At 66.4% G+C, this 57671-nt stretch carries 45 protein-coding genes and 1 tRNA gene (1 of these 46 running past the window's edge); 25 read left to right on the top strand and 21 right to left on the bottom strand.

Annotation, left to right across the window (positions count from 1 at the left end; genetic code table 11):
• Window positions 1–650, bottom strand: the 5' portion of a protein-coding gene (locus tag AU198_RS13865) for an IS481 family transposase (protein ID WP_064348728.1). 544 nt of this gene lie to the left of the window's left edge; the window shows 650 of its 1194 coding nt (coding positions 1–650); its start codon is at window positions 648–650; its stop codon lies beyond the left edge, outside the window.
• 481 nt (window positions 651–1131) lie between these two features.
• Between AU198_RS13865 and AU198_RS26205 the strand changes: the two genes are divergently transcribed.
• Window positions 1132–2979 (top strand): hypothetical protein, encoded by a 1848-nt coding sequence (locus AU198_RS26205; protein ID WP_156431601.1) that lies wholly within the window; start codon window positions 1132–1134, stop codon window positions 2977–2979.
• A 799-nt stretch (window positions 2980–3778) separates the two neighbouring features.
• Here AU198_RS26205 and AU198_RS13850 read toward each other — a convergent pair.
• Window positions 3779–4351 carry a TetR/AcrR family transcriptional regulator gene (locus AU198_RS13850; RefSeq protein WP_064348725.1) on the bottom strand — a complete coding sequence of 191 codons (573 nt, stop codon included), beginning with the start codon at window positions 4349–4351 and terminating at the stop codon, window positions 3779–3781.
• Between the two features lie 83 nt (window positions 4352–4434).
• Here AU198_RS13850 and AU198_RS13845 point away from each other — a divergent pair, with 83 nt between their 5' ends.
• Window positions 4435–5943, top strand: coding sequence for a carotenoid oxygenase family protein (locus AU198_RS13845; protein WP_064348724.1), 1509 nt, complete (start codon window positions 4435–4437; stop codon window positions 5941–5943).
• Window positions 5944–5977: 34 nt separating this feature from the next.
• Here the strand turns inward: AU198_RS13845 and AU198_RS13840 are convergent, their stop codons facing one another.
• Both AU198_RS13840 and AU198_RS13835 read right to left on the bottom strand, forming a co-directional pair.
• Window positions 5978–6649 (bottom strand): TetR/AcrR family transcriptional regulator, encoded by a 672-nt coding sequence (locus tag AU198_RS13840; RefSeq protein WP_064348723.1) that lies wholly within the window; start codon window positions 6647–6649, stop codon window positions 5978–5980.
• Between the two features lie 35 nt (window positions 6650–6684).
• Window positions 6685–7623: a metal-dependent hydrolase gene (locus tag AU198_RS13835; protein ID WP_064348722.1), complete on the bottom strand. Its 939-nt coding sequence runs from the start codon at window positions 7621–7623 to the stop codon at window positions 6685–6687.
• A gap of 75 nt (window positions 7624–7698) precedes the next feature.
• On the opposite strand from AU198_RS13835, the gene AU198_RS13830 reads away from it, so the two are divergent.
• Window positions 7699–9672 (top strand): flavin-containing monooxygenase, encoded by a 1974-nt coding sequence (locus AU198_RS13830; protein WP_064348721.1) that lies wholly within the window; start codon window positions 7699–7701, stop codon window positions 9670–9672.
• Here AU198_RS13830 and AU198_RS13825 read toward each other — a convergent pair.
• Window positions 9659–10558: an alpha/beta fold hydrolase gene (locus AU198_RS13825; protein WP_064348751.1), complete on the bottom strand. Its 900-nt coding sequence runs from the start codon at window positions 10556–10558 to the stop codon at window positions 9659–9661. The two genes, AU198_RS13830 and AU198_RS13825, sit on opposite strands and share 14 nt — an antisense overlap.
• 70 nt (window positions 10559–10628) lie before the next feature.
• Between AU198_RS13825 and AU198_RS13820 the strand changes: the two genes are divergently transcribed.
• From AU198_RS13820 to AU198_RS13800, 5 genes are all read left to right on the top strand, one after another.
• Window positions 10629–12398 carry an N-acyl-D-amino-acid deacylase family protein gene (locus AU198_RS13820; RefSeq protein ID WP_064348720.1) on the top strand — a complete coding sequence of 590 codons (1770 nt, stop codon included), beginning with the start codon at window positions 10629–10631 and terminating at the stop codon, window positions 12396–12398.
• Window positions 12391–13299 (top strand): alpha/beta hydrolase, encoded by a 909-nt coding sequence (locus AU198_RS13815; RefSeq protein WP_064348719.1) that lies wholly within the window; start codon window positions 12391–12393, stop codon window positions 13297–13299. Before AU198_RS13820 ends, AU198_RS13815 begins: the two co-directional genes overlap by 8 nt.
• A gap of 9 nt (window positions 13300–13308) precedes the next feature.
• Window positions 13309–13929, top strand: coding sequence for an aromatic ring-hydroxylating oxygenase subunit alpha (locus AU198_RS13810; protein WP_064348718.1), 621 nt, complete (start codon window positions 13309–13311; stop codon window positions 13927–13929).
• Window positions 13926–14432 (top strand): SRPBCC family protein, encoded by a 507-nt coding sequence (locus AU198_RS13805; RefSeq protein ID WP_064348717.1) that lies wholly within the window; start codon window positions 13926–13928, stop codon window positions 14430–14432. Before AU198_RS13810 ends, AU198_RS13805 begins: the two co-directional genes overlap by 4 nt.
• A 145-nt stretch (window positions 14433–14577) precedes the next feature.
• Window positions 14578–15432, top strand: coding sequence for a phytanoyl-CoA dioxygenase family protein (locus AU198_RS13800; protein WP_064348716.1), 855 nt, complete (start codon window positions 14578–14580; stop codon window positions 15430–15432).
• Window positions 15433–15503: 71 nt separating this feature from the next.
• Here the strand turns inward: AU198_RS13800 and AU198_RS13795 are convergent, their stop codons facing one another.
• The gene (locus tag AU198_RS13795) at window positions 15504–16967 is read right to left on the bottom strand and encodes an APC family permease (RefSeq protein ID WP_064348715.1); all 1464 of its coding nucleotides are present in this window, start codon (window positions 16965–16967) and stop codon (window positions 15504–15506) included.
• A 313-nt stretch (window positions 16968–17280) separates the two neighbouring features.
• Between AU198_RS13795 and AU198_RS13790 the strand changes: the two genes are divergently transcribed.
• Complete coding sequence (locus tag AU198_RS13790) at window positions 17281–18663, top strand: FAD-binding oxidoreductase (RefSeq protein WP_064348714.1); 1383 nt, start codon at window positions 17281–17283, stop codon at window positions 18661–18663.
• Between the two features lie 27 nt (window positions 18664–18690).
• Here AU198_RS13790 and AU198_RS13785 read toward each other — a convergent pair whose 3' ends face one another.
• Window positions 18691–19173 carry a hypothetical protein gene (locus tag AU198_RS13785; RefSeq protein WP_064348713.1) on the bottom strand — a complete coding sequence of 161 codons (483 nt, stop codon included), beginning with the start codon at window positions 19171–19173 and terminating at the stop codon, window positions 18691–18693.
• A gap of 260 nt (window positions 19174–19433) precedes the next feature.
• On the opposite strand from AU198_RS13785, the gene AU198_RS13780 reads away from it, so the two are divergent.
• Both AU198_RS13780 and AU198_RS13775 read left to right on the top strand, forming a co-directional pair.
• Window positions 19434–21647, top strand: a complete 2214-nt coding sequence (locus tag AU198_RS13780) for a 6-phosphofructokinase (protein WP_064348712.1) — start codon at window positions 19434–19436, stop codon at window positions 21645–21647.
• A gap of 22 nt (window positions 21648–21669) precedes the next feature.
• Window positions 21670–22962 (top strand): acyltransferase family protein, encoded by a 1293-nt coding sequence (locus AU198_RS13775; protein WP_064348711.1) that lies wholly within the window; start codon window positions 21670–21672, stop codon window positions 22960–22962.
• On the opposite strand, the gene AU198_RS13770 is transcribed toward AU198_RS13775, so the two are convergent.
• The 3 genes from AU198_RS13770 to AU198_RS13760 are packed head-to-tail and all read right to left on the bottom strand — an operon-like array spanning window position 22922 to window position 26491.
• Entirely contained in the window at window positions 22922–24094 is a 1173-nt protein-coding gene (locus AU198_RS13770; RefSeq protein WP_064348710.1) for an acyltransferase family protein, read from the bottom strand. The genes AU198_RS13775 and AU198_RS13770 overlap by 41 nt on opposite strands.
• Window positions 24095–24105: 11 nt before the next feature.
• The gene (locus AU198_RS13765) at window positions 24106–25068 is read right to left on the bottom strand and encodes an L-lactate dehydrogenase (protein WP_064348709.1); all 963 of its coding nucleotides are present in this window, start codon (window positions 25066–25068) and stop codon (window positions 24106–24108) included.
• Window positions 25069–25120: 52 nt separating this feature from the next.
• Window positions 25121–26491, bottom strand: coding sequence for an SLC13 family permease (locus AU198_RS13760; RefSeq protein WP_064348708.1), 1371 nt, complete (start codon window positions 26489–26491; stop codon window positions 25121–25123).
• Between the two features lie 222 nt (window positions 26492–26713).
• On the opposite strand from AU198_RS13760, the gene AU198_RS13755 reads away from it, so the two are divergent.
• Window positions 26714–29056, top strand: a complete 2343-nt coding sequence (locus AU198_RS13755) for a glycoside hydrolase family 65 protein (RefSeq protein WP_064348707.1) — start codon at window positions 26714–26716, stop codon at window positions 29054–29056.
• 36 nt (window positions 29057–29092) lie between these two features.
• On the opposite strand, the gene AU198_RS13750 is transcribed toward AU198_RS13755, so the two are convergent.
• Window positions 29093–29479 (bottom strand): DUF2237 family protein, encoded by a 387-nt coding sequence (locus AU198_RS13750; protein ID WP_064348706.1) that lies wholly within the window; start codon window positions 29477–29479, stop codon window positions 29093–29095.
• A gap of 76 nt (window positions 29480–29555) precedes the next feature.
• Between AU198_RS13750 and AU198_RS13745 the strand changes: the two genes are divergently transcribed.
• On the top strand, window positions 29556–30806 hold the full coding sequence (locus AU198_RS13745; RefSeq protein WP_064348705.1) for a KasA/KasB family beta-ketoacyl-ACP synthase: 1251 nt from the start codon (window positions 29556–29558) through the stop codon (window positions 30804–30806).
• Window positions 30807–30809: 3 nt separating this feature from the next.
• Here the strand turns inward: AU198_RS13745 and AU198_RS13740 are convergent, their stop codons facing one another.
• From AU198_RS13740 to AU198_RS13725, 4 genes are all read right to left on the bottom strand, one after another.
• Window positions 30810–31685: a cyclopropane mycolic acid synthase family methyltransferase gene (locus AU198_RS13740; RefSeq protein ID WP_197416112.1), complete on the bottom strand. Its 876-nt coding sequence runs from the start codon at window positions 31683–31685 to the stop codon at window positions 30810–30812.
• A gap of 82 nt (window positions 31686–31767) precedes the next feature.
• Entirely contained in the window at window positions 31768–32712 is a 945-nt protein-coding gene (locus AU198_RS13735) for a cyclopropane mycolic acid synthase family methyltransferase (RefSeq protein ID WP_064348703.1), read from the bottom strand.
• Between the two features lie 121 nt (window positions 32713–32833).
• Window positions 32834–35209 (bottom strand): lysylphosphatidylglycerol synthase transmembrane domain-containing protein, encoded by a 2376-nt coding sequence (locus AU198_RS13730; RefSeq protein WP_064348702.1) that lies wholly within the window; start codon window positions 35207–35209, stop codon window positions 32834–32836.
• 106 nt (window positions 35210–35315) lie between these two features.
• Complete coding sequence (locus AU198_RS13725; protein WP_064348701.1) at window positions 35316–36773, bottom strand: aldehyde dehydrogenase family protein; 1458 nt, start codon at window positions 36771–36773, stop codon at window positions 35316–35318.
• Window positions 36774–36871: 98 nt separating this feature from the next.
• On the opposite strand from AU198_RS13725, the gene AU198_RS13720 reads away from it, so the two are divergent.
• On the top strand, window positions 36872–38257 hold the full coding sequence (locus AU198_RS13720; RefSeq protein ID WP_064348700.1) for a cytochrome P450: 1386 nt from the start codon (window positions 36872–36874) through the stop codon (window positions 38255–38257).
• Here the strand turns inward: AU198_RS13720 and AU198_RS13715 are convergent, their stop codons facing one another.
• Entirely contained in the window at window positions 38258–38803 is a 546-nt protein-coding gene (locus tag AU198_RS13715) for a hypothetical protein (protein WP_064348699.1), read from the bottom strand. It abuts the gene before it with no gap.
• A 353-nt stretch (window positions 38804–39156) separates the two neighbouring features.
• On the opposite strand from AU198_RS13715, the gene stpK7 reads away from it, so the two are divergent.
• The 3 genes from stpK7 (at window position 39157) to AU198_RS13705 (ending at window position 41704) form a co-directional block, all read left to right on the top strand.
• Window positions 39157–40953: a serine/threonine protein kinase StpK7 gene (stpK7, locus tag AU198_RS13710; protein WP_064348698.1), complete on the top strand. Its 1797-nt coding sequence runs from the start codon at window positions 39157–39159 to the stop codon at window positions 40951–40953.
• A gap of 143 nt (window positions 40954–41096) precedes the next feature.
• Window positions 41097–41231, top strand: coding sequence for a hypothetical protein (locus tag AU198_RS26830; RefSeq protein ID WP_263987696.1), 135 nt, complete (start codon window positions 41097–41099; stop codon window positions 41229–41231).
• Window positions 41228–41704 carry a DUF5994 family protein gene (locus tag AU198_RS13705; protein ID WP_064348697.1) on the top strand — a complete coding sequence of 159 codons (477 nt, stop codon included), beginning with the start codon at window positions 41228–41230 and terminating at the stop codon, window positions 41702–41704. Before AU198_RS26830 ends, AU198_RS13705 begins: the two co-directional genes overlap by 4 nt.
• A gap of 4 nt (window positions 41705–41708) precedes the next feature.
• Here the strand turns inward: AU198_RS13705 and selD are convergent, their stop codons facing one another.
• A complete protein-coding gene (gene selD, locus AU198_RS13700; protein WP_064348750.1) occupies window positions 41709–42716 on the bottom strand; it encodes a selenide, water dikinase SelD in 1008 nt (335 codons plus the stop codon).
• 51 nt (window positions 42717–42767) lie between these two features.
• Between selD and AU198_RS13695 the strand changes: the two genes are divergently transcribed.
• Window positions 42768–42862 (top strand) — tRNA-Sec (locus tag AU198_RS13695).
• 13 nt (window positions 42863–42875) lie between these two features.
• Here AU198_RS13695 and AU198_RS13690 read toward each other — a convergent pair.
• Window positions 42876–43397 carry a DUF488 domain-containing protein gene (locus AU198_RS13690; RefSeq protein ID WP_064348696.1) on the bottom strand — a complete coding sequence of 174 codons (522 nt, stop codon included), beginning with the start codon at window positions 43395–43397 and terminating at the stop codon, window positions 42876–42878.
• An 85-nt stretch (window positions 43398–43482) separates the two neighbouring features.
• On the opposite strand from AU198_RS13690, the gene selA reads away from it, so the two are divergent.
• Both selA and AU198_RS13680 read left to right on the top strand, forming a co-directional pair.
• Entirely contained in the window at window positions 43483–44763 is a 1281-nt protein-coding gene (gene selA, locus AU198_RS13685; RefSeq protein WP_064348695.1) for an L-seryl-tRNA(Sec) selenium transferase, read from the top strand.
• Window positions 44751–46442, top strand: coding sequence for a selenocysteine-specific translation elongation factor (locus tag AU198_RS13680; protein WP_064348694.1), 1692 nt, complete (start codon window positions 44751–44753; stop codon window positions 46440–46442). Before selA ends, AU198_RS13680 begins: the two co-directional genes overlap by 13 nt.
• Before the next feature lie 218 nt (window positions 46443–46660).
• Here AU198_RS13680 and AU198_RS13675 read toward each other — a convergent pair whose 3' ends face one another.
• The 3 genes from AU198_RS13675 to AU198_RS13665 all read right to left on the bottom strand — a co-directional run bounded on the left by AU198_RS13675 (window position 46661) and on the right by AU198_RS13665 (window position 49566).
• A complete protein-coding gene (locus AU198_RS13675) occupies window positions 46661–47131 on the bottom strand; it encodes a nuclear transport factor 2 family protein (RefSeq protein ID WP_064348693.1) in 471 nt (156 codons plus the stop codon).
• 78 nt (window positions 47132–47209) lie between these two features.
• Window positions 47210–48727, bottom strand: coding sequence for a glycosyltransferase family 39 protein (locus AU198_RS13670; RefSeq protein ID WP_064348692.1), 1518 nt, complete (start codon window positions 48725–48727; stop codon window positions 47210–47212).
• Entirely contained in the window at window positions 48721–49566 is an 846-nt protein-coding gene (locus AU198_RS13665; RefSeq protein WP_064348749.1) for a glycoside hydrolase family 16 protein, read from the bottom strand. The genes AU198_RS13670 and AU198_RS13665 overlap by 7 nt, the downstream gene beginning before the upstream one ends.
• 203 nt (window positions 49567–49769) lie before the next feature.
• Between AU198_RS13665 and fdh the strand changes: the two genes are divergently transcribed.
• The 5 genes from fdh (at window position 49770) to AU198_RS13635 (ending at window position 57481) form a co-directional block, all read left to right on the top strand.
• Window positions 49770–53021 (top strand): formate dehydrogenase, encoded by a 3252-nt coding sequence (gene fdh / locus AU198_RS13655; protein WP_156431600.1) that lies wholly within the window; start codon window positions 49770–49772, stop codon window positions 53019–53021.
• Complete coding sequence (locus AU198_RS13650) at window positions 53018–53920, top strand: 4Fe-4S dicluster domain-containing protein (RefSeq protein ID WP_064348689.1); 903 nt, start codon at window positions 53018–53020, stop codon at window positions 53918–53920. The genes fdh and AU198_RS13650 overlap by 4 nt, the downstream gene beginning before the upstream one ends.
• Entirely contained in the window at window positions 53920–54873 is a 954-nt protein-coding gene (nrfD, locus tag AU198_RS13645) for an NrfD/PsrC family molybdoenzyme membrane anchor subunit (RefSeq protein ID WP_064348688.1), read from the top strand. The genes AU198_RS13650 and nrfD overlap by 1 nt, the downstream gene beginning before the upstream one ends.
• Before the next feature lie 101 nt (window positions 54874–54974).
• Window positions 54975–56324, top strand: coding sequence for an MFS transporter (locus AU198_RS13640; protein WP_064348687.1), 1350 nt, complete (start codon window positions 54975–54977; stop codon window positions 56322–56324).
• 53 nt (window positions 56325–56377) lie between these two features.
• The gene (locus AU198_RS13635; RefSeq protein ID WP_082691008.1) at window positions 56378–57481 is read left to right on the top strand and encodes an NAD(P)-dependent alcohol dehydrogenase; all 1104 of its coding nucleotides are present in this window, start codon (window positions 56378–56380) and stop codon (window positions 57479–57481) included.
• Window positions 57482–57671 lie beyond the last annotated feature (190 nt).

The raw sequence follows: 57671 nt of genomic DNA, 5'->3' as shown, positions 1-57671 counted from the left end.
CGTCCGTTGCCGCGTTGTTTGGCGGTGAAGATGGCGCCGTTGTCGGTCAGCGCGCCCGCTGGTGTGCCCCATTGGGTGATGGCTGTGGTGAAGGTGTCGACGACGTCGGGGCCAGTGGTGACAGGGCGGGCGGTGCTGGCCAGGGCCACCCGGGAGTGGTCGTCGAGCATGTCGAGGATTTCTGCCGGGCTGTTGTCGGCTAGTCGCCAGTGGGTGACATCGGCTTGCCATAACTGGTTGGGCTGTTGGGCTTGGAAGCGTTGCCACGACGAGCGGGGCCGCTTGTGCGGTTGGGGTGTGACGAATCCGCGCCGTTTGAGGATGCGCCAAATCGTCGACACCGCAGGGACTTTTGTGACCTCTGGGTCGCGGGCAAGGTGGCTGGCGATGGTGGCGGCACCGGCGTCGAAGCCTTGCTTGTCGAGGGTCTTGCGCAACCAGATGATGCGCTCTTCGCACTGCGCCTCGACCGCCTGGGGACTGTGGTGTGGACGCCGCGAGTGCGGCTCGAACGCCGCCGCTCCTTCGCTCCGATACCGCTTACATAGTTGCTGGACCCAGGTGCGCGACACCTCATAATCGCGGGCGACTTCGCTTTTGCTGCGTCCTTCCAGCACCACCGCGGTGATGATGAGCTGCCCTTTCGACATGGCCGGCCTCCCACGCTTGCCCAGGTGCCAACTATGTCGCGAGACAGCTGCCCACTATGTCGTGAAATCAGACACTGCACCTGCCACCCTGTGATGTCTCGGGACGTCGTTGACAGATGCCCCGAGAGCCGCCAACTACGTTGTCTCACCAGACAGTGCACCTGCAGCCGGCTTCAGAGCCAGCTGGTGCATCGAACGTCCGGTATTCCCATCCGCTTCTTCCGGCCTGTATGCCAGGTTTTGGGCGGCTTGCCTGCAACGCTGAGTGTCGCGTCCCGCGAGGGCCAGGCCGAAGCGCGACGAGACGCAGCAAACCATCTCCGATGTCACCGGCAATCAAAATTTGTTCTGGAATGCGCCCCCGGATAACTGTCGCACCTGTTAAAAATATGCGGCGGTCTATTTAATATGGGGGTGTGAGTTGAAGGTCGCTCGGGGAGATCAGCGCTCAGTCGGTCGGTATCGCAGAGGAATCAGCGGCGTGGCGGTGGCGCTTGGCGTCTACGCCGTCTTCGGCAGTGTGACTGCTGTCGCCTACGCGGACGATACGACATCGTCACATGCGTCTTCTGAATCCAGTGCGAGCAAGCATTCTGACAAGAGCGCGGCGAACAAAACCGGCAGTGGGAAGCACACCTCGGCCAGTGCCGGAAAGTCAAAGTCGGCCTCGCAGAACGGCACGAGCGTCGGCGGCTTTGCCTCGCCGAAGACCAAAAAGGACAAGGCGTCCAAGAACGGCAAGCCGCCAAAGCAATCCGCCGGCACCGGCACTGTGGCGGGAACCGATGACTCGAAGGGAAAGAGTACGCCAGGCAAGGGTGACAAGCCGACACGCAAGCCGGATGGACAGTCGCGCGGACAGATCGCGCCAACAGGCACCGCTGACGAGCCGACAACCGAGCCAAGGGAACCGGCGAGCGGACACAAGGCGCGATCCCGCACCGAGTCCGCGAATCCGGTGCGCCCTGGCGCGCTGGAGATGGTCGCACCCAACGTCAGACGGCTGTCACAGCGCTTGCCTATCGCGGGTACGTCTGATGCGGCGGCGAAGAGGTCCGTGACCAAAGCGGATGCCAGCGTGCCGCTGGTCACCACCATGCCGGACGCGAACCGCCGGGTGGCTTTGAACTCGTCGACGCCGGTAGCCGATGTAGCGGGGTCGACGGCATCGCAGCCCGTTAGTGCGACAGCGGCTCCAGCCGAATCCAATCAGTTTTCGGTGGTCCGGAATATCGTCACCTCACTGTCGGACGCGTTTTCGGGGTGGCCTTCCAGCCCGGTGACCGGGGTTGTGCAGGGCGCCTACTTGTGGGTGCGACGGAGCGAAGTCAATGAGGTCTCCACCGTCGTGCCCACACAGGCGACTGGGCAGCCCATTGGCCCTATCACCGTCGCCGCCGACGCCGAGCAGGACGCGGTTCTGCACCCGGAGTTCACGTTCACGTATCCGAAGAAAGACAAGTACTGGACTCCGGAGAGAAAAGCCGAGTTCGAACAGGCGGCAAAGACGCTGTCGGAATACTTCGTCGTCACCAAGCCGACCACGATCAACTACAAGGTCACGAGCAGCTACTGGGACGACGACGTGCCCAAGAAGGAGCGAACTCCTTGCAAGGCCAATACTCGCTGCGATGAGCTTGCGTCGGCCAAGAGCCCGCTGACCAACGAAAAAGACGAGGGCTTCTACAACACCGTCGTGCAGAACAAGATCATTACCGGCGTGGACGCCAACGGCAAAAAGCCCGACGCAACGATTGATTTCAACTTCGCGCACAAGTGGAGCTTGGGCCCGGACGTCAAATCTGATGAATATGATTTCACCGGCACGGTGATGCACGAGATGTTGCACACCTTAGGGTTCGGATCCGACCTGAGCATGCCAGAGATCGACAAAAAGACTGGTCAGCGGAAACCGGTCGACAATGACAACTGGATGACCTATGACCGTTTCCTCTCGAATTCCACCGGTGCCACGGCGATCGATCCCACAAATTACACGTTCAATTCCGCATTCGTCCCGAACATGACCGGGGGCAATGAAGGTAACGGACTGTACTTCAATGGAACCAATGCGCAGGCGGCATACGACAACAAACCGATCCCGCTGCACACGCCTACGGCGTGGTCCAGCAGCTCGGTCAGCCACCTCGACGACAGAACCTTCGAAGGCGCCAACAAGAAGATCATGAATTCCGGTGACGACACGGGACTGGGGGTACGGACTCTGAGCGCGATAGAGATCGGGATCCTCAAAGACCTTGGCTACACCATGGCTGAGCAGACACCGCAAAACGCACCGAACCCCCAGCACGTGGAAAACGTCGTGTAGCTGCCCGATCTCGATTGCGGCCGGTTCCGCCGCCCCGTTCAGGTGGCACGCCGACCGTGTCGAACCCGTACCAAAACGACACCTCCCTCGGTGACGTGTGCCATGTTCGCCGCCACGCTCGACGGCGGTCAATGAGCAGGGCATAGCGGCTGAGCTCTCCGCCGTCACAGCCGCCGGCGGCCGATACGCCGACCTCACAGACCTGTAACACGCTGCTGTACATGGACAAAAGTCATTTGATGTTGGAGTACACGCGACAACTGGCCGCCGGTGATCGCCGCGTTGGCCGACCGGGCGCTGGTGTCGGGCTGACGATCGCAACCGTTCGAATCCGGAACGGACTGGAACCACACAACGTGCCACGATGCGAGGTGACCAGGGCGCAAACCCGCACCGGAACAGCGCAAGTCCGGATCGTTCAGGACCCACTGCCCGGGTTCCTAGCAATAGGACCCCGAATTGCTCGCCGGCACCTTCATGTACTTCGACGACGATCAGGTGCGCGACGTTCTCGTCAAGCACACGTCGGACTGGAACTCGTTCATCGCCAAGCAGACGGAGAAGCCGGCCAAACCGTGAGCCGCGCTGCGGTCGCCGGCCGCCGCCTCGCTCACAGAGCGTCGGCCGGGAAGACCTCGTCGGCCAGCGTGAGCCAGTCGATAGTTCCCGTCTCGGTCGTCTCGTCGATGGCCGAGACCTTGGTCGTGACGGTTGTTCTCATGGCATCGATCGTCGCGCTCAGTCGGCGTCCGCGAAATCGCCAGGAAGCTAGACTTCACGCCCTCGAGGTCAGCTTTTCCTATCCGCCGGGTAAGCCCGACGACCGCGTGATCGCCCGGCTGACCACCTCGGCCACTTCCTTGTCGGTCAGCGCACTGTCCTCGATCAGAGTGTGGGACAGGACCGTCCGCACGACGACTTCGGCAGCGCCGAGTGGGCTCAAAGCGAGTTGATCTGAACTCGGTATCGCCTGGGCGACCATCGCCGCCACCGTCTGCACCAGGTTCATTCGATCGTTGCCGACAGGCAGCCCGGCATACAGCAGCCAGTGCGGTTCGTGGTCGCGAATGTAGACGAACGCCTTGTGATTGCGGAGATACCGCAGCGTGGTGGTGACGACAGCCGCCGTCTGCGCGGTGGGGTCGGCCTGGGGGTCGAAGGCCGCGAGCGTCGCGGCGATCATCGCGCCGATCTCCTGCTCGGCGATCGCGCCCAGCAGTCCGTCCTTGTCGCCGAACTCGCGGTAGGCGGTGGCCCGCGACACGCCGGCCCGCTCGGCGACCTGGCTCAAGGTCAGCCGATCCAGACCGCTTTCGCTGATCATCTCCAGCGCGGCCCGCACCAGTTGTGACGACGAACGAGTCTTGGCCACGACTCTTTCTACCGCAGCACCATTGCTTTCCCACCCAAACTGAGACTAGATTACGAATTAGTCTCAGAAGAGGAGCATGCCCGGTGACTCAGACTCCGATCATCGCGACCGATGGGCCCGACCTCCCCGAACTCCACCGCTATCTTGGGACTCTGCCGGTCAGCGAGCGCGACCAGCTGATGGCCCAGCTCGCGACGCTCAGCGATGCCGACGTCAGAAGCCTCGGAGTGAGCGAGCCGCAGCTGGCCGAATACGACTACCGGGTCGACGACATCGACGGGACCATTCCGCCCGATCTCGACGGGACTCTGTACCGCAACGGACCCGGCCGCTGGCAGGACCATAGCGGTCGACCTCTGCACCACCTCTTCGACGGCGACGGCATGCTCTCGGCCTTCACCATCGCCGACGGCTCGGTCCGCTACATGAACCGCTACGTGCGGACCAACCACTATCTGGGCAGGACCGGGTTGAACCATATGGGCACTGCCGCGCCCGGTGGCATCAAGTCCAACATCGGTCGTCTTCCACCGAACCTGGCCAACACCAATGTCGTTGAACACGCCGGTCGGCTGTTCGCGCTGTGGGAAGGCGGACCGCCGCACGAAATCAACCCGCAGACATTGGAAACCATCGGCGTCCGCCGGTTCGGTCGGGAATTGCGTTGGGTGGGATCATATTCGGCGCATCCGTGCCTCTGCCCGGCAACCCGCGAGATGTTCAACTTCGGCGTCGAGTTCATCCCGCGCCCGCACTTACGGGTCTATCGCACCGACCCGACGGGCCGGCTGAAGCACTTCCGCTCGGCGCGACTGCCTTACGTCGCCATGGTGCACGACTTCGCGCTGACACAGAGCCATCTGGTGTTCGTGGTGTCACCGATCATCCCGGCGGCCCTGCCGGTGCTGTTGGGGCTCAAACCGATGGGCGACGCGATGCGGTACCGGCCCGAGCGGGGCAGCGTGTTCGTCTTGGTGCCGCGAGATGGCGGCAAAATTCGCACCATCGAATATGACCCCGTTTTGATGTTCCACCTCAGCAACGCCTACGACGACGATGGCGACATCGTCATCGACGCGATCACGTACGACGACGGGCGACTCTTGGGGCGGCTCAACCGATTCCACGTCGCGCCGCTCGATGACGCACCATCGACGTTTATGCGATACCGCATCACACGGTCGGGACGTGTCCTGGCCGAACCGCTGTCGGGGCTGCCCTGCGAATTCCCTCGGCACAACGACGCATTCGAGGGTTGCAAGCACCGGTATGTGTACCTCAACACGCGCCACCATCTCGTCTCGTTCTACGACTCGATCACCAGACTCGATCTGAGAGACAATTCCGTCGCGACGTACACCACCCCCGAGGCCGGAAACAGCTTCTGCGAGCCGGTATTCGCCGCCAAGCCCCACGCCACCGCCGAGGATGACGGATGGGTGCTCTCCGTCGAGTACCAGGCGCGGACGCATACGTCACGCCTGGTGATCTTCGACGCCGCCGACATCGCCGCCGGCCCGATCGCCGCCGCCAACCTTCGCCACCACATCCCGCAGGGCTTCCACGGCAGTTTCGTCCCGCGATCTCGGTGACGGTCTGGGGTCTTGGGCGGTCCTATCGAACCGGTTATGACGCGGATCGGCGGTCGGGACGCTGCGGGACAGCGACCTTGGTGACCGACTCCATGGCCACCGCAAACCGCGGGTAGATGACGGCGGGGCCCACCCAGCGCGCGAGGAATGTGCGCAGTTCGGCGCCGGTGGGGTGTTTCTTGTTGGTGTCGACGAGATACGAGTACAGGATCCGCAGCAAGAACTCGGCGAGCTCGCCGAGCGCCTCTTCATCGAACCCGTTTGCGTCCCAGTCCACCTCGTACCGGTGCAGCATCGATCGGCTGAAGGCCAGTGCGGTGTCGGACGACAGCGACGGTGCGAGCTCACCGCGGGACCTTTTACTCAGGATGTAGATGATGCGATCGTCGCGGGACAGGTTCTCGATCGCGAACGCCAGCCCCTCGACTACGGCGGTGACCGCGTCGGTTTCGTCGCCCACGTGATGGGCCAACTGATCGAGGAAGCCGTCGCCGGAGCGCATCACTGTGGCCAGTAGGAGCGCCTCGGTGCCCGGGAAGTAGCGGTACACCGTCTGCCGGGTCACCCCCAGCGACCGCGCGACGTCGGCGATCCGCATCGCCGAGCCGCGCTCGGCGATGATCTCGTCGGCGGCATCGAGGATGCGGCTGATCGCCTCCTCGTCAGAGGCGGGTGTGTTGCCCGACCAGCCATGGCGCCGCGCCACTAGTCGCCCACCTCCGCGCCCTGCATGTTGCGATCCTAGCGGCGGGGTTCGCCAACACCGGCCATGCCGACCGAGTACCAGTGGGCGGCGCTCTTCGGCTCCTCGTCGTATCTGTCGCACCAGCGTTCCGCGAACGGCGGCAGATTCTCGTAGGTCGGGTCATGGTTCGGCCCCTGGGATCGGACCAGGCCGGTCAGCATCGCGATCATCTCCTTCCTCGGGACGCCGGCGTAGGTGGCCTGCCCGGGCTCGGTCATTTGTCGGGCGGCGCGAGCCGCCGCGAGCAAGGACGGCGGTGTCATTCGGTCGGGCAGCAGGCGGCCGTAGTGGCCGCCGTCGGCTGCCGGGACATGCTTTTGGAACCCGCGAGAGACGATCCCGGCGATCTCGCCGAGGTGCACGGCGACGGAGCCGATCGTCCTGGCGCGATAGAGAAAGTCGCCGTGTACGGCGTTGTACACCATCAGCGCGGAGCTGCGATGCTCGATCTCCTCGACGAAATGCCAGAGGAACAGCGATGCGACGCGTTCGTCGCCCGGTGCGAACAGCTTGTCCTCGTGGTCGAGGAACACCTTGAAGTAGGGCGTGAAGGTGTTTTCGATCACCGCGGTGTACGCGAGCCGCCACGCCAAAGGTTTTGTGGCAGTGAGGCGGTCGTAGGAGGCGATCACCTCGTCCATCGTCTCCTGCAGGCCCGGCCAGCGCCGGACCAGTGCACGGAAGTGGCTCATGTGCGCCGCCGAGTGTTGTGCCTCCTGCCGAAGGTAGGCGTTCGCCTCTTCGGCTTGTCGCGGGTCGCGCATCAGCGGGATCGCTTCGCGGGTCGCGTCGACGATGAACTTCTCGAAGCCGGGTGCAAAGAAGGTGATCAAATTGCACTGCATCGCGAACGCCGGCCGCTGCGGGTTCCAGTTGAACGGCACGTCGTCGCCGCCGAGATCGAATCGGACGCGCCGCATCTTCAGGTTGGACATCGTCGACGGACTCCTCTCGTCGAGTGGATCGATCAAATCAGACCATACGTCTTGCGAATTGTGTATTCTTCGCGAATGGGCCGATTGGCGGAATGTGATGCTCTGCTCGGCCAGGCCTTCGACGACCCGGACGACGTGATCCGGGCCGCCGTCGCCGACGCGAGCGTCCCGTCCCTGCTGATGTCGATGGTCCACATGACCGGCGACATGGGCGTGCTCGACGAAATGCCCGGCCCCTATGCACTCATCGCGATGGACCTGCAGGGTGCGATGAGCGAACCCGACAAGCAGAAGGTGCGGGACCGCGCCGTCGAGGTGATCCGCGACTACCGAGACCGCGGATGCCCCGCGCCGTTCGTGCCGGACGCCGAGCAGATGCGGGTGATGCTCAACGTGATCTCGGCGGGGACGGTGACCGAGGAGTTCGTCGACTACGTCGCCGCGGACCTGCGTTTCACCGACGCCGATCAGTGTGGACCGGTGCTGGCATCGACCGCGCAGCAGCGCCACGACTTTCCGGTCGTCGTCATCGGCTGCGGTGAAGCCGGACTGCTGGCCGGCATCAAACTCAAGGCCGCCGGTGTGCCGTTCACGATCGTCGAGAAGCGGTCCGCGGTCGGCGGCACCTGGCTGGCCAACCGGTATCCGGGCTGCCGTGTGGACATCGCCAGCCAGTACTACACCTATTCGTTCGAACCGACCGACCACTGGCGGCACTACTACGCCGAACAACCCGAGATCCTGCAGTATCTGCAGAACGTCGCCGACAAGTACGGCGTCGTGCCGCACGTGCGCTTCGACACCGCGGTCACCGGCGCGACGTGGGACGAGAACTCGGCATCCTGGCGGGTCAGGATTCGCGGCGCCGACGGGCGAACCGACGAGCTGACCTCACGCGCCGTGATCTGCGCCGTCGGCCAGTTCAGCAACCCGGTGATCCCAGACATCAAGGGCGCCAACACCTTCAGCGGACCGTCCTTCCACACCGCCGACTGGCGTGACGACGTCGATCTGAGAGGCAAGCGGGTCGCCGTCATCGGCGCCGGCGCCAGCGGGTTTCAACTCGTGCCCGCGATCGCGGACCTGACTGAGCATGTCGACGTCTATCAGCGCACCCCGCAGTGGATGGCGCCCAACCCGATGTACCACGACGTCGTTCCCGACGGGGCCCGGTGGGCGATGCGGCACCTGCCGTATTACGCGCGGTGGCTGCGGTTCGTGTCGTGGTGGCCGATCGCCGACGCGCTCGACGAACAGGTCCGCATCGACCCGCACTGGGACAACGGCGGCTTGTCGTGCAACGCGTCCAACCACGCCATCCGCGAGATGTTCATTGCGTGGATGCGCAACTTCTGCACCGACGAGGACCTGCTGGAGAAGGTCACACCCAAATACCCGCCGATGGGCAAACGGACGTTGCAGGACAACGGAACCTGGCTCACCACGCTGCAGCGCGACGATGTCGAGTTGGTCACCGACGGCATCGCCGAGATCACGTCCGACGGCGTCATCACCGTCGACGGCGTGCACCGCCGCGCCGATGTGCTGGTGTGGGCCACCGGTTTCGATGTCAACCATCAGCTCGGCCCGATCGACGTGCGCGGTCTCGACGGGATCGAACTCAACAGGGCCTGGGGTGATTCGCCGTACGCGTATCTGGGCGTCACGGTGCCGGGATTCCCGAACTTCTACTGCATGTACGGCCCGGGTACCAACGGCGTCAACGGCGCCAGCATCATCTACAACTCGGAGTGCCAGATGCGCTACATCATGGGCTGCATCGACATGCTGCTGGCCGGCGGGTACGACTCGGCGATGCCGCGGGCGGACGTCTGCGCCGACTACGACCGTCGCAACCAGGAACGTCTCAGCCAGATGGTCTACAGCCACCCGGCAATCTCGAGCAGCTACTACAAGAACTCGTCGGGTGGGTTGCCCACTCTCTACGGGTTCCGCATCTTCGACTACTGGCGATGGACGAGCCACCCCGATCCAGACGACTACGAACTGCGGAGCTCGGACAGGACCGCTGAACTCAGCCGACCTTGAGGTACTCGAGGATGGCGCTGCCGACCACTCGGGGCTGATCGACCTGCAAGAAGTGTCCGGCACCGGGAATCGTGCGCACCCGGCTACCCGGCGGGAGCGCGTCGATGACCCCGTCGAAATAACCGGGCTGGACCGCGCCGTCCTGTTCACCCTGGAGTACGAGCACCGGATGGCTGGGCAGCTTGAACCGGAACCGGTGCAGGCCCGCGTATTGCGCTGCGGGACGGGTGAATCGAACCATGGACCGGTAGTACGACACCGCTGCCTTGCGGTGGGCGAGCGAGGGCAGCGCGTCCAGCGTCGCTGCGACACCGTCGCGCACGTCCACCCCTGGTGGCGACCAATCCTTCCAGAGTCGGGGGATCACCCGGTGCAGCACCCGCTCCGGCACGAACGGCAACTGGAAGAACAGCACGTACCAGCTGCGGCGCAGTTGGATCGCGGCCATCCGCAGATTCTGGCCCAGCCCGCGCCGCGAGTTGTCCATCGCCGCGAGCGGAGGTACCGACATCACGACATGCGCGGCGAACGGGGACCCCGGGTACGCGGCGAGCCCGCCGGCGGTGAACGCGCCCCAATCGTGGCCGATCAGCACCGCGTCGGCCGGTCGGCCGAGGTGCGCGTGCAGGTCGACCATGTCGCACATCAGCGCGCCCAGGTGGTAGTCACCGTCGGGGGCCGGCCCCGTCGGGGCGTAGCCACGGGTGAACGGGGCGATCACGCGAAAGCCGTTGTCCACCAGTATCGGTGCGAGCGTCCTCCAGCTGTAGGCACTGTCCGGGAAGCCGTGCACGCAGATGGCCGGCCTTCCGTCCGCGGGTCCCCAGCTGAGCGCGCTCATCCGCAGCCGCGGGAGATCGAACTCGATGAGTTCCGGATCGGTCATTTCGTGACCATACATTAATCCACATCTGTATTGTGTGGGGTGACGATCGGCGATGAGGAGCACAGGCTCGATGAGCTTCGACGTGGTGATCAAGAACGGCCGGTACTTCGACGGAACAGGCGGTCCGTCGGCTATCCGCAACCTCGGCATCCGCGACGGCCATGTCGCCGTGGTAACCGACGAACCGATCGGCGGCGTCGAGGAGATCGACGCGTGGGGGAAGTGGGTTCTGCCCGGGTTCATCGACATTCACACCCATTACGACGTCGAGGTGCTCAACGGTCCGGGCCTGACCGAGTCGCTTCGCCACGGCGTGACCACGGTGGTGGTCGGATCGTGCTCGCTGTCGACGGTGCATGTCGGCGGCGTCGACGCGGGTGATCTGTTCGGCCGGGTGGAGGCGATACCGCGCGAGCACGTCATCGCCGCCATCGATCGGCATAAGACCTGGTCCACCGCCGAGGAGTACGCCCGGGCCCTGGAGGCGCGGCCCCTCGGGCCGAATATCACGGCGTTCATCGGCCACTCCGACATGCGCACCGCCGTCATGGGGCTCGAGCGCGCGACAACGTACGACGATCAGCCGACGAAGGCCGAACTCGCGCAGATGGAACGGTGGCTCACCGAGGCGCTCGACGCCGGCTTTATCGGCCTGTCCTCCCAACAGCTGCTGTTCGACCGGCTCGACGGCGATGTCTGCCGCTCCCGCACGCTGCCGTCGACCTACGTGAAACGGCGGGAGATGCGTCGGCTCACCCGGCTGGTGCGCCGGCGCGGCCGGGTGCTGCAGAGCGGACCCGACATACAGCACCCGCTGAAGATGGCGGCACAGCTCGTGCGATCGATCGGTGGGGTGCGCCGTCCGTTGAAGATGAGCTTTCTGGCCGCCGCCGACGCCAAGTCGAACCCGATCGGCCATAAGATCCTCACCGGCGCGGCGCGATTCGTCAACGGGCTCGGCGGCGACTTCCGGTGGCAGCACCTGCCGGTGCCGTTCGAGGTCTACGGCGACGGCATCGATCTGGTGATCTTCGAGGAGCTCGGCGCCGGCGCCGCGGCTCTGCACCTGCGCGACGAGGTGGAACGCAACGAGCTCATACAGGCCGAGGACTATCGACTCCGGTTCCGCAAGGAGTACGACAACAAGTTCAAGATCGGGGCCTGGCACCGGGACTTCTTCGACGCCGACATCGTCGCCTGCCCCGACGAATCATTGGTCGGCAGAACCTTCGGGCAGGTCGGCTTGGACCGCGGTCTGCATCCCGTCGACGCCTTTCTCGACCTCGTGGTCCGGTACGGCAGCGCCCTGCGCTGGCGCACCGTCATCTCCAACCACCGGCCCAGAATCCTGAAGAAACTCGCCGTCGATCCGGGTATTCAGGTCGGTTTTTCCGACGCCGGTGCCCACCTGCGCAACATGTCCTTCTACAACTGCAATCTGCGCCTGCTGCGCCATGTCCAGCAGAGCGCCGAGGCCGGTGCGGAGTTCATGACCGTCGAGCACGCCGTGCACCGACTGACGGGCGAACTGGCCGACTGGTATTCGCTGGACGCGGGCCATCTGCGGGTCGGGGATCGCGCCGACGTGGCCGTGATCGACCCCGCGCACCTGGACGAATCGCTCGACGCCTACGCCGAGGAGACCGTCGATCAGTACGGGGGGCTGAGCCGCATGGTCAACCGCAACGACGACGCGGTCACGGCGGTGCTGGTCGCCGGCCGCACGGTCGTGCGCGACGGCGTCCCAACGGAGCTGGTCGGCACGGTCCGGACCGGTAGCTTCCTGCGCGCCGGCCAGACGATCCCGGCACCGGCCGAGGCGGTAGCGGCCAGTGGGTGACATCGACTACGCACAGATCGACCCGGAACTGCGACGGGTCGCCCGAATCCTGCCGAAAGGCTATGCCCTGCACCGAGGCTTAACTCTGCCGCGCGCGTTGATGGCGCTTGCCGGGCGCACGGGGCGGATGCGCGGCGTCGAAGTGGCCCGCGTGAACACCGACGTCACCGTCCGTGTTCACCGTCCGCGCGGTAGCGCGACGCCCGGTCCGGCGCTGTTGTGGATCCACGGCGGCGGAACCGTGATGGGCTCTGCGGCACAGGAGGATCGGTTCTGCAGGAAGCTGGCCAACTTCACCGACGTGGCGGTCGTCGCGGTGGATCATCGCCTCGCGCCGGAGCATCCATACCCGGCGCCGCTCGAAGACTGTTACACCGCACTGCAATGGCTGACCCGGCAGCCGTGGGTGGATCCGGCGCGGGTCGCCGTCGGCGGGGCCAGCGCGGGCGGCGGATTCGCCGCGGCGGTGGCGCAGCGCGCCCATGACCGCGGCGACGTCGAACTCACCCTGCAGATGCTGGTCTACCCGATGCTCGACGATCGAACTCCTGCGGACTCGCGGCGCCGGGTGATGTGGACGGCGCGCGACAACCGCATCGCATGGCAGTGGTACCTCGCCGGCGCCGACCCCGAGGCGGCGGTCCCGGCGCGCCGCGCCGACCTGTCCGGGCTGGCCCCGGCGTGGATCGGCGTCGGGACCCTCGACCTCTTCTACGACGAATGCCGGGCCTACGTGCAGCGGTTACGGGACGCCGGTGTCGACGTCCACCAGGAGATCGCCGAGGGCGCGTTCCACGCTTTCGATCTGATCGCCCCGAATACCTCTGTGGCGCAGCGCTTCTTCGCCAGTCAGGTCCGCGCGCTGCGCGCATCTTCCGTCGACGGCCCCGTCCGGCGCTGAGGAACTCCCGTGCCACGACAAGAAGCCCTCGAACTCACCCGCCGCGTCCTCAAGCACTTCGAGAACGACAGCCTCGACATCGCCGATCAGGTGTGGCGCGAACCGCGCAGCGCCTACGTCGACCGCGACCGTTTCGAGGCCGACGTCCGGATGCTGCGCAGCATGCCGCACGTGATCGGCTGGGGAGGCGAGGTCGCCGCCCCCGGCTCGTATGCGACGAAGGATGTGATGGGCACACCCGTTCTGGTGACACGGGCGCAGGACGGTGCGCTGCGCGCGTTCATCAACGGCTGCGCACACCGAGGCGCGCAGGTGGCCGACGGCTGCGGTGCAGCGCGAACGCTCACCTGTCCTTATCACGGCTGGACCTACGGCCTGGATGGTCGGCTCAAGGGGGCACCCGCCCGCACGATGTTCGCCGGAGCAGACCTCGAACACCGCGGCCTGATCCCGTTGCCCGTCAGCATGCAGGGTGGGCTTCTGGTCGTGGGACTGTCGGCCGACGTCGATGTGTCGGCGGCACTGGACGGTATCGCGACGCCGTTGTCGGACTACGACTTTGACCGGGTGTTCCACGTGGGACCCGGCGCTACGACCTCGCATGCAACTGGAAGCTCGCTGTCGACGTGAACTTCGAGGGTTACCACTTTCCCTTCGTGCATGCCGACACCTTGGACCCGTTGGCGTCGAACAACTCGGTCTACGACATCTACGACCGAAATATTCGCTGGGCGTTCCCGTTCCGCGACATCGTGCAGTACCGCGATCTCTCAGAAGCCGACTGGCCCGACCAGTTCTTCGGGACGGTGGTGTACGGGCTGTTTCCCAGCTGTGTGCTGATCGAGGCGCCGGGCACGTCGCAGATGCTGCGCGCCTACCCCGGCAGCAACCCGGGCGAGACCATGGTCTACCTGTCCATCTCGGCACCCGCGGAACCGGTCACCGACGACGAACGCGCCTGGTACAAGATGGGACTCGATGGCGCCGCCCAGGTCCTCGAAGGACAGGACTTCCCGATGGCCGAGGCGTGCCAGCGCGGTCTGACGGCCGGCGTCGACCACGTCGTCTTCGGCCGCAACGAGGGGCTGCTGCACCACCTCGCCGCCGTGCGGAACCAAGCGCTGCTGATCTGAGGGCACTGCGGGCGGCGAGCGCCCGCTCATCGGTGTAGGACAACGCCACAGCGCCGCGGGCGTGCCACGAAAGTCAGTAGGTCCTTGACCACTGCCTGCGCGAGGTCCAGTGTTTGGGTAGGCCAACCGGACAGGGGAGGGCTTGATGAGCATCGACGATGATCCGGTCACCACGCTCGATGACCTGCGCAGCGATCTGGCGCGCCGGCACAAATGGACAGCCACCGGCGGCGCCTCGGTCGACCCGGCGGTCGTCGACGCCGATATGGCGGCGCTCGACCGCGACGGCTATCTCATCTGGGAAAACCTTCTCAGCGCCGACGAGTGCGCGCAGATCAAGGAGACGGTCGCGCCGTGGCTCGCGCACACGGGCCGCAACTCGTTCGAAGGACACCGCACCCAGCGCGTCTACAGCCTGCTGAGCAGGACTCGGGTGTGCGACCGGTTGGTCGACCATCCGCGGGTGTTGGCGGTCCTCGATCGGCTGCTGATGGACAACTACCTGCTGTCGGCCCTACAGGCCATCAACATCCAGCCCGGCGAGACCGCGCAGTTGGCCCACCACGACGACGGCTTCTACCCGATCCCGCGACCACGCGAACCCCTTGCCGCCGCGACCATCTGGGCGATCGACGATTTCACCGCCGACAACGGCGCCACGGTGCTCTACCCCGGCAGTCACCGCTGGGGCAGGCGTCGCCCCGAACCGGACGACCCCGCGATACCCGTCGTCATGCCCGCCGGCTCCTGCGTCTTTTTCGTCGGCACCCTCTGGCACGGCGGCGGCGCCAACACCACCGACGCCGCGCGACTGGCCGTCACCGCCCAGTACTGCCAGCCGTGGCTGCGGCCGATGGAGGCCTTCACGCTCTCCATATCGCGCGATACAGCGCGCGAGGTCTCCGATGACATCCGCCGGATGATCGGCTACAGCATCCATCCGCCGTTTGTCGGCGCCGTCGACGGCCTGCACCCCCTGCGGCTGTTGGAGCAGCCGTAGTCGAACATTGCGCCCAGGGCTGTTCGCTAGGACACAATCCGCGCACCGGTTTCCAGCTGGGCGGTTCCCACTCAGAACGCGTCAGGATCACCGGGTTCGGTCTCGAGCACGTCGCGGTTGAAGATCATCATCTTGGCGAAGTACAGCCCTCCCGCCGACACGACACCGGCGACGATCAGGTCGGGGACCAAGGAGTCCGACGGTGACATCAACGCGACCAACGAGAACACCACCCAGACGAGGGCGGCGATCGCCACCGGCACCTCGAAACGGCCCAGCCCGAACGCACCTTCCTTGCGGCCCAGCCGCTTTCGCACCGACAGGTACAGCACCGTGATGGCCCCATAGATCAGCGCCGGCAGGATCGTCGACCCGACGATCAGCTGGAGCAGGGCTTGACCGGGCAGCGCCACCATGAGAACTACACCCACCACGAACATCAACACGGTCGCGGGAATCGGTGTACGGGTGCTCGGGTTGACCCGCCGGAACAGGGTATAGCCGGGAAAGCGTGAATCGCGTGCCATGGCGAAAACGATGCGTGAACACGAGGCCAACATCACCATCCCCGCACCAAACATCGCAAACGCGATACCCGACAACAGGATTCGCTCGGTGAGGGGCCCGAGCTGATCGCGAATGATGGTCGCGACCGGCGATTCGCTGGTGCTGACCTCGGGGATGCTCTTGATCGCGACGGTGAGGGTGAAGATGAAGACGAAGCCCAAAACAGCCGACGCCAACACCGAGGAGACGATCGCCCGAGGCACGCTGCGGTACGGGTCCTTGGCCTCCTCGGCCAGATTGGCCGCCGAGTCGAAGCCCACGAGCGTCACCAATCCCATGACCATCCCGGCCATCAGGCCGCCGCCGATCGCGAAGTAGCCGGGTGCCCCGGCGGCGATGCCCTGCGAAACCACATTGTCGACGGTTCCGCTGCCGCTGTGCACCATCACCGCGCCGAGCCCGATCACCAGCACCACGACGATCGTCAACTCCAGCGCGACCGCGGTCGAGGTGACCAGGCCGAGCAGCCGGGTCGATGCGATGACGAGCACTGTTTGCGTCGCCAGCACCGCCAGCGTGATCAGCCGGGCGACATCCTCGTCGGGTTCCATGCCCAGCAGGGGCATGAGCGCTTGACTGGCGAGCGCGTTGTCCATCGCCACCACTCCGATGGCCAGAAACCAGAACGTCAACCACCCGAAGAACCAGCCGACCTTCGGATTGGCCAATCTCGATGCCCACTGGTAGGAGGACCCGCTGAGCGCGATGCGAGCGGCGAACTGCGCGACCACCAAAGCTACGAGTGTCTGCCCGACCGCCGCAACCAACCACAGCCAGATCCCGACCGGCCCCGAACTCTGAAGCACCGCACCATAACTGGCGAAGACACCGACGGCGACCGAGATGAACGCGAACGAGATCGCGAACACCTGAAACGAGCCGAGACTCCGTTTCAGTTCGGGCGTATAGCCGCATTCCCGAGACTCGTCATCGGCGGACCGACCAAGCACGACGTCCTCTGTGGTCATCGGCCCCTCCTGCACTAGATGAACAGTAGGGCACCGAATATTCCATAGACGTCAATTCCGCGCTTATTTTCGCGCTGGTCTGTACGTTCGTTTCACTGTCCTCAGCCCGGAAGGTCAAGCCATGACAGAGGTCGCACCGGACGACGAACTTGCCGACGAATTTGTGAGGACTGCGGCTACGAACCGGAACTCAGACACTCGCTCGAGGCGTTCGAGGTGATCGTGGGCGTGTTGTTCGTCCTCGGTGGGTTGTACTTCGTCGAGTTGCGTATGTTCAACCGCGACGTCCTCGAGACCGAACCCGGAGAACTCAATGTCTTCAAGCACTGAAGGGTCGACCGAAACGCTGACGGGGGACGTTGTGCGGCCGGGGGATTCGGGCTACGACGCGGCCCGAATCGGCTACAACCACCTGTTCTCTACGCAACCCGATGCGGTCGTGTTCTGCACCGGCATACAGGATGTGGTCAACGCCGTGGCATGGGCACGACGCAACGGTGTGCCCCTGCGGGTACGTAGCGGACGGCACTGCCTGGAGGGCTGGTCGGCTGTCGACCACGGCCTGGTGATCGATGTGAGCCGGATGAAGTCGACCGCCATCGACGCGGCCTCACAGGTTGCCACCGTCGGCGCCGGACTCACTCAGTTGGAAACGGTCACAGCGCTCGGCGCCGCCGGTTTCGCTGCGCCGACGGGAACCGAAGGTACCGTCGGGCTTGTCGGTGCGACCCTCGGCGGCGGCTTCGGTCTACTCACCCGCCGATACGGTATGGCGTCCGACAATCTGCTCGCGGCGGAGATCGTCGTGGCTTCGGGCGACGACGGCGCGACGGCGATCGTCACCGACGAGCAGAACAACCCCGATCTGTTGTGGGCATTACGTGGCGCCGGCAACGGCAATTTCGGCATTGTCACATCGCTGACCTACCGCATCCATTCCCTGACGCAAGCCATCTGTGTCGTGGCGACGTGGTCGGGGCTCGAGCAGCTTCCGCCGGTCTTCGACGCATGGCAACACAGCGCCCCACACATCGACGATCGGCTCACCAGCCAGTTGGAGATCCGCCGCGAGGGGATTGTGCTGGTCGCGGTACTGACCGACGGGTCCGAGGCCGACGCCAAGCAGATGCTGGCGCCGATTCTTGCAGTCGGCAAGCCGCACATCTCGACCGCCGACGCGCGGTGGGCGGACGTCTACGCGGGCTTCCAGATACCACCCGCCGACGAAGCTGCGAACTGGAAGTTCCTGTCGCAGTTCATCTATGAGCCGTATCCGCCGGAAGCCATCGACCTCGTCACATCGTTCATGTCGAGGGCTCCGACATCGGACTGCAACTATTTCACCAATGCCTTCGGTGGCGCAGTTCGGACAAGTGAGCCGCCCGGTGGTTCGGCGTTCGCGCACCGGGATGCGCTGTTCTACGCCGAACCCGGTGCGGGGTGGGGTGTCCGCGGCGGGGTCTCGGCCTCCGACGATCCGCTGACGGACGGGTGCCTGACGTGGTGCGCCGAGTTCGCGGAAGCCCTGAAGCCGTATGTAAGTGGCGCTTACGTCAATGTCCCGAATGCCGGTATGCCGGGATGGGAATCGGCGTACTGGGGCGACAATGTGGGGCGGTTGCGCGCGATCAAGGCGAAATACGATCCCCAGAACGTATTCGCCTTCGAGCAGAGCCTTTCGATCGACGCCGGCTGACCGGGAGGCGAACGACAGACATTTCGGTCACGCGGGGCTGAACCGCACTGCAGCTATTCCTTCCCGCCGCACCGCCTCTGCGAATTCCGCGACTGACGGAATGCCTCCGTCGCGGAACTTCAGGCCCATGATCGCCTGCGCACGCTTAGGGCCGTAGGACTGTGCGAGCCGCTGCACCAAATCGGCCACCACCGCAGGATCGGTGATGAGATCGCCACGCATTTTGCGCGTCGTGCCTCTGTGTACCACCTCCGCGTCGGCGCCGTTCCGGAAATTGTTCTTCCACACCGTGTTGGCGATCGCGTAGAGCCCGCCGTCGATGTGGTGCGCGCTCACCGGGATCGAGAACTGCCGTCCGGATTTTCGGCCTCTGAAGTTCAGCACCATGAACTGATTACCCAACGGGCCCGCCAGCGGAGTGCGCAACAGGAACCGCAGCGACGGGTTGAGAACGCGCATCAGTGCGCCGGGCGGATGCCCGGTGCTCACTGCGGGTATCTGATCTGTCATCCGCTCACGGTATGACGGATCGAGCGATCGCCGACCGGAATGCGCGCTAAAGGCCGCTCAGGTCGCCGCTGCGCAAACCGGGGGATGCCCCTGCCGCAATTTTCCGGGAGCGAAGATTCCCATCATGGCGACGAAGCACTGGGTGCGGGGGCACCATCGGGGTTGTGCCTTTCCCCCCCGACCACGGCGCCTGCCGGAATACGCGATGATCAGCACAGCCAACGGAATGTTCATCCGCGAGCGGCACGGAGGCCGACGAGATGTCTGAAGTCAAGTCTGCACCATCGAGCATCGCCGTCCTGACCAGCGGCGGTGACGCTGCTGGCATGAACGCGGCTGTGCGCGCGGTCGTCCTCACCGCTGCCCACCGGGGCATCGACGTGTTCGCTGTTCATGAGGGATATCACGGCCTCGTCACCGGCGGTGACCTCATTCGGCGCATGGAACCGTCTGCCGCCGATGGGATTCTGCACCTGGGCGGCACCGTCATCGGGACCGCTCGATCGAAGCGGTTCAGGACCCGCGAAGGCCGCCGCGAGGCCGCCCGCAACATGGTCGAGCGCGGAATCGACGCGCTCGTGGTGATCGGCGGCGACGGAAGTCTTGCCGGTGCCAACCTGTTCCGTCAGGAGTGGGCCGAGCTGCTCGCTGAACTGGTTGATGCCGGGACGATTACGCAGGACACGGCGGACAAACATCCCTTCCTGAGGCTTGCTGGTCTGGTCGGATCGATCGACAACGACATGTCGGGCACCGACATGACGGTCGGCGCCGACACCGCGTTGCACCGGATCATCGACGCATTGGACGCCCTGCACAGCACAGCGGCCAGCCACCAGCGCACATTCGTGGTCGAAGTGATGGGACGCAATTGCGGCTACCTCGCGCTGATGTCATCGCTGGCCACGGCGGCGAGTTGGGTCCTCATCCCGGAGCACCCGCCGAGCGCGGACTGGCGTGCGCAGATGTGTCGGGACATCAAGGCCGGCCGCTCCATCGGTCGTCGCCACAGCGTGGTCGTGGTCGCAGAGGGTGCGCGCGACCGGGACGGCATTCCGATCACCGCGGAGCAGGTTCGGACGCTGCTGGAGGACGAGCTCGGTGAGGACGTCAGAGTCACCGTGCTGGGGCATGTGCAACGTGGCGGCGCACCAAGCGCTTTCGACCGATACCTGGCCACGCAGTTCGGCTATCGCGCTGTGGAACGGCTGTTCGCCGACGAGCCACACGGACCCGCCCAGCTGATCGGGTTGCAGGGGAACCGGGTGATCACCTCGCCGCTGATGGACTGTGTCGCGCGCACGCAAGAGGTTGCCGAACGCGTGAAGTCACATGACTACGACGGCACGATGAAGCTGCGCGGCGGGAGTTTCGCAGAGTCATACCGGATTCTGCAGACGATCCAGCAGGCCGCGCCGCGAACCGACCCGGACCGAGGCTCTCGGATCGCGGTGGTACACGGCGGCGGACCGGCGCCCGGGATGAACGCTGTCGTGCGCGTCGCCGTTCGGATCGGTCTCGACCGGGGCCACACCATCCTTGCGGCCAACAACGGATTTGTTGGACTACGCGACGGTGACGTTCACGAGATGGGCTGGATGGACGTCAGCGGCTGGGTCTCGGAGGGAGGCGCCGAGATCGGCACCAATCGCTACGTGCCCGGAGCCGGTGCCATCGCCCAGATCGCCGAACAGATTGCCGCCCACCGAATCAACGGGCTCCTCGTGGCCGGCGGGTGGGCCGGCTACCGCGCCGCTTACGAGCTGCAGCGGCACCGGGACGAATACGCCGCTCTCGACATTCCGATCGTCTGTATGCCGATGACCATCACCAACGACGTGCCCGGAACCGAATTGAGCGTTGGCAGCGACACCGCGCTCAACAGCATTGTCGCCGATGTCGACAAGATACGGCGGTCCGCGGTCGCTACCCGGCGAGTCTTCATAGTCGAAGTGATGGGTCACGACTGCGGGTTCCTCGCGCTGATCGGTGGCTTGGCCACCGGGGCCGACCGGATCTACCTACCGGAAGACGGCATCACACTGGACGGTCTCACCGCCGACGTTAACGCCCTCACGGACAGGTTCCGAGGTGGCAAGAGGGTCGGCCTGATCGTCCGCAGTGAAGGTTCCGATCGCGTCTACACAACGGAGTTCATCACGTCGCTGTTCCAGAAAGAAGGCGGAGGCCTGTTCGACGCCCGGGCGGAGACCCTCGGCCACGCCCAGGAAGGTGGGAACCCGTCGCCTTTCGACCGGATACAAGCAACGATCATGACCGCCCGCTGCATGCACTTCCTCTTCGAGCAGCTCGAATCCGGCGGGCGGGCCAGCGCCGTGATCGGATTTCAATCCGGCACACTGCGATTCACCGACCTCACTAGTTACCCGACGCTGATCGAGGAGAACGCGCAGCGGCCCGCCGAGCAGCGCTGGATGGACAACCGTGACCTCGCCCTCGTCATGCGAGGCTGAGCCGACCAGACCGGAGGCGGGTATGGGAGAGCGTGACCTGTCGGTGGACTTCTACCGCGTGTCGGCGATAGGCCTTGTCGTGGTGGGACATTGGCTCGTGGCCAACGCCACCTATTCCGACGGCGAGTTCGGCATGCTCAACGTGCTCGAGGAGATGCCGTGGACCCAGTGGCTGACGCTGGTGTTCCAGGTGATTCCGGCGTTCTTCTTGATGGCCGGCTACGCCAGCGCCGTGTCGTGGACGCGGCGGCAGGACACCGAATCCGAGTCAACGCAGACCTGGTTGCGATTCCGGCTGTCGCGGACACTGGGGCCGACGGCGGCGTACATCGCCACGATGCTGGCCGTGGTCGTGGTGGCTCTCCTTGTCGGGGTGGACGGTTCGATTTTGGCGTTCGGTGGCTGGGCGGTCGCCTATCACCTGTGGTTTCTGGTCACCTTCGTGCTGTTGGTCTTGGCGACGCCCGTGGCGGTGGCACTGGACAGACGGTGGGGGCTCGCCGTGCCGGTCGTCCTGGCGGTCGTGGTCGTAGTCATCGACGCGGCCTATATCGGCGCGGACGTACCCTACGTCGGCTACCTCAACTATGTGCTTGGCTGGGCGGTGAGCTACCAGCTCGGAATCGCCTGGCGCAGTGGTCGACTGGGCGGCCGCCGGCCGATACTGCTCGGATTGGGCTCAGCTGTGGTGCTGGCCGTGCTCCTCGCGTGGGGCCCGTACCCGGTCAGCATGATCGGGGTGCCGGGGGAGGAACTTCAAAACACCGCTCCGCCGTCGGCGGCGCTGGTCGCCTTCGCGGCGGCCCAAGCCGGACTGCTGGTGGCGGCCGCACCCGTTGTCGACCGTGCGCTCAAAGCCGCCCGCGCGCAGCGCTCGCTGGCGATCGCGAACAACGCTGTGATGGGGCTGTACCTGTGGCATATGGTGCCCGTCGTCATCGTGGCGCTGGTCGGCTACCCCACCGGCTTGTTGGCGCAACCACCGATGGGCTCGGCCGACTGGTGGCTGGCTCGACTCGTGTGGGTCGCGGCGATTTTCGTTGTGGGCGTTGCGTTGATGAGCTTGCTGTGGTGGCAGGGAAGCCGGACGGCTGCGCCGCTGCCCACGCTTCGGGTGCCGCTTCCTCGCGGGTGGGGCATTGCGACGCTGATCGTAGGGGGGCTGGTGGCCGCGGCCGCCACCTTGGGATTCACGATCGGCGGGTTCGCGCCCGATGGACGCTTCCCGCTGCTCGCCCCGTTGCTGTTCACCGTCGGCGCGGCCTTGGTCGCGCTTACGCCTGCCGATCGCGAAAGAACCACCGGCGGACGGTGAGTCGACTCCCAGCAAGCACGGCCAAGATCACGGCGAGCACCAGGGCCGGGCCCACGATCCACACGGGTCGGGTGAGCCACCACGCCGCAGTCGGCTCGCTCGGCAATACGAATCCGGCTCGCTCATATAGCCACAAGAACACCACGAGCGCGGTCATGTGCCAGGTGAACACGGGCATGGTCACGCCGTTGGCCGCCACCACCGCCCGCCAGGGTCCGCGGCGCTGCAGCCAGGCGTTGAGCCGAGGCCGGCCGAGCATCACCAGCCCGAGCTGGAAGGTGGCGAGCGCCGCGATCGGCGCCGTTGTCGGGAACATGTTGCTGGTGTCCTCGCCCTGCACGGCGACCATCGACCGCGAGTAGGGCCCGAACGTGGTCAGGACGACCAGTCCGGTGAAACCCGCAGCGGCCACCGCGGCCGCGACTCGGCGGCCGCCGGCAATCAGCGTTCCGTCGCGCCAGAAGTAGCCGAGCTGGTGGCAGAACAGCCACACGCAGGCCGAACCGACCAGCCCCGGGGCCGGCCCGCCCCAGTCCAGGCCGAGCCGCAGGAAATCGCAACCGAGGACCAGCGCGGCCAGGACCGCCAATACCCGCCAGCCCCAAGCCTGATGCAGGCGGGCCGTCAGCGGTACGGCGGCGACGACCCCGGCGTAGACGCCGATGAACCACAGGGGGACGAACACGACGATGCCCCACTCGAGTACACCGCGCCGACCTGTGGCCTGCACGATGAGATCGAAGACCAGCCAGACCGCCAGGAACGGTACGAGTGGTGTCACCAGCCGTCGCATCCGCGCCCCGAGGAACTTCGCCGCACCGCCGCCCGCCCGGGTGACCGCCTCCCAACCCGCGAGGTTGGCGTAGCCGCCGACGAAGAAGAACACGGGCATCACCTGCAGCACCCACGTCGCCATCCATTTGCCCGGTACGTAGCCGATCGGATTGGGCATGACGAGCGCATAGTCGCCGTCCCAGTGGGTGATCGAAAGCGACCAATGCCACAGCACGACGACGCAGATGCTCGCCGCCCGTAAGAAGTCGACGACTCGATCGCGGCTGGCGGGTGTCGCGTCGACCAGCGCGTCGAGATCGGGCAGACCGCTTCGTCGGTTGTCGATCCTCGCCTCCACTTCCGATGTGACTACAGGCCCAACGACGACTGCGCCTGCTTCAGGGTTGCCGCGGACGTTTGCAGGCCCGTGAGTTCGGGCTCGGAGAGGGACAGCTCGAGTACCTGACCGGCGCCAGCGGCGGTCACGACCGTCGGCAGTGACAGGCACACATCGCTGATCCCGTAGACGCCGTTCTGCACGGTCGACACCGGCAGCACGCGGTGCTGGTCACCCAGGATCGCCTCGACGATTCGCGCGGTCGACAACCCGATGGCCAGGCTGGTCGCGCCCTTTCCGGCGATGATCTCGTAGGCGGCGTTGACGACGTCCGCCGAGATCTGGTTGCGCGTGGCTTCGTCGAACACCACCGCGCCGCCGATGCGGAAATGCGAGGCAGGCACTCCGCCGATCGACACGGTCGACCACAACGAGATCTGCGAGTCGCCGTGTTCGCCGACGATGTATCCGTGCACATTGGCGATGGCCAGATCGGCGCGCTCGGCAATGAGATAGCGAAACCTGCTGGAATCCAACACGGTCCCGGATCCGAAGACCCGTCCGGCGGGGATGTCGACCGAACGAACCGCCGCATAGGTGACGACGTCGACCGGGTTGGTGACCAAGACGATGATCGCGTCGGGCGAGTGCTCGAGCAATTGCGGGGTCAACGCCTGGGCCATCGCTACATTGCTGGTCGCGAGGTCCAGTCGGCTCTGGCCCTCATGCTGTTTGGCACCGGCCGTGACGATGACGACCTTGGAACCAGCGGTGACGCCGACGTCGTCGGAACCGCTGATCGGGCAGTGCGGAACGAATTGGCTGCCGTGATTCAGATCGAGTACCTCGGCGCGGAGCTTCTTGGCGTCGACGTCATAGAGGGCCAGAGATCCCGCAGATCCGCGAATCAGGCAGGCATAGGCGATCGCGGTACCGACGCTGCCCATACCGACGATGCTGACCTTGTTGGATCGTCCTCTCAGTGACTCAGTCATAGCTCCATAGTTCGACGATGCCGCGCCGCGCGCGAGGGTTCGGACAGATTCGTCAGCCAAGTGGCCACCACAACGGGATCACCACCATCGCGACTGTAAACCACGCCACCATCGTGACAATGCCGAGCCGCCAGTAGTCGCTGAAACGACAACCGCCCGGATGCATGACGATCATATTCGCCGGTGTCGCAATCGGAGTGAGCAACGATGCCGCGCCCGCGAGCGCCACCAAAATCAGCGTTGCCTGCACCGAGACGCCGCTGTCGACCGCAGCCGCCACCGCGATCGGTATCACGACCAGCACCGTGGCGACATTCGAGATGAACTGGCCGAGCAGCGCGGTGAGCACGAACAGCAGGCTCAATAGGAGGTATGGGCAGTGGTTTCCGACCGCATCGACAATCGGCGTGGCGAGCTGCTCTGCGGCCCCGCTGGTCTGGACCGCTGTAGACAGCGGGATGAGCGCGCCGATGAGGATGATCGTCTGCCAGGGGATCGCACGGTATACCAGGTCCGTTCGCACCACGCGCAACGCCACCATCGCCAGTGCAGCCAGCAAGGCCGCCACCGCCGGCGGCACGATACCGGTCACGAGCAAACCGACCATCGCCGCGAGCACAACAAGCGCTCGCGGCGATGGTCGGTCGAGCGCGACGGTCTGGCGCCGCACGTCCTCGGTGGAATCGACGACCAGCATGCCGGAGGCGGTCAACCGGTCGATCGCGGACCATTGGCCACGCACCAGGATGGGGTCACCTTGGGAAAACTCGACGACACGTGCGCCGAGGTCGGCGTACATTCGATGCACCGACAAAACGGTGACTCCGGCAACGGACATTCCGGGAAAAGCCTTAACACCCAACCAATTTGATCGAGGCGGGATCACCAGCTCCGCGAGACCGCTGTCGCGGCCCAACAAGTCGGCGTCCGGCTGGGTCACCACGCGCTCGATCGAGCAGCCGGCGTCTTCGGCGAACGCGGCGACTCCCGCACTACAGCCGAATGCCAACGGGATCAACGCCTTTGACGGTGGAATCCGGGCGCGGCGCACCACCGCGGTAGTAACCGGTACCAGCGCCGCAGCCGCCCCGTTGACGGTGATGATTGCGCTGACCACCGCGCCCAGCGCCAGCACGGTGGTCACCAACCGCGCGTAAACCCGTCCCGCCAACCGGGCCAGAGTCCCGCTGCCCCAGGCCGTGACCCCGGACGCCTCCAGACCCTCGCTGACCACAAACAGTGATGCGATGAACACGATCACCGCGTCACCGAACCCACTGAAGAGCGTTCTCGTGTCGATCAGTCCGGTGAAGTACAGAGTCAACGCGACACCGATCGCGACCACCTCGACCGGAAGCCGGTTCCAGATGAACAATGCGACGGCGATGCCGACGATCACCAGGCTCAGTGCGGCGTCGGACATGTGATCGTATGGCTCGTGCCTGTTGTGGGGCGCTGACCGGCTACCGCCTCGGGTCCGGCTTGGGTGATGTCGGGGTCGATTGGTTCGACGTGCTGCACGATGTGTCGATTATCCCGACGATCACGTCAACTCGCCGCGAATTTCGCGAGCCGCCGGGCGGTCGGAGCTGCATCGACTCCCGAACCGGTCATGCGACGGCCGGGCGATGACGATAATGGCGCTATGACAACCCCCGCCGACCTTCAGGTTTCTCCCTGGGAACTGCGGTGGTCCGGGTTTGAACTCGACGCGTTGCCCGACATCGAATCGATCTTCGCGTTGTCGAACGGCCACATCGGGTTGCGCGGAACCCTCGACGAGGGTGAGCCGCTGGGCACACCCGGTACCTACTTGAACGGGTTCTACGAGAATCACGAATTGCCCTACGCCGAAGGCGGATACGGGTACCCCGAAGACGGCCAGACCATCGTGAATGTGACCGACGGGAAGATCATTCAGCTGTTCGTTCAGGATTCGCCGATGGACATGCGCTACGGCAGAGTGATCGAACACGAATACAGCCTGGATCTGCGCGCGGGCACACTGCGCCGCAACACCGTATGGGCCTCCCAAACAGGGCGGTGCGTACGGATCAGGTCAGAGCGGCTGGTCTCCTTCAGTCAACGCGCCGTGGCCGCGATCCGCTACGAGGTCGAGCCGCTGGACTCGATGTTGGAACTAGTCGTGCAATCCGATCTGCTGGCCAACGAGGAGGTCGCCACCCCTGGTGACGACCCCCGACTGGCAGCCGCACTGGAGCGGCCACTGGTTGCGAATTTCGCTGCGGCAAACGGAAAGTCGGCAGTGCTGGTTCATCACACCAGGCGCTCGGGATTGCGTGTGGCCGCCGGAATGGATCATCAGCTCGATGACCTGCCGGGAAGCGTGTGCGATATTCAAGCCGAAGAAGACCTCGCGCGAATGACGGTTGCCGTCGACCTGCCCAAGGGGCAGCTGCTGCGGATGACGAAGTTCCTCGCGTATGGATGGTCGAGCAGGCGCTCCACCCCGGCATTGCGCGCGCAGGTGGACGCCGCCCTTGCGGCCGCGAAGCAGACCGGATGGGACAACCTGCTCAGACGGCAACGCGAGTATCTCGACGCGTTCTGGTCCCACGCCGACATCGAGATCGACGGGGATCCAGAGCTCCAACACGCGATTCGGTTCGCGCTGTTTCAAGTGCTCCAGGCCGGCGCCCGAGGGGAGAGTCGACCCATATCGGCGAAAGGCCTGACGGGTACCGGCTACGGCGGGCACGCGTTCTGGGATACCGAGACCTACGTGCTGCCCGTGCTGACCCACACCATGCCGGAGGCGGCTGCGGCCGCTCTGCGCTGGCGGCATTCGACACTGGAAAAAGCCCAACGGCGCGCGCATGAACTCGCGCACAGCGGAGCCATGTTTCCGTGGCGGACGATCGACGGTGAAGAATGTTCCGGCTACTGGCCCGCAGGCACGGCAGCGGTCCACGTGACGGCCGACATCGCCTACGCGACGGCACAATACATCGCGGCGACCGGTGATCAGCAATTCGAAAGCGATCGCGGTGTAGAACTTCTCGTCGAGACCGCCCGCCTGTGGGTGAGCCTGGGCCACCATGATTCCACCGGGCAGTTTCGCATCGACGGCGTCACCGGACCCGACGAATACACGGCGCTGGTCGATAACAACCTATTCACCAATCTGATGGCGCAGCACAATCTGACCGAGGCCGCCAACGCGTGTGAGCGGTGCCCGGCGGTCGCCCGCAGTCTCGGGGTCAGTGCCCAAGAAACGGCCAAATGGCGGGTCGCGGCTTCCAACATGGTGGTGCCGTTCAATCCGGATTTGGGAGTGCACGAGCAGTCGGAGAGCTTCACCCGGATGGCGCTGTGGGACTTTGCCGCGACGTCTGCCAGCGACTATCCACTCCTGCTGCACTATCCGTACTTCGAGCTGTATCGCACTCAGGTGGTCAAGCAGGCGGACCTCACGCTGGCGATGTATCTGCGGGGTGACGCCTTCACCGAGGAAGAGAAGGTCCGCAACTTCGAGTACTACGAAGCGTTGACCGTCCGTGACTCGTCGTTGTCGGCTTCCGCGCAGGGGGTGATAGCTGCAGAGGTCGGCTACCTGCAGCTCGCTTACGACTACCTGGTCGAAACCGCATTCATCGATCTGCACAATCTGCACGGCAACGTCTCCAGCGGTTTGCATATCGCAGCGCTCGCCGGGACATGGCTCGTCTGCGTGGCCGGGTTCGGTGGAATGCGTTGTCGCGGAACCGAGTTGACTTTTGCGCCCGCACTCCCGACGACACTGGATCGAATGAAGTTCACGATCCTCTGGCGCGGCAGTTGCCTGTCGGTGGAGATGACCGCTGGAGAGGTCACGTATCGACTCCACTCGGGTGAGCCGGTACAACTCACCCACTACGGGCAGCCGTTGACGGTCGGTGACGAACCCGTCAACGTGCCGATCCCGAACCGAACCCAACGGGGCAAGGTCGAGTTCCCCGCGCATCGCGCGCCGTACCGACGAGCGTGAATCGAGCCGGTCCCATTGACCGGTCCCGCGGCCGGGTTAGAGCGATCCGAGATCGTCGGGCACGTCGACCGCGTGTTCGCGCAGCGCTTCGAGCGAGATGACCTCGAGCGTGCGCTCATGTGTCGACGCCAGCACCACCGGCGCGGCGAAGCCGTCCTGATAGGCCTTCAACCAGTTCACCGCGGTGACGCACCAGCGGTCGCCCGGCCGCAGGCCGGGGAAGCGGTACTCAGGTCGAGGTGTGGAGAGGTCGTTGCCGATGGACCGCTGGTGCCCGAGGAACTCCGCCGTCACCACCGCGCAGATGGTGTGGCTCCCGAGATCCTCGGGTCCGGTCGAGCAGCACCCGTCCCGGTAGAAGCCGGTCATCGGGTCGGAACTGCACGGCTCCAGCGGCTCGCCGAGCACATTGAGTTCAGCCACAAGTCGTCCGTCATTTTGGAGGGTCCTAATATTCAGTACTACCCGAACATATTCGAACCAACGAGGAGCATCCGGCATGGCCGCGCTCAGGACTGGCGACGGATTTCCCGACATCGTCGTGACCGCTGTCGCCTCGACGACAGCGCTGGCCACCGACGCCGAAGAGACTTGGCAGCTGCTCCAGCAGGGCCGAAGCGGCATCCGGGCGCTCGACAAGTGGTTCATCGACGAGTTCGACTCGCCGGTCCGTATCGGGGGCGCGATCCTCGAGAATCTCGACGAGCACCTGGACCGCGTCGAACGGCGCCGGACGTCATACATGCAGAAGATGTCGACCGTGCTGAGCCGCAGGCTTTGGGAGATCGCGGGCAATCCCGACGTCGACACCCGGAGGCTGGCGGTGTCGGTCGGGCTCGCGCTCGGCAGCACCGAGGAGATCCCGCTCCAGCATGATCTCTGGCGGCAGAAGGGCCTGCGCGCCGTGTCCCCGCTGACCATCCAGATGTACATGCCCAACGGGGCGGCCGCCGCGGTAGGACTGGACCGGAAGGCGAAGGCCGGCATCATCTCGCCGGTGATGGCCGACGCCTCGGGCGCCGCGGCCATCGCCCAGGGCTGGCGACACCTCGTCCTCGGCGAGGCCGACATGGTGATCTGCGGCGGCGTCGAGACCCATATCGAGGCGGTGCCGATTGCGGCGTTCAGCCTGCAGGGGCTGCTGTCGACCAGCAACGACGACCCCGCAGCCGCTTGCCGACCTTTCGACAAGGACCGCGACGGCATGGTGTTCGGCGAGGGCGGCGCGTTGATGATCATCGAAACCGAGGAGCACGCCAAGGCGCGCGGTGCGAAACCGCTGGCCCGACTGATGGGCGCGGCCATGACCTCGGACGCCTATGACTTCACCGAGCCCGATCCCGACGGTGAGCGCGCCAGCGACGCGATCACCCGGGCGATCGAATTGGCGGGCCTGACGGCCACCGACATCGACCACATCAACGCACACGCCACCGGGACCGTTCACGGGGATCTGGCCGAGGCCAGGGCCATCCGCAAGGCGCTCGGCGACCACTCGCCCGCGGTGTACGCGCCGAAGGCGGCGTTGGGGCATTCTCTGGGGTCCGCCGGCGCGATCGAGGCCGTGTTGACGGTTCAGGCGCTGCGCGACGGGGTCGTTCCGCCCACGCTCAACCTCAAGGACCTCGACCCGCAGATCGACCTCGACGTGGTCGCCGAGGGCCCGCGCCGGGCCGACTACCGCTACGCGGTCACCAACTCGTTCGGGCTCGGCGGCTACAACGTCTCGTTGGTTTTCGGCGCCTACTAGCGGCTATTTGGTCAGCGTGAACTGTCCGACGTAGCTGACGTTGCGCGAGAAGAAGTCCGAGCAGCCGCGCAGGTACTTCATATAGCGGTCGTAGACCTCTTGCGACGTCGCCGCGATCGCCTGATCCTTGGCGGCCTCCAGCTTCTCGGCCCACGTATCCAGCGTGCGCACGTAGTGCGGGGTCATGTCGTCGAACTCGGCGACGGTGAAGCCGGCGTTCCCCGCGAACTCGTAGACGTCCTCGTCGCACGGCACGGCGCCGCCGGGGAAGATCTCCTTGGCGATGAACCGCATGAACTTCAGGTCCGACATCACGATCGGGATCCCCAACTCCGGCCAGCGCTTGAGCGGGTGGCCCATGATCGTCTGCAGCACCATCCGGCCGTCGGCGGGCATGACGCGGTGGCAGGTGTCGAAGAACGCCTTGTACTTCGTCTTGGGCCACGCCTCGAACGCCTCGATGGACACGATGCGGTCGACCGGCTCGTCGAACTCCTCCCAGCCTTTGAGCAGCACCCGCCGGGAGCGTTCCGTGGCGACCGCATCGAGGATCTGCTGACCGAGCGCGTGCTGGTTGCGGCTGAGCGTCAGCCCGACCACGTTCACGTCGTAGGTCTCGATCGCGCGCTTCATCACCGAACCCCAGCCGCAGCCGACGTCGAGCAGCGTCATCCCCGGTTGCAGGTCGAGCTTGCGCAGCGCCCGGTCGATCTTGGCGTACTGCGCCTCCTCGAGGGACATGTCGTCACGTTCGTAGAACGCACAGCTGTAGGTCCGCGTCGGATCCTGAAAGAGGCCGAAGAAGTCGTTCGAGAGGTCGTAGTGGGCTTGAACGTCCTCGTACGCCACCTTCATCGTCGTCCCCGAACTATCCGACATGTTCCTTTGGCCTCCTATGCGGTTACGCGACCCCGACGACCCCGTAACGACCAAGTGTTATATCGCACTTTGCCTAACCCGGCTAAGCAGCCGCCTTCTCGCATGTGAACTGAGCGACGTCGGTGTAGCCGTCGCGGAAAAGATCGGCGCAGCCGGTCAAGTATTTGCGGAAGCGCTCGTAGATCTGCTCGTTGGTGATCTCGATGGCCTCGTCCTTTTTCGCCTCCAAGTTGGCTGCCCAGGTATCGAGCGTCTTGACGTAGTGCGACTGCAGGTGCTGCTCACGGGTGACCGTGTAGCCGGCCTTGTTTGCGTGCTCCCGCACCATCGAGGCCAGTGGCAAACGTCCGCCGGGATAAATCTCGTCCATGATGAACTTGATGAATCTCACCCGGGACATGGTCAGCGGCAGGCCTTTCGCCTTGATCTCCTCGTCCTCGGGAATGATGATCGTGTGTAGCATCATCACGCCGTCGTCGGGCATCCAGTTGAAGGTCTTCTTGAAGTAGTCGTCGTACTTGTTGAAGCCGAAGTGCTCGAACGCGCCGATCGAGACGATCCGGTCGACCCGGCCCTCGAATTCCTCCCACGGCTGCAACCGGACTTCCATCTTCCGGTCGCTCTTGATGTTGGCGAACCGGTTCTCCTCGATGTGACGCTTCTGGTTCTCGCTCAGCGTGAGGCCGATGACGTTCACGTCGTACTTCTCCACGGCCCGCTGGATCGTCGAACCCCAACCGCAGCCGATGTCGAGCAGCGTCATTCCGGGCTGCAGGCCCAGCTTGCCCAGTGACAGGTCGACCTTCGCGAGCTGCGCCTGCTCCAGCGTGTAGTCGTCTTTCTCGAAGTAGGCGCAGCTGTAGGTCTGCGACGGGTCCTGCCAGAGCTTGAAGAACTCGTTGGAGATGTCGTAGTGGAACTGGACTTCCTTTTTGTCCGATCCCCGCGTCTGCGCTGCGGATTTGGACAGCCACTTCGACTGCGCCTGTTCTGTCGAGCTCTGCTGTGTATCTGAGGTTCCCACCACGGTCCACCCTTAGAAACTGATCGAGGGACGAATATTCGACTATCGCGCAGTTTTCTTCGACACGATGGTGAAACAGTACCTCCGACCATTGCGGTGGTGATGGGCGGCACACGACATCGGACTAGATTTTCGAGTTCCGGGTCATCCAGCGCATCACCTGCCAACCGATGAAAACCGGCAGCCAGATCGTCACCACCCGATAGAGCAGAACCGACGGCACGGCGACGGCGGCGGGCATGCCGAACGCCGCCAGGCCGCCGATCAGCGCCGCCTCGACCGCGCCGATCCCGCCCGGAGTCGGCGCGGCCGAGGCCAGCGTGCCGCCGACCATCGTCACCACGGTGACAGTGATGAACGACGTGTCACCGCCGAAGGCCTCGATCGCCGCCCACAGCGCGAACGCGTTGCCCAGCGTCGTCGCCGCACAACCGGCCATGATGATTGCCAGTCGTCGGGGTTCGCGAGCCAGCGCGATGAGGTGTCCGACCACCTCCTCCAGCCGCGGCCGCACCGCCGTCGACAGCCACCGTCGCAGCTTCGGCACCAACAGAAATGTCCCGACCAAACCGAGCAGCACCCCGCCGATCAGGTACAGCAACGTCACGTTGGGAACGAAGCGCGACAGGTCCGCCGATACGCCGGCCGCCGTGGAGAAGAAGATGAGCAACCCCAGGTGGGTGATGACCTGAACCGACTGCTGCAGCGCCACCGCGGTGGTGGCGCGCATCGGGCTCACTCCGCCCTTCTGCAGATACCGCGCGGACAACGCCAGCCCGCCCACTCCCGCGGGCGTCGTGGTGGCGGCGAACTTGTTGGCCACCTGCATGACGATGAGCCCCCACAGGCTGACCAGCCCATCGGCACACGCCCAAAGTGCCGCCGCCGCACCGAGATACGTCAGGCTCGTGGCGGCCAGCCCGAGTAGGGCCCACCACCAGTTCGCGGTCCGCAGTTCGGTGACGAACGTCGGCACCGAGGACAGGAACGGGTACGCGACGTAGACCAGCGCGGCCAGCAGTACCAGCTGGATCACCTGGCTGCGGGTGAACCGCGTGACGGTCTCGGTGCGGATCTCGTCCACGCGGGTCTGACGCTTCACCTCGTCGCGCACGGTGGAGATGACGGCCTTGGCGTCGGTCACGGAGTTGCGGATGCGCATCGGCATCGCGGCCATGGTCAACCGCCGGGACGCGGTCAGCACCGCGTCGTTGCCGAATGCGTCGATCGCCGCCCGCACCGCCGAACCCGCGTCGTAGAGATGCGTCGTCGTCACCAGAAGTTGGGCGATGTCGCTGCGCAACTGGGCGTCGGTCGCGCCGTACTCGGCGTTGTCGAATCCGCCGAACAGCACCGCGTCACCGTCGACGGTGATCTCGCTGCTCCGCAAGTCGCCGTGCGAGATCTGGCAATCGTGCAGTTCGCGCAGCGACTCCCACACCCGGCCGACGGGTATCGAGTCGGTGCACTCGCTGATCGGGATCCCGCGGGGCGGGGTGTGGGCGTACAGCGTCCAGCCCCGGTCCAGCGCGGCGACGGCGATCGTCGAGGCGTTGGCGATCTTGAGCTCGCCGATCGCGATGGCCATCAACGCGCGGTGCTCGACGAGGCGGCGCATCGACGCGTGCAGCGGCGCGGTCTCCCGGTCGCGCAACCGCACCTTGCGCCAGAGCTGCAGCAACACACCGCCGCCGCGCTGGTGCGGTCCGTACAGTTCCATCACCGCGGCGGCCTGCTGGTCTTGGCAGGTGGCGGTGAGCACGAGCGGTCCGGCCCCGGCGGGGCGCACCACCTGCAAGCCGGTGACGACGCAACCGCGCCGCGCCATCGCCCGCACCGCTCCGTCGAGGGGCACCTCCAAGCCCGGGGTTCCGACGACCAGCACCACCAGGGCCCCGACGAACCACCCGGCGGCCAGCCCCATGAGCGAGCGGGCCGGCACCACCGCGCTGACCACCAGGTGAATCGGCACGAACGCGAGCAGCAGCGCCCACCACCAGCGCCGCCAGCGGGCAGGCAGCCAAGGCCCGGAGACGGTGAGCACCGCGGCGAGCATCGCGATCCAGCGCGGGTCGTCGACGAATTGGGAGGCGAACGTGTCAAGGCGTCCGGACAGGTCGAAATGCCAGCGCGGCGCCGTCAGCCCCAGACCGCTGATCGACAACGCGGAGCCGGCGATGACGGCCGCCGCGGCGTAGGCGCCGAGCAGCTTCCACTGCCGCGACAGGATCAGGCTGACCAGGATGACGAACGGCAGCGCGACGATCGCGATGCCGTAGACGAGGTACACCAGGTTGGCCTGGGTCGGCGTCAGGACCGCGACGATCTCGGAGATCGAGCGTTCCAGCGCCACCCACTCGTTGCGGGTGATCAGCGAGCCGGTGATGACGACCGCGAGGAGCAGCGCGGCCAGCACGACGCGGACGATGTCGTTGGTCCGCCTCGTCAAAGGCTGCAGCAGGCTGCCGGAGACGGCGATATCCCGTCCGTCAACGCGCATGTATCAACGATCTTCTCCGGTCGGGGGCCACGTCGGTAACGACCCGCCGTCAACTTAGCCGCTGACCCGTGGAAAGCGGCTCATTGGCCGACCGGGGACCGCGAAGTCAGATCGCGTACTGCCTCGGCTCGTGCTGTACGGAGATCCAGTGTTCGGTGGTGAATTCGTCGACGGCCCACTGGCCGCCGAAGCGACCGATCCCGGACGCCTTCTCCCCGCCGAAGGCCGTGTTGGCGTCGTCGTTGACCGGCGCGTCGTTGACGTGGGTCATCCCGGTGTCGATGCGACGGGCGAAGCGCACCGCGCGTTCGATGTCGCCGCTGAAGACCGCCGACGACAGCCCGTATTCGGTGGCGTTGGCCAGCCGCAGCGCGTCCTCGTCGCCGTCGGCCCGGACCACCGTCATCACCGGCCCGAAGACCTCCTCGCGGGCGGTCGCCACGTCGTTGGAGCCGGTGAGGATGTGCGGTGGTAGGCACTGGCCGGTCGGGCCGAATGGATCGCCGCCGGTCAGCAGGGAGGCGCCGTCGCCGCGGGCTCGATCGAGCTTGTCCTGGATCGACTCCACCTGTGAGCTGTTGATGATCGGGCCGAGGTCGGTCTGTGGATCTCGCGGATCGCCGACGCGCAGCTGTTTGGTCCGGTCGACGAAACGGTCAAGGAACTCGTCGAAGACACGAGTGTCGACGATCGTCCGGTTGCCGATCATGCAGATCTGGCCCTGGTGGAAGAAGGAGCCGAACACCGCGGCCCGCACCGCGAGGTCGAGATCGGCGTCCTCGAGCACGACGATGGGACCGTTGCCGCCGAGTTCGAGTGCGGTGCGCTTGATCCCAGCCTTGGCCGCGATGCCCTCGCCGACGGGTGTGGAGCCGGTGAACGAGACGACGCGCGCTGTCGGGTGCGCCACGATCGCGTCGCCGATATCCGAGCCCGATCCGATGACCACAGACAACAGGCCCGGCGGCAGGCCGGCCTCCTCGAAGATCCGCGCCAGCAGCAGACCGCCGGTGACCGGGGTGTCGCCCGCGGGTTTGAGCACCACCGCGTTGCCGACGGCGAGTGCGGGCGCCACCGAACGGTTCGACAGTTGCATTGGGAAGTTCCACGGCGAGATCACCGCGACCACACCGACGGGCTCGCGGTAGATGCGGCTCTCCTTGCCGGGGATGTCCGACGGCATGATCTTGCCCTCGACGTGGTGGGGCATCGACGAGGCTTCCCACAGCACCGAGCGCACGAGGTTCCACTCGAGTTCGGCCTTGGCCAGGGTGCCGCCGGTCTCGCGGACCAACCAGTCGGTGATCTCGTCCTTGCGGTCGCCCATCACGTCGGCGGCGTCGCGCATCACCTGAGCGCGGGCCATGGGCGGTTGTGCCGCCCAATCCCGTTGTGCTGCTTCGGCAGTCGCGTACGCCTCGTCGAGATCGTCGGCGTCGGCCTGCGGGATCTCGGTCAGCACATCGCCGGTGTAGGGGTCGCTGTCCTGCCGGGTCTTGCCCGACGAGCCGGCACGCCACTGCTTGCCGATCGGGATGGTGTCGAAGGCGGGATAATTGCTCATGGGCACGATCTACCCGATACGGGGGGCGTTACTCGGGTCGCCGTAGACGCAAGAAGCGGCTGTTCCCAAATGCGCGACCCGCTCGTACTCTATTAGGCATGAGTACAACAACGGCGACGGCGCTGCCGCCGGGTCCTCGGTTCCCGTCGTTCGCAATGCTGTTGCTGATGATGCGGTGGTGGCCGCAGATCGTGTCGATCTGCCAACGCCGTTACGGCAACGTGTTCACGCTGACCAATTCCATGGTGGGCTCGATGGTCTATCTCTCCGATCCCGCCGACATCAAGACGGTGTTCGCCGGTGACCCGCGGATCTACCATGCCGGCGAAGCGAATTCGATGCTGGCAGGACTCTTGGGGGACAGCTCGGTGCTCGTCGTCGACGACGAGGTGCACCGCGAGCGCCGCCGACTGATGATGGCGCCGTTCCACCGTGACGCGGTCGCGCGGCAAGCCGACATAATGGCCGAGATCGCGGCGGAGAACATCGCCGGTTGGCCGGTCGGCAGGCCGTTCTCGGTGGCGCCGAAGATGTCGGAGATCACCCTCGAGGTGATCCTGCGGACCGTAATCGGCGCCAGCGATCCGCAACGGCTGGCCGCACTGCGCGAGGTGATGCCGCAACTGCTGAACGTCGGGCCGTGGGCGTCGGTGGCGATCGCCAAACCCAAGCTGCTGAGACACCGACTCTGGCAGCGGTTGCGCCGCAACATGGATCGCGCCGACCAACTCCTGTATGCCGAGATCGCGGACCGTCGCGCCGATCCGAATCTCGCCGAGCGCACCGATGCACTGGCGATGCTGGTGCGCGCCGGGGTCGACGACGGCGCCGGGATGAGCGATCGAGAGCTGCGCGATCAACTGATCACGCTGCTGGTCGCCGGACATGACACCACCGCGACCGGGTTGTCCTGGGCACTTGAGCGCTTGACCCGCAATCCGGATGTGTTGTCAAAGGCTGTGCGGGCGGCGGAATCCGGCGACGACGAGTATCTGGACGCGATCGCGAAGGAGACGCTGCGGATCCGCCCGGTCGTTCCCGACGTCGGCCGAATCCTCACCGAGCCGGTGCAGATCGCCGGCTATCGGCTGCCCGCGGGGGTGATGGTGGTTCCGAGCATCACGCTGGTGCACGACGATGCCGCTATCTACCCCGACCCCGACCGTTTAGATCCGGATCGCATGGTCGGTGCGACGCTGAGCCCGACGACGTGGTTCCCGTTCGGTGGCGGCAATCGTCGTTGTCTCGGTGCGGGATTCGCGATGGTGGAGATGCGCGTGGTGCTGCGTGAGGTGCTTCGCCGCGTCGAGCTGGCGACGACCACCTCTTCAGGCGAACGGCAGAAGCTCAAGCACGTGATCATGACACCGCATCGCGGTGCGCGAATCACGGTGTCGGCGAGGAAGATTGTCGCGTCAACGGCGGCGGATCAAGCTGCATCAAGATCCGCCACCGCCGACACGTCACCCGCGACGCAGAACTGATCAGGGGATGTCGGTGGCGGGCACGCTGCCGCAACCGACTCCGGGAATGCACCCGGCGGCGCCTTGCGGTCCGGCGACGCCGGACGGTCCGCCGGGAATGGCGCCCGCGGCACCTTCGGGTCCGGCTGTGCCACCCGGGCCGCCGGGGATGGCGCCCGTCGCGCCCTGCGGTCCGGCCGCGCCCGCGGGGCCGCCGGGGATGGCGCCCGCGGCACCTTCGGGTCCGGCCACGCCGGCCGGTCCGCCGGGGATCGCGCCCGCCGCGCCCTCGGGTCCGGCCACACCGGCGGGTCCGCCGGGAACCGCTCCGGCCGCGGCCGGAGCACCCGGAGGAGGCGGCGGTGTCCACATACCCGGCGCGGGTGCGGGAGCGGGCGCTGGGGCAGGGGCGACCGCGCAGCCCGTGCCCGCGGGGTCGACGCAGCCCGAGGGGCCACCGGTCGGGAGGAACGACGGCGAAGCAAAGCCTGCAGGCGCGGCGGCGATCGCAGCAGCCGCCGCACCGGCTACGAAGAGCGGTGAAATCTTCTTCAGGTTGGTCAACATGACGGTGCTGTTACCACCATCTGCAGAGCTCAAACCTCAAATCCCCGCCTCCAGCCCCCGCGAGCGACCATCTCCAACTCCGCGAGCGACCGTGTCTGTGCACCGACACCCCGCGTTCGGCCGTACAAAGGCGGTCGCTCGCGGATCGTCGGCGCAAAAGACCGGCCACCACCGACACCGTCAGCAACTCATCCCACCGGGACCCATCACGCCCTCGGGAGCACCACCACGGCAGGCCCGAGGCCGCCGGCAAACAACAGCGCAGAATATAAAGAGATCCTGGCAAAACATGATGTAACTTCAATCGACACACGATGCGGGGTTTGGCCGCTGTCGAGGGGTTAATAGAGACGGTGGACGCGACACCATTCGGGCACTACCAGCTGCAGGAGTTGATCGGCCGCGGCGGTATGGGCGAGGTCTATCGCGCCTATGACACCAAGACCGACCGCATCGTCGCGCTGAAGGTGTTGCCGCCGTCCATGGCCGCCGACGAGATCTTCCAACAGCGCTTCCGGCGCGAGTCGCAGGCCGCCGCCGGGCTCAACGACCCGCACGTCGTGCCGATCCACGGATTCGGCGAGATCGACGGCCGCCTCTACCTCGACATGCGCCTCATCGAGGGCCGCAACTTGGGCGCCATCCTCAAGGACGCCGGTAAACGCCCGCTCGACACGACGCTGGCGGTCAAGATCGTCGAACAGGTGGCGATGGCGCTCGACGCCGCGCACGCCCGCGGCCTGATCCACCGCGACATCAAGCCGTCGAACATCTTGGTCACCGAACGCCAATTCGTGTACCTCATCGACTTCGGCCTGGCCCGCAGCGCGGGTGAGAAGGGCTTGACCACCGCGGGCAGCACGCTCGGGACGATGGCCTACATGGCCCCCGAACGCTTCGAGGGCAAACCGGTCGATCAGACCGCCGACATCTACGCATTGGCATGCGTGCTCTACGAGTGCCTGACCGGCGTGCGCCCATATCCCGCCGACAGCCTCGAGCAGCAGATCGCCGGCCACACGAACAAGGACGTGCCGAAGCCGTCGGCCGTCGACCCGCGATTGGCCGCCTTCGACGAGGTCATCGCCAAAGGCATGGCCAAGACGCCGGCCAAGCGCTATCGGAAGGGCGGCGACCTCGCCGACGCCGCACGCCGGGCGCTCACCGCACCGGTGCGCACCGCGGGCAGCGGCAGACATCAGGCGCGACGGACGCCGACAAACGTCCGGCGGGTGCCGCGCCGGGCGTTGGCGGTGGCGGCGTCGGTCGTGCTGGTCGCGGCGCTGGGCACGTTCGGCGTACTGCAGTGGCGCGGCGACGGTAGCGCCCGACCGGCCAGCATCGAAGAGACCACAGCGCCGCCGCCCGCCGCCGACGGCGCGGTGGCATCGATCGCGGCCACGGTGCCCGAGGACATCCGGTCGACGGGCAAGCTCGTCATCGGTGTCAACACCCCTTATGCGCCAAACGAATTCAAGGATGCCGACGGCCAGATCGTCGGCTTCGACGTCGATCTGATGAATGCGGTCGCCCGAACCCTGGGCCTGGTTCCCGAATACCGCGAAACCGCGTTCGAGGCGATCCTGCCGTCGGTGCGGGCGGGCGACTTCAACGTCGGCATGTCATCGGTCACCGACACCAAGGAGCGCGAGGAGTCGGTCGACTTCGTCACCTACTTCCAGGCGGGCACGCTGTGGGCGCAGCGGACGGGGTCAGGGTTCACCCCGGCCGACGCATGCGGGCTCCGTATCGGCGTGGCGTACGCGACGCTTCAGCAGACCGAGGAGATTCCGGCAAAGAGCAAGGAGTGCGTGGCCGCCGGCTCGGCGCCCATCGACGAAGTCGTCCACGTGACGCAGGACGACCTCACCAAGGCGCTGATCAACGGTGAGGTCGACGTCATGGCCACGGACTCGCCGGTCGCGGGCTTCGCGATCAAGACCTCGGGCGGTGCGCTGGAGGCCGCCGGGGATGTCTTCAACTCCGCGCCCTATGGCTGGCCGGTGGCCAAGGGCTCCGGGCTGGCGGAGTCGCTGCGTCAGGCGTTGGCGCATCTGATCTCCACCGGCGAGTACCGCACCATCGCCCTGATGTGGGGCGTGGAGAAGGGCATGATCTCCACGCCGCAGATCAACGGCGCGACCCGCTGACCGTTGGCCGTCGCCAGCCGGCGTGTAACCTGGAGCTAGCCGTCTCCGGTCAGCAGCCATCTTTTCCACGCGATGGATCTGCGTCTTGATACCGCGCGCCAGTCGACACCGGCCGCTGCGGAACGTAACGAAGGACTTGCTACATGCAGTCGAACGACCTGTTCTCACACCCTCAGAAGCCCGAGTTCACCTCGAACGAAGACCACTCCACCGAACCCGTCACCAATCCGGTGTTCTCCGACCGCCCTGAACGCGGTCCGTCCACACCCTCGGCATGAACGGCCTCACGGGGACGCGGCGGCTGGCCCGACCCGTCCGCCTCGTGCTCGCGCGCAAACTCGGCTCAGACATCGACGGCGCGTGGTGGCCCCACACCGGATCTGTCGCCGGTGAGCTACCCGAGCTGATCGAAACCCTGCACAAGACGCTCGGCGAGATCATCGACATCAGGGTGAACTGGGCGGCCACCGAGGGCACGCTTGACTACAACTCGATCCTGTCGAGCACCCGCACCAAGAGCCCCGCCCCGCGCCGGGCACATCGACTGATGGTCGTCGCCGGGCGCTCGGCTTCGGTGAAACTCCTTGTGATACCGCACATGACGACGCCCGCGCTCGGTGCGATGGTCATGCGGTGCGCGGCCGGCAGATCTTACGACGGCTCGCCGGAATGCGCGCAGTGGAGCGAAGCCGCCGACACCGTCATCCGTGACGCCCAGTCCGACAGCGTGGCCTGGACGGCCAAGGCCTGATCTTCTAGCGCACCACGATCGTGTGCTCGCCGCGGGGCACCAGCTCGCCGATCACGGGCGCGCCCGGAATCTCGCCGGCGATCAGCAGACCACCCGACGTCTGCGCATCGGCGAGCAGCAATGCCTCATTTTCGTCGACGGCGGACAGATCGACATGCGGTGCCACCCAGTCCAGGTTGCGCCGGGTTCCGCCGCTGACATAGCCCTGCGCCAACGCATCTCGTGCGCCGTCGATGTAGGGCACCGCCGCGCTGTCGATCACCGCGGTGACGCCGCTGGCGCGGGCCAGCTTGTGCAGGTGTCCGAGTAGTCCGAACCCCGTTATGTCGGTGGCGCATTCGGCACCGGCATCAACGGCCGCCCGCGCAGCGTCGGCGTTCAGCGTGGTCATCACCGCGATCGCCTCCGGGAACGTCTCACCGGTGTTCTTGTGCCGGCTGTTGAGCACCCCGACACCCAGCGGCTTGGTCAATGACAGGGGCACACCGGGTTTACCTGCGTCGTTGCGCAGCAACCGATTCGGATCGCCGACACCGGTGACGGCAAGCCCGTATTTCGGTTCCGGGTCGTCGACGCTGTGCCCGCCGGCCAAGTGGCAGCCCGCGGCCCCACACACATCCAGGCCGCCGCGCAACACCTCCCTGACCAACTCGAACGGCAACACATCGCGCGGCCAGCCCAGCAGGTTCACCGCGACGACCGGACGCCCGCCCATCGCGTACACATCCGACAGCGCGTTCGTGGCCGCGATCCGCCCCCAGTCGTACGGATCGTCGACCACCGGGGTGAAGAAGTCCGTCGTCGCGATCAACGCCAGGCCAACGCGTGAACCGACGCCTTCGATGCGCACCGCCGCCGCGTCGTCACCGTCGTCGAGACCCACCAGCAGTTCGCCGACCGGATCGCGCGGCGCGGCGCCGGTCAGGCCACGGACCACGTCCTCGAGCTCACCGGGCGGGATCTTGCATGCGCAGCCCCCGCCATGGGCGTACTGGGTCAGTCGGTAGGTCATCTGCTCCGTCACAGCCTCCATGCTGCCTGGCATGATCGGGCCGTGGGTCAGGGAGGCGTATCCGGTCTGGTGACCGGCGCGGTCTTCAAAATCGCTGAGCGGCAGATTCTGTCGCTGGCGGGTTCGATTCCCGTCCGCCTCCGCCACCCATTCCGGTGATCAGCCGTCCCACACGACCAGGCCGTCGTCGCGGATCCGTGCCCCGTCGGACGGCTCGTGCGGCAACAGCCGACCGTCGTGCATGAGGTGTTTGACCGGCACCGAGAACCGCAGCACCGCCACGTCGGCGACGATCCGCCGGTGGCAACGCCACCACACCGACTCGCTGCACATCATCGCGGTGCGTCCCTGTTTCGACTGCTCGACGAGCTCGGTCAACGCGTCCTGGAATTCCTCGGTGCGCGTGTACGCGGCGTAGGCCGCGAACTGTTTGACCCGCCACCACGGATCCTCGGGCTCGGCGCCCGCGGGCAGGCTTCTGCGCCCGCCCAGGCGCTGCTCCCAGCGGTAGGCCAATCCGGCTTTCCCGGCCCACTCGGTGATCGCGGTCCTTTCGACGTCGGGGTTGTGTCTGCTGTTCGGATAGCGGCGAATATCGACGAGCGCCTCGACCCCGGCCTCGCCCAGCAGCCGCGCGAGGGCCGACCTGTCGAGCGCACCGTGCCCCACCGACGTCAACACACCACCGGTGTACCCGATCGACGCCGTTGGGCCATGATGGCTTCATGCGACCGTCGCATTGCGCACACAAACCACGGGGGCGACGGTGACCGATCCGCGACGACGGGTGCCGCGCACCGACGCGCTGCTCGCCGATCCGCGCCTGGCCGAGGCTTCGCGGGTGCTGGGTCGAACGCTGGTGAAAACCGTTGTGGGACAGGCGCAACAACGTGCGCGCGCCGGCGAGATCGAGCCGGAGCGCGTCGCCGACGACGCGGTCGCATCGCTGCCGACCAGCGCGGCCACCCTGCGGCCGGTCATCAACGCCACCGGGGTCGTCGTGCACACCAACCTGGGGCGGGCGCCGCTGTCACAGGCGGCGGTCGACGCGGTCGTCACCGCGAGCGGCGCCACCGACGTGGAGTTCGATCTCGAGACCGGGCGCCGGGCCCGACGCGGGCGCGGGGCCCTCGCCGCGTTGGCCCGTGCGGTTCCGACCGCCGGCGGCGTGCACGTGGTCAACAACAACGCCGCCGCGCTGCTGCTCACCGCGATGACGCTGGCCCCGAACAAGGAGATCGTCGTCAGCCGCGGTGAGCTGATCGAGATCGGCGACGGCTTCCGTCTGCCCGAACTGATGGAGTCGACGGGTTCGCGCTTCCGCGAGGTCGGCACCACCAACCGCACCCATCTGCGCGATTACGCCGACGCGCTCGGCCCCGACACCGGTTTCATCCTCAAGGTGCACCCGTCGAATTACTCGGTCACGGGCTTCACGTCGACGGTCGGCGTGCCCGATCTCGCCGCACTCGACGTTCCGCTCGTCGCGGACATCGGCTCGGGACTGCTCACCCCGCACCCGCTGCTGCCCGACGAGCCCGACGCCACCACGATGCTGCGCGACGGCGCCGACCTCGTCACCGCCAGCGGGGACAAGCTGCTCGGCGGGCCCCAGGCCGGCCTGCTGTTCGGCTCGGCGGAGCTGATCGAGCGGCTGCGGCGCCATCCCGCCGCCCGGGCGCTGCGCGTCGACAAGCTGACCCTCGCCGCGCTGGAGGCCACACTCCTCGGCCCGCCGCCGCCGGTCATGCAGGCGCTCGACGCGGACGTCTCCGACTTGCGGATCCGCGCACAGAAACTGGCCGCCCAGCTGCCGGGAGCCGAGGCCGTCGACTGCACGGCCGCGGTCGGCGGTGGTGGCGCACCCGACGTCGCGCTGCCCAGCGCCGCGATCAGCCTTCCGGAGTCCTACGCGGCCCCCCTGCGAACCGGCACACCCTCGGTTGTCGGACGGCTGGAGGGCGGCCGGTGTCTGCTGGACCTGCGCACGGTGGCACCCGACGACGACGGCCTGCTCGCCCAAGCGGTGCTGGCATGTACGTCATAGCGACCGCGGGCCACGTCGACCACGGCAAGTCCACCCTCGTCGAGCGCCTCACCGGAATGTGGCCCGATCGGCTGGCCGAGGAGCAGCACCGCGGCCTGACCATCGATCTGGGCTTCGCGTGGACCACGCTCGACGGGCGTGAGGTCGCGTTCGTCGACGTGCCCGGCCACGAGCGGTTCGTCGCGAACATGCTCGCCGGCATCGGCCCCGTGCCCGCGATCATGTTCGTCGTCGCCGCGACGGAGGGCTGGATGCCGCAGTCCGACGAACACCTCGACGCGTTGCGGGCGCTCGGCGTCCGGCACCTGCTCGTGGTGATCAGCAAGTCCGACCTCGCCGACCCTGCGCCTGCGATCGGGCAGGTGCGCGAGCGGCTGCCCGACGTTCCGGTGGTGCTCGGCACAGATCTGGAAGCCGTTCGCGCCGCGGTGGTTTCGCTTGTCGACGGGCTGCCGCCACCCGACCGCGATGCCGACGTGCGGCTGTGGGTGGACCGGTCGTTCACCGTCCACGGCGCGGGCACCGTGGTGACGGGGACGCTGGCGGCGGGCACGTTGCGTGTCGGCGACGAACTCGAGCACGCGGGACGACGGGTGACGATTCGTGGCCTGCAGTCGCTCGGTCAGGATCGGCGGGAGGTCGGTGCCATCGCGCGGGTCGCGGTGAATGTGCGCGGTGTCGACCGCAGGCACATCGGCCGCGGCGACACCATCCGCACACCCGGCGCATGGTTGGACACGGCCGAAATCGACGTTTTGCTAAGGGAGCCCGGCGAATTACATCGGCAACTCGTGCTGCACGTCGGATCGGCGGCCGTCCCGGTGCGCGTACGGCCGCTCGGCGCGGCGGGTGCGCGGCTTCGGCTGACGCGTCCGCTGCCGCTGCGGGTGGGTGACATCGGATTGTTGCGTGACCCCGGCGAGCACCGGATCGCCGCGGGAGTCGAGGTGCTCGACGTCCGGCCACCCGCACTGCGCCGTCGCGGTGCGGCACGCGAGCGCGGTGAGGAACTGGCCACCGGACGAGTACGTCCCCCACTGTGTGCCCGAATAACGGAGTTGCGCGCCATGGGTTTTGGTGCCGACGGCACCCGCATCGGGGAGTGGGTGGTCGACAGCGACTGGTGGACTCAGCGTCGCCACCAGATGACCGCGGCGCTCAACGATTGGACTGCCGGGCACGACATCGCGGCGGGAATGCCATTGGAAGCTCTTCGGCGGCAGGCCGGTCTGCCAGCCGCCGAACTGCTGCTCGCGCTGTTGGAGGGCACCGGGCTTCGGGTGGCCGACGGGGTTGTGCGACGCCCGGACGCGGAGTTGCCCGCGCGCGTCGACAAGGCGGTGCGCACGGTGGAGGAGTGGTTGGCGGCCGAGCCGTTTCAAGCACCGGAGGCCGACGAACTCGCCGACCTGAACCTGGGACCGCGCGAACTCGCGGCGGCCATCCGCGCCGGACGGCTCATCAGGATCGCCGACGGCGTGGTCCTCGGCCCCGATGCCGCCGACCGCGCAGCCAAAATCCTCGCGACACTTCCGCAACCGTTCGCCGTCGCCGAGGCCAAGCGCGCGCTGAACACCACCCGGCGGGTCGCGGTGCCGCTGCTCGAACACCTCGACGCTCGAAAGATCACCCGGCGGGGCGCCGACGGCACCCGAAGGCTTCTTCTGCAGGAGCGCTGAATCAGCAAACCCATTGGCTCCACCAGCCCCACTGGCCTCTGGTGGGTTCAACATCGCAAGTGCCCGCCTCAGAGCGAATTATTCGCTCCGAGCGAATAATTCGCTGATAGCCGGGCACCAGCGAAGGGGCTCTCTGCTCGGGGCTGATGAGGCGACTGTGACTGCGGAGGCTTGCGCGGACGACCGCACGTTTCGTACAGGACCAAGCGCTCGTCCCGTCACAACCCCAGTTCGCTCAGACCCGGATGGTCGGCAGGCCGCGGGCCGGAGCGGTCCCAGCGGAACAACCGCTGTTCTTCGCTGATCGGCACATCGTTGATGCTGGCGTGGCGGGTCTTCATCAGCCCGTAGGCGGCGAACTCCCAGTTCTCGTTGCCGTACGCCCGGAACCACCGACCCTGGGCGTCGTGGTATTCGTAGGCGAACCGGACGGCGATGCGGTCGTCGCCGTAGGCCCAGAGTTCCTTGATCAGCCGATACTCGAGTTCTTTCTGCCATTTGTCGGTCAGGAACTCGATGATCTGTTCGCGGCCTTCAAGAAAGGTCGACCGGTTGCGCCACCGACTGTCCGGGGTGTACCCCTTCGCGACGCGTGCGGGATCGCGGGTATTCCAGTTATCCTCTGCGCCACGGACTTTCGCAACAGCGGTGTCGTGGCTGAACGGCGGCACCAGCGGCGTCGTGCTCATTCGCGTGTCCTTTCCTGCGCCCGTGCAGCGGCCTTACGTACAGAACCGTACGCTCGGCGTGAGCCTTCCCGCGATCGGCTAGCGTTCGGCCTTGATCACCTGCGCCAAACTGAACTGCCACCGCTCGACGAGCCGAAAACCCATATCGTGGCTGACCGCGAACGCTCGCGTCCCGCCGAACAACGGTCCCGGGGGAATCGCCACGCCCTCTTCGTGTTCGGGGGCGCCGGGATCGGCCTGCGTGATGATCCAGACGACAGCGCAGCGTTCGAGCGGTCCGACCGAGGCCTCGGGAATCAGGTTCGTGTCGAACACGTCGCGGCGGTCGGCAGCGCGCTGCCACAGGCTGACGTCGACCAGGCCGGCGTAGGCGTCGGGCCGGGCGGCCATCAGCGGCCGCATCGGCGCGGGGTGGAAGGTGACGGTGTCGTTGACCAGCAGGCAGTCACCCGCCGCGGCCTTGGCGGAGATCAGGTCGGCCACCGGGCTGTAGTCCATGTCGTACTTCGCGTACGGACCGCGTTGCACGGCAACGAAAGTGGGGGCCGCAACCACGGCGAAGACCACGACGACGGCCGTCGCCACCCATCCCGAACGTGCCACCGCGATGACGCAGACGCCGAGCAGCAGTGCCATCGCGGGTGCGGTGAAACACAGATACCGGGGGGTGTAGAGCGGTTCGCGCACCGCCGAGTACGCCACGATCAACGTCGTCGGGATCACCAGCCAGGCGACGGCCAGCACGACAGCCTCCCGTTCCCCGACACTGGGCCGTCGCGCGAAAACCCACACCCCGATCGCCGCGACCACCACCGCCGCCGACAGCGCCGCGAAGTACGGGTTGCGGTCGAAATACTGTTGGACGGCAACGTCTTCGAACGTGCGCGAGCCGATCGGCGTGATCCAGCTGATCTGCTGGGCCTGCCCGGCGACCACGGCGACGAACGGAGCCATCACCGCGACGCCCACACCCGACGCGATCGCAAACGGCAGCACCACAGTCCGGCGGCGCCGGAACGCCAGCACGAACACCGCGTGTGCGGGAACCAGCAGCGCCAGGTAGACATCGAACAGAATCGACACGGCCAGCACCGCACCGTATGCCGCCCACGCCCAACGTGATTCGCGACCCGCCGCCCACACCAGCAGCACGGCCAGCCAGACCGCGAGCATCATCGTCAGCGCGTACGGACGCGCCTCGATGCCCGCCCACGTCGCCCGGGGCAGGATCGCGCACAGGACGCCGGCCACAAGCCCGACCGCCCGCGACGAAAGCTGCCGACCCAGCACCACCACACCCGCCGCGGCGGCACCGACAGCCAGGCCGCTGGGCACCCGCGACCAGAACTCGGTCTGCGGCACGACGGTGAACCAGCCGTGCATCAGCACGTAGTACAGGCCGTGGACGGCGTCGACCTCGCCGAGCATCTGCCACAGCGCAGGCAGCGACCGGCTGTAGGACGCCGAAATCGTGGCGGCCTCGTCGTACCAGAACGACGGTCGTCCGGCGCCCGCGAGGCTCACCGCGGCGCCGAGAATGCCGACGAGCAGCGGTTCCAGCCGCGCGAGCCGTCCGCGGGCGGAGACGTCTACCAGACGCGGATCCAGTCGATGAGCATCACCGACGGATACGGTGCCCGGCGCGGATCCCCGCCCCCCGAACCGCCGACCGCCAGATTGAAGATGGCCTGGAGCCAGTAGCCGGGTTTACCGAACGGCCACCGCAGGTCGCCGGGACGGCCGTGGACCGGGATCGGCTTGGCCGGAACGGTGAAATAGGGCTCGGCGCCGTCGACGTAGTCACGCCAGAAGCGGAAACCGTCCTCGCTCCACTCGGTGCGCCAGGTGTGCCATGCGGGATCCACCAGCTGCGGAATCGACATGCCCTCCCACGTCTTGCCGTTGGAGGCGGCATGGACGGTGGTTCCAGGCGGCCACGACTCGTTGCCGTAATACTCGACGATGTCGACCTCGCCGTCCGGCAGCGGATCCTGGTTCAGCAACCAGTAGGCCGGCCACAGGCCCGGGTGCATGCAGTCCAACTTGATGCGCGCTTCCCACGTGGTGCCGATCTGGCCGCGGAAGTGGCTGAGCACCTTGCCGCTGAAGTACTGGTCGCCCTCCTGGGTGGCGCACAGCACGAGGTTGGAGTTGCCGTCGATGAACACGTTGCGCCGGTCGTCGCGGTAGTGGCCCGCGATCGGCGGGTTCACCGGGTCGTCCCAGGATTGGACGATCCACTTCGACGGGTCAGGCGCGGAGCCGGCGGGGCCGTCGAACTCGTCGACGAACAGATAGCCGCCGGTCGCCGCGTCCGGTGGCGGCTGCGCCGGCGGCGACGGCCGAACCGGCGAGGCGTTGGCCAGCTGGGCGGGCAGTGCGGCCGCGCCCACGGCGGCGGCTCCGGTCATCATCATCAGGGTGCGACGGTCGATTTCGGCCACAGCTGCACCATAGAGGGTGCAAACCATGATCGGGTCGAGTTCCTGCCACCGTGGCGCCTGCGCCGGTCACCCGCCGAGGACCGCCGTGACCGACGCACCCCATCTGACTAGGCGCAACGCCGAGGAAAGTCGGCTTCGTGGCAACTGCACCCGCAACGCGGTTTGATGGGAGTCGCGTCGGGTAAGGAGGCACTGTGGACCTCAAAGGGTTGTTTCGGTCGTGGCCGGTGTACCGGCAGCTCACGGGTCCGGACCGGTTGGGACGCGGCCACGCCGCCCAGTCCAAGCGCTCGATCGAGTTGACTCCGCGCACCGTCGAGGCCGACCGGGTCGCGCACTCCGTATGCCCGTACTGCGCGGTCGGGTGCGCGCAGAAGGTGTACGTCAAGGACGAGAAGGTCATCCAGATCGAGGGCAACCCCGACAGTCCGGTCTCGCGAGGCCGCCTGTGCCCCAAGGGATCTGCGAGCAAGCAGCTCGTCACCGGCCCGCAACGGCTGACCAAGGTGCGCTACCGCCCGCCCTACGGCACCGAGTGGCAGGAGATCGATCTCGACACCGCGATGGACATGGTCGCCGACCGGGTGCTCGACGCGCGGGACAAGGGTTGGCAGCAGTTCGACGCAGACCGCAACACGCTGCGCCGCACCATGGGCATCGCGAGCCTGGGCGGAGCGACGCTGGACAATGAAGAGAACTACCTGATCAAGAAGCTGTTCACCGCCTTGGGAGCGTTGCAGATCGAGAACCAGGCGCGTATTTGACACAGCGCCACGGTTCCCGGTCTGGGAGCCTCCTTCGGTCGCGGCGGGGCGACGGATTACCAGCAGGATCTCGCCAACTCGGACTTCATCGTGATCATGGGGTCGAACATGGCCGAAGCCCATCCCGTCGGGTTCCAGTGGGTGGTCGAGGCCAAGGGGCGCGGCGCCAAGGTCGTGCACATCGACCCGCGGTTCACCCGTACCAGCGCGCTGGCCGACCGGCACCTCACGCTGCGGGCAGGCAGTGACATCGCCTTCCTCGGCGGCGTCATCAACTACATCCTGAGCAACGACCTCGACTTCCGCGAGTACGTCACCGCCTACACCAACGCCTCGTTCATCGTCGACGAGCGGTTCCGCGACGCCGAGGACCTCGACGGGTTGTTCTCCGGCTACGACGACGAAACCGCCTCCTACAACCCGTCGACGTGGCAGTACGAGCGGACGGACCGCGAAGGCGGCGGATCCGGAGCCAAGGAGGAGGCCGCGTCGGAGCAGCAGGGGTCGGGCGGCGCGCCGATCGACGACACCGCGCAGATGCTCCCGAGCGATCCGACGCTGCAGCATCCGCGCTGCGTCTTCCAGATCCTCAAACGGCACTACGCCCGCTACACCCGGGAGATGGTGGAGCGGATCTGCGGTGTGTCCGCACAGGACTTCCTGGACATCGCGCGGTTGTGGGCCGAGAACTCGGGCCGTGAGCGCACCGGCGCGCTGGTGTACAGCGTCGGGTGGACCCAGCACACGATGGGCTCGCAGTTCATCCGCGCGGGCTCGATCATCCAACTGCTGCTGGGCAACATCGGCAGACCGGGCGGGGGCGTGTTCGCGCTGCGCGGGCACGCCAGCATCCAGGGCTCGACAGACGTGCCGACGTTGTTCAACCTGCTCCCCGGGTATCTCGCGATGCCGCACGCCGGCCAGGAGACGCTCTCGCAGTACGTCGACGACATCCGCGGCCGCAATCAGAAGGGCTTCTGGCACAACGCCGATACCTACATGGTGTCGCTGCTCAAGGAGTACTGGGGCGAGCACGCGACCGCCGACAACGACTTCTGCTTCGACTACCTGCCCCGCATCAACGGCGACCACGGCACTTACCGCACGGTGATGGACATGGTCGACGGCAACGTGTTCGGCTACTTCCTGTTGGGTCAGAACCCGGCGGTCGGGTCGGCGCACGGTCGGTTGCAGCGCCTCGGCATGGCCAACCTGGACTGGCTGGTGGTGCGCGACCTCGTCGAGATCGAGAGCGCGACGTTCTGGAAGAACGCCCCGGAGATCGAGACCGGCGAGATCGACCCGAAAACCTGCCGCACCGAAGTGTTCCTGTTCCCGGCCGCCTCGCACGTCGAGAAGTCCGGCACGTTCACCCAGACGCAGCGCAAGCTCCAGTGGCGCGAACAGGCGGTCGAACCGTCCGGTGACGCCCGATCCGAGCTGTGGTTCTTCTACCACCTGGGCCGGATTCTGCGCCAAAAGCTGGCCGGCTCAACCGATGAGCGCGACCGGCCGGTGCTGGACCTGTCGTGGGACTACCGACTCGACGGTGACGAGCCGTCAGCCGACGACGTGCTCCGGCGCATCAGCGGCGTCGACCTGACGACGGGTCGCGCCGTCGACAACTATCTCTCGCTGAAGGCCGACGGCTCGACGATGTGTGGCTGTTGGATCTACAGCGGCGTCTACGCCGACGAGGTTAACCAGGCGGCCCGGCGGGAGCCGCACGACGACTCCCAATGGGGTTGGGTGTGGCCGATGAACCGCCGCGTGCTCTACAACCGCGCGTCTGCCGACCCACAGGGCAGGCCGTGGAGCGAGCGCAAGAAGCTGGTCTGGTGGGACGCCGACAAGCGTGAGTGGACGGGCTACGACGTCCCGGACTTCGAGAAGAACAAGCCACCGGACTACGAACCACCCTCGGACGCAGTCGGTGTCGGGGCGCTGCGCGGCGACGACGCGTTCGTCATGCAGGCCGACGGCAAGGGATGGCTGTTCGCGCCCAACGGGGTGGTCGACGGACCGTTGCCGACGCACTACGAACCGCACGAGTCGCCGATGGCCAATGCGCTCTACAAGCAGCAGGGCAACCCGGCGCGCAAGGTGTACGGACGTGCGGACAACCCGTCGAACCCGTCCCCGCCGGAGTTGCACGGCGACGTGTTCCCGTTCGTCTTCACCGCCGCGCGGCTCACCGAGCATCACACGGCCGGCGGCATGAGCCGCCAACTGCCGTACCTGTCCGAGCTGCAGCCGGGCCTGTTCGTCGAGGTGTCACCGGAACTGGCGGCCGAACGCGGTCTGACGCATATGGAATGGGCGCACGTGGTGACCAGCCGTTCGGCAGTCGACGCGCGGGTATTCGTGACCGATCGGATGCGGCCGCTGCGGGTCGAGGATCGGGTGGTGCATCAGGTGTGGATGCCGTACCACTGGGGCAGTGTCGGGCTGATCGACGGCGACGTCGTCAACGACCTGCTCGGTGTGGTGGCCGATCCCAACGTGTTCATTCAGGAGAGCAAGGTCGCCACGTGTGACATCCAGCCGGGGCGGCGGCCGCGGGGTCCGGCGCTGCTGCAGTACATCGCGATGTACCGCGAGCGTGCGCGCATCACCCCCGAGACGGGCACCAACCTGGTCACCACCGAGCCGTCGGAAGACCACACCGAGGAGCAGCCATGAGCCACAACAGCTTCTACGGCCCCCTCGACGACGTGGCCGCCGATGCCGGGTACGGCGAACACCCGCCGCGGATGGGCTTTTTCACCGACACCTCCGTATGCATCGGCTGCAAGGCGTGCGAGGTCGCGTGCAAGGAGTGGAACGAGGTTCCCGTCTCTGGGGATGGGGACGGTTACAACCTGCTGGGCATGTCGTTCGACAACACCGGCGAGCTGGGCGCGAATTCGTGGCGGCATGTCGCGTTCATCGAGCAGCCTTCCCGCGAACGCGTGGACCTGGGAATGCCGGGTTTCGATCGCCCCGGTGACACGATGAGCGCCGAGACCCGCCAGGACTTCCGTTGGCTGATGAGCAGCGACGTGTGCAAGCACTGCACCCACGCCGGTTGCCTCGATGTGTGTCCGACGGGTGCGCTGTTCCGCACCGAGTTCGGGACCGTCGTTGTGCAGCAGGACATCTGCAACGGCTGCGGGTACTGCGTGTCGGGCTGCCCGTACGGGGTGATCGAGCGGCGAGAGGGTGACGGCCGGGCCTGGAAGTGCACGCTGTGCTACGACCGGCTGCGCGACGGGCTCGAGCCGGCCTGCGCGAAGGCGTGCCCGACGGACTCCATCCAGTTCGGCGTGCTCGACGAGCTGCGCGAACGAGCCGCCCTGCGTGTCAACGAGTTACACGAACGCGGCATCACCGAGGCGCGGCTGTACGGCGAGGATCCCAATGACGGTGTCGGCGGCGACGGCGCGTTCTTCCTGCTGCTCGACGAACCGGAGGTGTACGGGCTGCCACCGGACCCGGTGGTGCCGACACGCGACATGGGCGCGATGTGGCGCTACGCGGGTATGGCGGCGTCGGCGATGGTCGGCATCGCCGTGTCCTCGTTCTTCGGAAGGCGCAACTGATGCCTCGCGAACAACTCGCCGTGCCGAAGGCCGAGTTCCGCTCCTACTACGGCAAGCAGATCCTCAAGAGCCCGGTGTGGGACTGGAGGATCGCGGCGTACCTGTTCTGCGGCGGGCTGTCCGGCGGCTCGGCAATGCTCGCGGCGGGAGCGGACCTGACGGGGCGGACCGAGCTGCGCAAGGTGACCCGAATCGGTTCGCTGGTCAGCATTTTGGCGAGCCTGTACTTCCTGATCGCCGACTTGGGGCGACCGGAGCGGTTCCATCACATGCTGCGGGTGGCCAAGCCGAGCTCGCCGATGAGCATGGGGACCTGGATTCTCTCGGCGTACGGCCCGGGTTCGGGCGTGATCGCGGTCGCCGAGCTGATGCCGCGTCGGCTGCGCCGGACGGCGTTGGGCCGCCTGGTGGAACGGGCGGCGCGACCAGCCGGGCTGTGGGCGGCGGGAACGGCCCCTGCAGTGGCGTCGTACACGGCAGTTCTGTTGTCGCAGACGGCGGTTCCGGCATGGCGGGAGGCCCACCCGTATCTGCCGTTCGTGTTCACGGGCTCGGCGGCCGCCAGCGGCGCTGGCCTCGGCATGTTGCTGGCGCCATACGACGAGACCGGTCCGGCGCGGCGCATGGCGGTGCTGGGCGCGGGTATGGAGGTCGCGGCGTCACGGGTGATGGAGCGGCGGCTGGGCGTGGAAGGCGAGGCCTACACCACGGGACAGCCGCACCGGATGCGTCAGGTAGCGGAGGTGCTGACCGTAGGGGGAGCCGTCGGGGCGGCGCTCGGGCGCAACCGGGCGACGATGGTCGCGTCGGGGACGGCGCTGCTCGTGGGAAGCGCGCTGCAGCGGTTCGGGGTGTTCGAGGCCGGCGTGGCATCGACGCGGGATCCCAAGTACGTCGTCGTCCCGCAGCGGGAGCGGGTGGATGCCCGCGAGCACCTACGCACAGTGCACTGAGGGCTGTTCACGACCGACCACAACCCTGAGTGCAGTCTCGCCCATAGGACCATGAACAACATCCATCCGACCGGCTGCTCGGTCCGATACCGTGTCCGTCCATGACCGTACCGACCACCGAAGCGCCACCGCCGCGCTCGACTCCCGCCCAGACCAGGCGGGCGGTGTGGAACACGATCCGAGGCTCGTCGGGCAACCTCGTCGAGTGGTACGACGTCTACATCTACACGGTGTTCGCCTCGTACTTCGAAGCGCAGTTCTTCGACGAGTCCGAGAAGAACTCGACGGTGTACGTGTATGCGATCTTCGCGGTCACCTTCGTGATGCGCCCCGTCGGGTCGTGGTTCTTCGGACGGTTCGCCGACCGGCGGGGCCGGCGCGCAGCGCTGACGGTCAGTGTGTCCCTGATGGCGTTCTGTTCGATGGTTATCGCGCTGGTGCCGTCGCAGGCGACGATCGGGCTCGCCGCGCCGATCGTCCTCGTGGTCGCCCGCCTCGTGCAGGGGTTCGCGACCGGGGGCGAGTACGGGACGTCGGCGACGTACATGTCGGAGGCCGCGACCCGCGAGCGTCGCGGCTTCTTCTCGAGTTTCCAGTACGTCACGCTGGTGGGCGGACATGTGCTGGCGCAGTTCACGTTATTGGTGCTCGACGCGTTCCTCAGTGAGGACCAGTTGCACGACTTCGGTTGGCGCATCGGTTTTGCGATCGGCGGGGTCGCGGCGGTCGTGGTGTTCTGGTTGCGTCGCACCATGGACGAGTCGCTGTCCGAGGACGTCATCGAGGCGACGAAAGCCGGCGAGGACAAGGGCGCCGGCTCCATGCGCGAGTTGTTCACCCGCTACTGGAAGCCGCTGCTGCTGTGCTTCCTGATCACCATGGGCGGCACCGTGGCGTTCTACACCTACAGCGTCAACGCACCGGCGATCGTGAAGACCGCCTACAAGGGTGAGGGTATGACGGGCACGTGGATCAACTTGATCGGCCTGATCTTCCTGATGTTGCTGCAGCCGGTCGGCGGGATGATCAGCGACAAGGTCGGACGCAAACCGTTGCTGCTGTGGTTCGGCTTCGGCGGATTGGTCTACACCTACATCCTGATCACAATTCTGCCCGAAACACGTTCGCCGCTAACCTCTTTCCTGCTGGTAGCGGTCGGGTACGTCATCCTCACCGGCTACACCTCGATCAACGCGCTGGTCAAGTCGGAGCTGTTCCCGGTGCACGTTCGGGCACTCGGAGTGGGTGTGGGGTACGCGTTGGCGAACTCGATGTTCGGTGGCACGGCGCCGTTGATCTACCAGGCGCTCAAAGAACGCGACCAGGTGCCGCTGTTCATCGGCTACGTCACCGTGTGCATCGCGATCTCGCTCGTCGTCTATATCTTCTTCTTGAAGAACAAGTCCGAGACGTTCCTGGACCGCGAGCGGGGTCACGCGTTCGTCCGCTGACGTTCAGCTCCGCCACTCGACGAAGGTGGCGCCCGCATGGAGGTGGCACTGTCATGACCAGATCCGAAACAATGCGCCGTGCGGCGGTCCTGACCGTTTTCGGCGACAGCAGTCGATTCGCGATCGCTGAGCTGCCGATACCGTCGATGCGACGCCCCGATGAAGTGCTGGTCGAAGTCGCCGCGACGAGTGTCAATCCGATCGAGTGGAAGATGCGCGAGGGTCTGGGCCTGCCGAAATCGTTGTGGCGCCGACTCATCGGCTCGCCCATGATCCTCGGGCAGGACTTTGCCGGGGTTGTCCTCGCCGCCGGTCCGGAGGCCAGCGACTTCCGGCCGGGCGATGCGGTGATGGGCCTCAAACCGATAGCAGGAAGCTACACAACGCATCTCACGGCCAGGACTCAAGGTCGGCGTGCGGCGATCGTCCACATACCCCGCGGGGTGTCGTACCACGACGCGGCGCTCGTTCCGTTCGCTGGCCTCGTCGCGTACGCGGGTCTGGTCACTTACGGCGGCCTACGTCCTGGGACGAGCGGCAGTCGAGTGCTGGTCGTCGGTGCCTCCGGTGGCGTCGGGCACTTAGCTGTGCAGATCGCCGTGAACGGGTTGGACGCCGAGGTCGTCGGGGTGTCCAGCTCACGCAACGAAGCCTTCGTCACGGGACTCGGCGCGCAGACCGTTGTGCCGTACGACCGCATCGCCAAATCGAAGTACCCCGAACGCTTTCCGGACTGGGCGCACAGTTTCGACCTCATCCTGGATTGCGTGGGCGACGACAGCTACTACACCGAGCTGGCCCCGTGGGCGCTCAAGGCGCCGGGGCGGTATGTGACCGTGGCGTTGCCGTCGCTCCGGCCGGGGCGGCCTGGCGAGGACGTCGGGCTGCGGGAGGGGGCCGTCTTGATAACGCGGTTGGCACGCCGCTATGCGACGAACCGGTATCGCCTGGTGCCCGGACTCTTCGGCTTGCCCGCTCGAGAGGGGCTGCCGAAGTTGGCGCGCTGGATGGCGGAAGGTCAGCTGGCACCCCGAACCGCGTCTGCCTATCACTTGGACGACATCGCTGCCGCGCATCACGAAAGCGAGGCCGGCCGCACAGTCGGGAAGATCGCTGTCCACGTCTCCGACGCGGGCCGGGCATCATCGGCTAGCTGAAGCCGATCAGTACGAACCCAAAACCGCACACGAGTACTGCTACACACGAAACACGCGATGTCGCAGCGTAGGTGACTGATTTGCGCAGTGCTTAGTTTGTGCTTGGTGGTGGTTGGGGTTCGTAGGGGTCGTACCATTTCCATTCGGCGCGTTCGCCGCGGGGGCCTGGGCAGGGTGGGACCGTTGGTGG

Source organism: Mycobacterium sp. GA-1199, from assembly GCF_001500045.1.
In the GTDB taxonomy this organism is placed as follows: domain Bacteria; phylum Actinomycetota; class Actinomycetes; order Mycobacteriales; family Mycobacteriaceae; genus Mycobacterium.
The sequence above is the reverse complement of the archived record's forward strand: the minus strand, read 5'-3'. Positions and strand labels throughout refer to the sequence as shown.

Bases quoted from the DNA above. Each gene is read 5' to 3' on its own strand.
- AU198_RS13835 (WP_064348722.1), bottom strand. From the start codon at position 7,623: ATGTCCAACCTGAAGATGCGGCGCGTCCGATTCGATCTCGGCGGCGAC.
- AU198_RS13830 (WP_064348721.1), top strand. From the start codon at position 7,699: ATGGGCCGATTGGCGGAATGTGATGCTCTGCTCGGCCAGGCCTTCGAC.
- AU198_RS13825 (WP_064348751.1), bottom strand. From the start codon at position 10,558: ATGACCGATCCGGAACTCATCGAGTTCGATCTCCCGCGGCTGCGGATG.
- AU198_RS13820 (WP_064348720.1), top strand. From the start codon at position 10,629: ATGAGCTTCGACGTGGTGATCAAGAACGGCCGGTACTTCGACGGAACA.
- AU198_RS13800 (WP_064348716.1), top strand. From the start codon at position 14,578: ATGAGCATCGACGATGATCCGGTCACCACGCTCGATGACCTGCGCAGC.
- AU198_RS13795 (WP_064348715.1), bottom strand. From the start codon at position 16,967: ATGACCACAGAGGACGTCGTGCTTGGTCGGTCCGCCGATGACGAGTCT.
- AU198_RS13790 (WP_064348714.1), top strand. From the start codon at position 17,281: ATGTCTTCAAGCACTGAAGGGTCGACCGAAACGCTGACGGGGGACGTT.
- AU198_RS13785 (WP_064348713.1), bottom strand. From the start codon at position 19,173: ATGACAGATCAGATACCCGCAGTGAGCACCGGGCATCCGCCCGGCGCA.
- AU198_RS13780 (WP_064348712.1), top strand. From the start codon at position 19,434: ATGTCTGAAGTCAAGTCTGCACCATCGAGCATCGCCGTCCTGACCAGC.
- AU198_RS13775 (WP_064348711.1), top strand. From the start codon at position 21,670: ATGGGAGAGCGTGACCTGTCGGTGGACTTCTACCGCGTGTCGGCGATA.
- AU198_RS13765 (WP_064348709.1), bottom strand. From the start codon at position 25,068: ATGACTGAGTCACTGAGAGGACGATCCAACAAGGTCAGCATCGTCGGT.
- AU198_RS13760 (WP_064348708.1), bottom strand. From the start codon at position 26,491: ATGTCCGACGCCGCACTGAGCCTGGTGATCGTCGGCATCGCCGTCGCA.
- AU198_RS13755 (WP_064348707.1), top strand. From the start codon at position 26,714: ATGACAACCCCCGCCGACCTTCAGGTTTCTCCCTGGGAACTGCGGTGG.
- AU198_RS13745 (WP_064348705.1), top strand. From the start codon at position 29,556: ATGGCCGCGCTCAGGACTGGCGACGGATTTCCCGACATCGTCGTGACC.
- AU198_RS13740 (WP_197416112.1), bottom strand. From the start codon at position 31,685: ATGTCGGATAGTTCGGGGACGACGATGAAGGTGGCGTACGAGGACGTT.
- AU198_RS13730 (WP_064348702.1), bottom strand. From the start codon at position 35,209: ATGCGCGTTGACGGACGGGATATCGCCGTCTCCGGCAGCCTGCTGCAG.
- AU198_RS13725 (WP_064348701.1), bottom strand. From the start codon at position 36,773: ATGAGCAATTATCCCGCCTTCGACACCATCCCGATCGGCAAGCAGTGG.
- AU198_RS13720 (WP_064348700.1), top strand. From the start codon at position 36,872: ATGAGTACAACAACGGCGACGGCGCTGCCGCCGGGTCCTCGGTTCCCG.
- AU198_RS13715 (WP_064348699.1), bottom strand. From the start codon at position 38,803: ATGTTGACCAACCTGAAGAAGATTTCACCGCTCTTCGTAGCCGGTGCG.
- AU198_RS26830 (WP_263987696.1), top strand. From the start codon at position 41,097: ATGCAGTCGAACGACCTGTTCTCACACCCTCAGAAGCCCGAGTTCACC.
- AU198_RS13705 (WP_064348697.1), top strand. From the start codon at position 41,228: ATGAACGGCCTCACGGGGACGCGGCGGCTGGCCCGACCCGTCCGCCTC.
- selD (WP_064348750.1), bottom strand. From the start codon at position 42,716: ATGACCTACCGACTGACCCAGTACGCCCATGGCGGGGGCTGCGCATGC.
- AU198_RS13680 (WP_064348694.1), top strand. From the start codon at position 44,751: ATGTACGTCATAGCGACCGCGGGCCACGTCGACCACGGCAAGTCCACC.
- AU198_RS13675 (WP_064348693.1), bottom strand. From the start codon at position 47,131: ATGAGCACGACGCCGCTGGTGCCGCCGTTCAGCCACGACACCGCTGTT.
- AU198_RS13650 (WP_064348689.1), top strand. From the start codon at position 53,018: ATGAGCCACAACAGCTTCTACGGCCCCCTCGACGACGTGGCCGCCGAT.
- nrfD (WP_064348688.1), top strand. From the start codon at position 53,920: ATGCCTCGCGAACAACTCGCCGTGCCGAAGGCCGAGTTCCGCTCCTAC.
- AU198_RS13640 (WP_064348687.1), top strand. From the start codon at position 54,975: ATGACCGTACCGACCACCGAAGCGCCACCGCCGCGCTCGACTCCCGCC.
- AU198_RS13635 (WP_082691008.1), top strand. From the start codon at position 56,378: ATGACCAGATCCGAAACAATGCGCCGTGCGGCGGTCCTGACCGTTTTC.